Below are 57,671 nucleotides of genomic sequence, written 5' to 3' on the forward strand. Positions count from 1 at the left end.
GATTGTTGTACTGGCTCATATTTCACCATTTGCGGAGCTTCATAAATTATCTGTTCTTGTGGAACCTGTTGATATACAATTTGATTTTGTGGTACTATTTGATAAACAACTTGTGGCTGTTCTGGTTTTTTTAAAACTGTACCAAGAATCGTACCTGTTGCAAGACCAAGAATACCCATTACTACAGCATCTCTTGAGTTGTCTATATGAACATTACGGTGTTTTGTTTTTTTGCGCTCGACGTAATGATACGTTTTGTTTTCAATATAATGATAATGGTGGTGGTGGTGATGATGGTGTTGTTGTTCCGTCTTACTATGTTTGGCTACAAACCTTTCATGTTCGGCTTTAAATCTTCTTTTGCCGTCTTCAAAACTCTTGTGGAAATCATCAACAAACTTTTGGAAATCATCAGAAAAAAAGCCACGTTTTCTATCAGAACAATGGGAGCGAGAAAAACCGCAAGGCGGGATATCAGCTTTCTTCCTTATTTCCCTTATCGCATCATCTGTTTCTTTACGCATCTTCCTCATCATATCATCTATTTCTCTCGAGATAGAGTCACTACGATTCCATGCCATATTCGCAAGCGTTGCATTTAGCGGCATCAAAACGGTCACAGTTGACATTGCTGATAATACCGCTAACCTGATCACTTTTTTCATAATGATGCTCCTTGTGTAAATTCGTATTTTTCACATCCTACACGTTTCAAACTGAATAGAGCCTGAACAATTTTGGACTTTATTGTGACAAAAAAATAAAAATTCATTTAGTTAAATCTACCACGGAGACAGTACAATAAAATCATAACAGAATTTTGATTTCAATTAATGTACTCTGCTTGAGGTTAATTAATAAATTTGTATTGAGAGTACCCGATTTTTTACTATGGGATATAAAATCTTTATTTATTGGTACTTTTTTATTGTTTGGTACAATATGAATTGAACAATAGGTGTATGAATACAAAGTTATCATTTTTTATCATAGTCTTATGGTTCTATGAGAAAGTCTTATTTTACTTTATTTGTGTTATAGAACAGTGACCTATTTGAATATTTTTTTGTAAGGATCGATAATATTGAGTTAAATATCAGAGTATAACTGTATAAAATAATATATTTTGGAATTTTTTGTAAAATGTTCTTTCTTATGTTGTTTTAGACAAATTGGAGCACCCTTGATGTTGGAGGTTGTCTATTTTTCGGATAATGCTGTTTGCTTTTGAACCTTAGTCTTTTTTAGAAGAGCTGAAGATTATTTTATGCGGTTTGAAATTTCTTACTCCTTCATTGATTGCGTTTTTTTCGTTTTATTGTTGCTTGATTAGGGGTGTTTTTACGAGATTTTCCTTTTTGATTTTCCAAAATACCAGTGTCCATGGTTGGTCCCATGTGTGCAAGGTCTGGTTTGGAGAAAAGACTTTGTTGTAACACGGGCTCATGGGTGGATTGTTCGCTATGATGTGTTAAGGGATTTTCTGCGAGTTCTAGTTCTATCTTTTGTAATTGTTTGATTTCATCGCGAAGTCGCGCTGCTTCTTCAAAATTAAGATCAGCAGCTGCTTCATGCATTAATTTTTCAAGGTGTTTAATATGAGATGCTAAATTGTTGCCAACTATATTTTTTTTCTCGATAACATCAGGGATATTTGTACGAACATGGTTGTTTTCATCGCCTAAATTGAGAATATCTCCGATATTTTTTTTGATACTTTTCGGTGTGATATGGTGTTCTTCATTATAGGCTATTTGTTTTTGTCGACGTCTTTGTGTCTCCTGTAAGGCTCGTTCTATGGAACCAGTGATCGTATCTGCATAGAGGATAACACGGCCATCTACGTTACGTGCAGCACGTCCGATTGTTTGTATGAGGGAAGTTTCAGAGCGCAAAAAGCCCTCTTTATCGGCATCTAGAATGGCAACAAAACCACATTCTGGAATATCTAAGCCTTCTCGGAGCAAGTTGATACCGATGAGGACATCAAAGGTGCCAAGCCGAAGATCGCGTAGAATTTCAATGCGTTCTAATGTATCAATGTCAGAATGCATGTAGCGTACACGAATGTCTTGTTCGTGGAGATATTCAGTTAAGTCCTCAGCCATACGCTTTGTGAGAACTGTCACCAATGTACGGTAGCCTTTTTGAATTGTTTTACGAATTTCATTCACAACATCATCGACTTGATTTTTGGCTGGACGAACCTCTGTTGGTGGGTCAACAAGCCCTGTTGGGCGAATAACTTGTTCCGCAAAAGTGCCGTGAGATTGTTCTATTTCCCAGCGTCCAGGTGTTGCGGAGACAGCAATCGTTTGTGGGCGCATAGCATCCCATTCTTCAAAGCGCAAAGGACGGTTATCCATACAAGAAGGGAGGCGAAAACCATATTCTGCTAGTGTTGCTTTTCTACGAAAGTCACCTCGGTACATGCCCCCAATTTGGGGAATGGTTACGTGGCTTTCATCGATAAAAACAAGAGCATTATTTGGAATGTATTCGAACAAGGTTGGTGGTGGTTCTCCGGGTTTTCGTCCTGTTAAATAACGTGAATAATTTTCTATTCCGGCGCATGAACCGGTGGTTTCTAACATTTCTAAATCAAAAATTGTACGTTGTTCTAAACGTTGTGCTTCTAAAAGACGTCCAGCTGCGTTCAACTCATCGAGGCGTTGAACGAGTTCCATTTTGATGGCTTTCATTGCTTGATTGAGTGTTGGTCGCGGTATTACATAGTGTGAATTGGCATAAATTTTAATCGATTGAAGATCGCCTGTTTTTTGTCCGGTGAGAGGATCGAATTCCGTAATTGTTTCCACTTCATGGCCAAAGAGCGAAATACGCCAAGCACGATCTTCGAGGTGGGCAGGGAAAATTTCGATTGTATCCCCTCGTACACGAAAGGAACCACGAATGAAATTGATATCTTGTCGATAATACTGTTGAGAGACTAAATCAGCCAAGAGTGTTCGTTGATTGAGTTTGTCCCCTTTTGCTATTTGGAAGGTCATGGCCGTATAGGTTTCTACGGAACCAATTCCGTAGATGCAGGAGACAGAGGCGACGATAATAACGTCATCACGCTCTAAGACGGCGCGTGTTGCAGCATGACGCATCCGGTCGATTTGTTCATTAATTGAGGATTCTTTTTCAATATAGGTATCAGAGCGTGCAACGTAGGCTTCTGGCTGATAATAGTCATAATAGGAAACAAAATATTCGACGGCATTATAGGGAAAAAAACTTTTAAATTCACCGTAAAGCTGCGCTGCTAGAGTTTTATTTGGTGCTAAGATTAAAGCTGGACGCTGTGTTTTTTCAATGATATTGGCCATTGTATAGGTTTTTCCTGAGCCGGTAACACCCAAAAGCACTTGTGTACGTTCATTTTTTTCAATTCCCTCAATCAGAGTTTTAATGGCTTGAGGTTGATCTCCCGCGGGTTTAAAAGATGTTTCGAGTTGAAATGGAATACCACCTTCAGACTTTTCAGGACGAACAGGGCGGTGAGGTGTCCATAACGCGCCATTCTTAAAAAGAGGATTACCTGAAGCAATGAGAGCAGAAAGAGCTTCTACTGTTGCAGTAACACCATTTTTCATTGTTGTATCCTTTGATAGAAAAGTGTTGGTGATTTTAAAGAAAATACTAATTTTACAAATTTATTACGACAACAGCAAAACGTTATTGAACAGATTTATTTTGGTTTATTAGAGCTTTCATTAGGATATTGATCAAGTTTTTCATGAGACGAGTTCTTTGAAGTATTTCTTTGGAGGGGGCATATTTGTGGTTGTTCGTGGACACTATTGCATTTTTGCCATGATGATATTCAAGAGGGCATAAGTTATTATGGCTGTTATGGAGAATAATCGGTATGTTTGGGCACTAAAGACATTGTATATGTGTGATAAAGATCGTTTCCATCTTTAAATGAAAGATAACGAGATGACACCCAACCTATTTGAGTGTTATATCGGATATGGCACCAATTTCCTTCACAGTTTTTAACAAAAACCAATTCTCCAGCAGAGATTAAGCCGCAAAGTGCATACTGAGTGCTGGGACCTGTTCTAAAATTAAGATTTCTCGTAACAAAAGCATCTGCTGCCTCTGATATTGTTGTGGCTAAAAAGAAAGAGCCAAACATAAAAAAAATGACGATTTTTTTCATTTTTCTGTAAAGAATTTCTTTAGAGATTTTCTATCCTTCTCTCTTCATATCCCATATGATTTCTTTTACTAGATTATGATAAAACAGAAAAAAATACAATTCTTTCTTCTTTAGGACACTTTTAAGGAGAAGAGTGAAGTTTAACGTTTTAAACACCAAAATGAGATGTTTTAATCACTATTTGTGCATGTTTTGTTTCCTTTATTTATTTTTGTATGGAAAACAGCGATACTGTACTATATAATAAAAAAGATCGTAGTTTTCGGATTCCAAAAGTAATTTTGGAAGCCGTTTTTTGTATTTTTATTAAACCTTCCGTGTAATAGAAAGGGACGGATTATGGAAAAAGTTCCGATGACTACAGCTGGTTTTGAGAGTCTTAAAGAAGAGTTGCGTTGGCGTCAACAACAGGAGCGTCCGCGAATTATTGAAGCAATTTCTGAAGCGCGTGCGCATGGTGATTTATCCGAAAATGCTGAGTATCACGCAGCTAAAGAAGCACAAAGTCATAATGAGGGGCGTATAAATGAGCTTGAAGATTATATCGCGCGAGCAGAAGTTATAGATGTCTCGCGTCTTTCAGGTGACAAAATAAAATTTGGCGCAACCATTAAACTCTTGGATGAGGACACTGAAGAAAAAAAAGTGTATCAGATCGTAGGAGATCAAGAAGCTGATGTAAAGGTTGGTAAAATCTCTATTTCTTCGCCTATCGCACGTGCACTTATTGGCAAGCAAGAAGGTGATGTGATTGAGGTGAATGCACCAGGTGGTGCGCATAATTATGAGATCATTAAGGTTCAGTACATCTAAATAACATATGGATTATTATGCGTGTATCTTTGGACGAAACTGAGGTTATTGCGCCTCACTTTAAAAGGCGTTTGTCGGGAGTAACATCTACGATTATTCAGCTTATTCCAATGCAACGCGAACAGGGTATGCGTATATCCACTTTGGGGTTTGGTTTACCACAAACTTTACCGGCTCTTGCCTTTAGGGACCTTTTCGGACTTTGGAAAAGTCCGAAAGGGAAGCCATTTCGTATTTGGCATGCACGACGCAATATTGAGATGCTTTGTGGGATCTTTTTACGCGATGTTTTGCGAATGAAGCTTAAACTCATCTTTACTTCGGCTTCACAACGTCATCATAAGCCTTTTACCAAATGGTTGATTCGCTGTATGGATAGGGTTATAGCTACCAGTACACGTACGGGCGCTTATCTAGAAGTGCCTCATAAGGTTATTATGCATGGGGTGGATGTGAGGCGTTTTACTCCACCACAGACTTTTGATGATTGCTTTTCTTCGACAGGATTTCCAGGAAAATATGCGGTAGGATGTTTTGGGCGTCTGCGCTACTCAAAGGGAACAGATTTATTTGTTGATGCCATGATAGCATTATTGCCTGATTACCCCGAATGGACAGCACTTATCGCTGGTCGTACGACAGAGCAATATTATCATTTTGAAAAAGAGTTACGCCAAAAGATTGCTAAAGCTGGTCTGGATGATCGCATTATTTTTCTTGGTGAGATTCTGGACATCCCTTTGTGGTATCGTCGTTTAACACTTTATGTTGCACCTTCTCGTACAGAAGGTTTCGGTTTAACGCCATTAGAAGCAATGGCATCACAGGTTGCGGTTGTAACGAGTGATGCAGGAGCTTATAAAGAATTGGTTGTAGAAGCGACAGGAACAGTTGTAAAAGCAGGAGATGGTTTGGCTTTAACCGCAGCAATTGAACCTTATTTTTCTGATGTGGAAAAAACATTGGCAGCCGGAAAGAAAGCTTTAACCCATGTTCGTACTCACTTTCCTTTGGAAAAAGAGGCAAGCAAGATTGAAAGTGTTTACAAAGAACTGTTTGCGGAAAAAACACTTTGATATGATATCAAAAATCTTCTTAAGGGATGATAAAAAGTATTTTCCTTAAAGGTTTTTCATAGTCATCAAGAAAACAGCTCAATGATATAAATGTTATTTTACAAAATTTATATTGTCTTTAGTAGAACACTATAAAAAGTTCCCAAAATTTTGGATAAAAGATTAAAAATGTATACGCTTGAGAGCGATATGTAGTTTATGATAAAGCATACTAGGAGAGAGGAAAGCTACTTTTATTCATTGATATTTTAGAATAAGAAAATAATGCTTTAACTCAAGTCTGGGGATTTATGCACTATCTTATACGGTGTCGTACTGATATTGTTCGTTTTGTAAGACTTAAATAGATAGCAAAAAAACGTTTTCTTGTCTTAAAAAGATAATGATGCTATCTCCATGGATAAAATAGTCGTACATATTTTCAATAAATTCATGATAAGATGGATTTAAGATCAATATATATATATGATTTTTATAGATAATTTACCTTTTCAATTTGAATAAGAGCTTTGAGTAGCGTAAGATTTTCTTATGTCAAATCTGTTGATATTAAATCAATGAGAGCTATCCTCTAGCACATCACAATCGGAAGAAGGCATGTGGTGGATAAAAACTATTGAAGACAAGGTGTAAAGAGTTTTCTTATAAATTGTCTGAAATGCAGGCTGTTACGACATTAACAGAAAAAAATAATATGGTGGTACTAATTTATATCTTATTTTGTAGTACCGACTTGCACCTTATTATTATTTAAGTAAAAATGATGGTGACCATTTTATATCTTTCATGAAGGCTGTCGTGGAATGGGTGTGATGAGTACTGTGAGATGTTTTTTATAAGCTTGTGAGTTCGTAATATAATAGCATTTTTTTCTATAAGGAGGTAACTCTATTAAAGAGAAAAAACACTTTTATCAGCAAATATTCATATTTTTTGCATGAGAGATTATTCGTAAAAAAGAATGTTCTATGCGTCCACTTTATTTGATAAAGAAGATCAATAAAGTGAAGTTTTATATGTTATGGCTTTGAAAATATTGGTATTTGATTGTTTTTGTTGAATTATTTTTATATCATTGATATGATGATTTGTATGAAATTTTAGAAAATCTTCAGTGGATTGAGTAAGGGGTGAATATTATGATGCATACTGTTCACACCTTTTTATCTTGTAAATTTTTATCATGGTAGAATAAAATACTCTCTGCATTAGAATTGTTCACGCCAGAAAGCGGGAATAAAAAGGACGAATATTGTTATGATTTCAAGGCGTCCAGCTAACATTAGAAAACTTAAAATCCATAAAGCATGGTCGTTGATTGTAGAGAAATTACCAGTGGGGCCAATAATATCTCCAAAGCCTGGACCAACATTTGAAAGTGCGGTTAAGACCCCCGTAAAGGCAGAGGTAAAGTCAAGACCGGTTGTAAGCAAAAGTGCAGTGCCGATAACAAGGCAAAACATATAAAGACAGACAAAAAACAAAACGGCTTGAGCAACATCATTTGATATATTTGAGTGATCGTAGCGCGCTTTTACAACGACATTAGGAGAAAGAAGTTTTTCTATATTTGTTTGTGTAATACGCCAAAGAATAATGAGGCGATTGATTTTCATGCCACCAGAAGTAGAACCAGCACATCCGCCTGTAAAAGAAACAATGAAGAAAATTCCAAGCGCAAACGGTCCCCAAAGTTGATAATCTTCAGCGCTATAACCTGTGGTGCTAATAATGGATGAAAGGTGAAAAATGACATCAAGGAAAATCAAGTGGAACGCGCGATGATCATAAAACCGTAGCCATGCCGCTAAAGCAAAGCTGAAAAGGAGAACGATATGGAGAAAAACAATCACTTGTGGGTCAAGGAAGCGTTTGGAGTGTCCAGGAAGGACTAATTTAACATAAAGTACGAAGGGTAAAGCAGAAAGCAACATGAAGATTGTTGAAATAATTAAGATGGCTGGTTTATCAGAAAAATAGCCAAAAGAAGCATCATGCGTTGAAAAACCAGCTGTTGCTACTGTACTCATTGCATGGTTAATGGCATCAAATAAATTCATGCCTGCAGCAAAATAAGAAAGCATACAAGCCAATGTTAACCCAACATAAGCGATGATAATTCCGTTAGCAATTTGGTTGATGCGAGGCAATATTTTTTCAGATTTATCAGATGATTCCATATGAAAAAGTCGCACGCCACCCACACGCAGTGAAGGCAAAATTAAGAGGGCTAAACCGATAAAACCAATGCCCCCAATCCAGCATATAAGAGAACGCCATAATAAAATACTTCGCGATAAATTATCAAGATCAGAAAGGACTGTGGAGCCTGTTGTTGTAATTCCAGAAACAGATTCAAAAATGGCTCCTGCTAGAGAAATGGGAAGAGGAGAAAGATAAAGAGGTAAGGCACCTACGATGCTTCCTGTAAGCCAAAGACAAACAGTGAGCATAAAGCCAAGCCGTGCTGAAAAGCGACAAGTAGCTCCCTTAGTTGCTAAAAGAATCAGCGTTGCTAACATGGTGGTTATGGCACAAGAATAGAGAAAGCTTATCCAATTACGATTGTTGTCGTGCAAATCCACAAAAATTGGCAAAAGCATTGCTCCTCCCATGATTAAGGCAAAACGTGCACAGACATTGATAATAAATTGAAAAATGATCGTTCCCTATCTTTGTATCTCTTTTTATTATGGTTTTGTGCTCATAAGAAGTTACATTTTTCTCTTTATAGGATAAGGATTAATTCGTAACATTAGCGTGCCTTGATGAATTAGTAATCAGACCTTTTCATAAAACTTGAAAAGAAGTATACATAACATAATTAGGGCTCTTGAAAAATATTTTTTTAAAAGGCTGCATTCCGTTATCATTTATAGAATAATTAATTTATAATAAAGTGAAGGGGATTTAATGGTGCAATCGCATATTCGTCTGCTGATTATTGGCTCAGGTCCGGCTGGTTATACAGCGGCGATCTATGCAGCAAGAGCAATGCTTAAGCCGGTTTTGGTGACGGGCTTGCAGCAGGGTGGACAATTAACAATTACAACTGATGTTGAGAATTATCCAGGTTTTGCAGATCCCATTCAAGGACCATGGTTGATGGAACAAATGGCAAAACAAGCTGAGAATATGGGGACAAAAATTGTCTATGATACAATTATAAAGGCTGATTTGTTGAAGTATCCTTTTGTCTTATATGGGGATTCAGGAACACAATATTCTTGTGATGCACTGATTATTGCAACAGGAGCTCAAGCACGCTGGCTTGGTTTAGAAAGTGAACAGACCTTTATGGGCGGAGGTGTTTCCGCTTGTGCTACATGTGATGGCTTTTTTTATCGTGATAAGGACGTTATTGTCGTGGGAGGAGGAAATACGGCTGTTGAAGAAGCACTTTATTTATCGCATTTGGCTAAGAGTGTAAGCGTGGTTCACAGGCGGGGGCAGTTTCGGGCAGAAAAAATTTTGCAAGATAGGTTGCTGGCTTGTAATAATGTGCGTGTTTTTTGGGATCATGTGGTCGAAGAAATTCTGGGGCTGCCAGCACAGGGGGCAATGGGCGCTGTTGTAACAGGGGCACGTCTGAAAAATGTTAAGACAGGTCATGAGATGAAAGTGAATGCAGAGGGCATATTTATTGCCATTGGGCATGATCCTGCTGTTTCTCTGTTTGAAGGACAGCTGAAACAAAAACGAGGCGGCTATTTATGGACAGCACCGGACTCAACAGCAACAAGCATTGCTGGTGTTTTTGCTGCTGGGGATGTGACAGATGAAACATTCCGCCAAGCTGTAACAGCTGCGGGAAGAGGATGTATGGCAGCGTTGGAAGCAGAACGGTTTTTGGATATATCCAAGCGTTAGTAACTCATTGAGAAAATAGAGAATATAGAGGTAGAATTAATTGTGGCGCCACCGTTGGATTGGGATAAGTTAAGGGTTTTTCACGCTGCAGCAGAAGCGGGATCTTTTACGCATGCTGCTCAAAAACTTCATTTATCTCAATCAGCCGTTTCACGACAGGTTTCGGCTTTAGAACAAGAGGTTGGGGTATCCTTATTTCAACGTCATGCGCGTGGTTTGATTCTTACAGAACAGGGAGAAACTCTTTATCGTACAGCTCATGATGTTTTGATGAAGCTTGAAAGTGTGCGTTTGCAATTAAGTGAAAGCTATGCAAAACCAACGGGGCACTTGCGTGTGACCTCGACCTTTGGAATGGGGGCAGGGTGGATTGCAGAGCGTATGCCAGAATTTCTTAGTCTTTATCCTGATATGCAGGTTCAGCTTTTGCTTTCCGATGAAGAGCTTGATTTGACAATGTGTCATGCGGATTGTGCTGTTCGCTTACATCAACCCAAACAACCTGATCTTATACAAAGAAAACTCTTTACAATTCATATGCATGTTTATGCTTCGGAAAAGTATATTGCAAATTATGGAAAGCCGGAAAAATTATCTGATCTCGATGAGCATCGTATTATTTCGTTCGGTGAACCTGTTCCACCTTATTTGTCTGGTTTAAATTGGTTGGAAAAGGCTGGTAGAAGTGATGGATCATTGCGCGTTTCAGTTCTACAAATCAACAATATCATCTCAATAAAGAATGCGCTTATGCGTGATCTTGGGATTGCTGTGCTTCCTGATTATATCGTCAATAATGATGAGCATTTGGTGCGTCTTTTTCCTGATATGGTTGATATTCCTTCTTTTGATACTTTTTTTTGTTATCCTTATAATTTAAAGAATTTGGCAAGGTTAAATGCTTTTCGAGATTATATTTTTTTAAAAGCTCGTCAGTGGTCTTTTTAATATTAATGTCTTAATTTATAAGGAACAATTAGCTGTTTTGCAACTTGAGACTCCCGTAATATTCTTTCGTTTCAAATTTGCTCATATTGAATCAATTAAAATTATTCGTTGCACATTAAAAGTGGAGGGAGTCTGCGCGGGTAAATATTTTTGAAAAAAGGGATAAATGTTTTTTTACAAATGCTAGCAAACGTGAGAGCTATTATATAATGGACAATCGTGTGATGGTGTAGCTTACATTTTTATATTTAATTAAAGAGAGTGCTACATAATGGAGACAAATTTAAAGCTATGTGTTTATTGCATAGCAGATACGCTTAAGTCTTTATTGTGCTTTTTCTTATAAAATGACATAGAATGCTATCTCTTGATTATGTTGCCTCCCAGTGCGTTTTCTTGAGTGTTCCCTTACGAAGATCTATCAGATTGATTTTATCTCTGAAGATTTTCCAAATTTGCCGGACAATATGTCCGGCTTTTTTTTTATTATTTTTGAAAGAGTCCTTAGAAATTGCAATATATGGGAAGATGATAAGGAAAAAATTTCGAAACTTGTGGATATCCAACAATTTTTTAAGAATACTAAAATTCAATGAGGAGTTTAAGAGAGATTTATCCTGTTATACCATAAAAGTCTGTCTTTTAGGGGTGTGATATAAAATATTTAAAACCTTATACATGAAGTGCTTTTTATTAGAGTGTGAGGTGAATATTTAAGGCAGGTCTTGTTCATAAAGCCTATGAAGTAAATCAAGTAGTTATTAGATAGAACTTAAAGGAAACTGGATTGCTTACACAACGATGGGAGGTGGCTTCTTCTTCATTTTAGGACGAAGAAGAAGCCGAGAAATAGAAGAGATTCTATTGTAAGGGCCTTTGATTATAAGGGCAATTGTGTTTAAAAGCGCTCGGTCTTTTTTAGAGTTATAAATTGAATGGAGAAAGCAGAATAGGTTTTTCATCTCTTATGATAATAGACCGATTCATTTATTTGATAGCTAGATTTTTTTGATCTTTATCTACAGCCTCTATTTTTGCTGAATCGATAGATTTAGACCATGACACAGTTTCCGATATTTTCTCGGATATACTGACATTCGGTAAAAACAATCACAAGAGATGATATTTAAAAATTTTAAATTAGACTGTTGCAAAAGCGCTGTATACGTATACAAGCTTCTTCAAGTAATTCTTCTGATGTTGCATAAGAAATACGAAAAGCTGATCCAAGTCCAAAAGCAGATCCTTGGACGACAGCAACAGCTTCTGTTTCTAGAAGCGCTATGGCGAAGTCCTCATCATTGGTAATACATTGGCCGTTAGGTGTTTTCTTTCCAATAATTCCGGAGCAAGAAGGATAAACATAAAAAGCACCCTCAGGCGTTGGACAGTGAATGCCAGGAGCTTGATTTAGCATGGAGACAACGAGATCACGGCGTGTTTGAAAAATACTTTTATTTTTAGCAATAAAGTCTTGTGGCCCGTTGAGTGCTTCAACCGCAGCCCATTGTGAAATGACACTTGTTCCAGATGTTTGCTGTCCTTGAATGGTATCCATGGCTTTAATTAATTCTTTTGGTCCGCCTGCATAGCCGATTCTCCATCCCGTCATCGCATAGGCTTTAGAAACACCATTCATTGTGAGTGTACGCTCATAAAGCGCTGGTTCTACTTGAGCTGGAGTAACAAAGGTAAAACCCTCATATGTGAGATGTTCATATATATCATCGGAAAGGATATAAACATGAGGATATTTTACTAAAACATCTGTGAGTTTTTTCAATTCATTATGTGTATAAGCAGCACCTGATGGATTTGAAGGAGAGTTAAAGATGAACCATTTGGTTTTGGGGGTAATGGCAGCTTCTAGCTCTTGGGGTTGGAGTTTATAAGAAAATTCGGCTTTCGTTTCTAAAAAGACAGGCTTACCATCGTTGAGTGCGACCATTTCTGGATAACTAACCCAATAAGGGGATGGAATGATGACCTCATCTCCTTTATTCAAAGTTGCCATGAATGCATTAAAGAGAATTTGTTTTCCACCGGTACCAACAATAATTTGTTCTGGTTGGTAAAGAAGGTTATTTTCTCTTTTAAACTTTGCAGAAATTGCTTGGCGCAATTCTGGAATTCCAGATATGGGAGGGTATTTTGTTTCTCCTCTTCGAATAGCTTCAATAGCCGCGTTTTTGATGTTGTCTGGGGTATCAAAGTCTGGCTCTCCAGCACTTAAAGCAATAACATTGCGCCCTAATGCTTTTAAATGGCGGGCCTTTTGAGAAGCAGCTATTGTTGCAGAAGGTTTGATAAGAGACAGTTTGTCGGCAATAAAAGCCATAATTTTAAATCCTTATATTATATCAACAAATGGTTATTGCTTTAAGGATATTCTATAAGAGATTATATTGTATGCAATAAAAAACTTCTAAAATACTCTTACACGGGCTTTATATTCTTCTTTTTTGAGATTTCACAAGATAATCTCTTTGTAGATTTTATGAAAGTTTTGAGGAAGTATAAGGGAGGTTTGATAAATTGTGCAAAGGAGATAAGCAGTCTTTTATGTTAACAAGGTAAAATGATGCTTTATACAAAATAAAAAAAATCTTCGTCATTACAGACGAAGATTTTTAAGTAAAATATTGCAGAATTTAAACTTTAAAGGGCTGCAAGGTTACCAGCGGCAAATTTTCCTGAACGACGATCTTGAAGAACATCATAAGAAATTTTTTGCCCTTCATTAAGACTGTTTAGACCAGAACGCTCGACAGCAGAAATGTGTACAAATACATCTGCACTACCATCACTAGGTTGAATGAATCCGAAACCTTTTGTTGTATTAAACCACTTAACTGTTCCTGTAGACATAGGAAACTCCTTAGAATATATAATTATATTGAGTATTGAAGCTTTCATTTCTTCAATACGGTTGTAGATCGAAATTAGGTGGGAGAAGTTTCGTCGAAAGTGCAGATTGCACAGGAAAGAAAGTCACGTAACCGAAAATTCGATGAAACCTCTATAAAAGTTTTTGGAACAAAAAGCAAGTCTTAATCAATTTTTATATAAAGAAAAAATAAGAAAACAGTGTACATTTTGTTAAGTAGAAAAATTCAACTGAAATAACTTTGTAGTGAACGTACTTCAAGGCGCCTTTTTTTGAGTGCTTTTATCGCTTCTACAACGGCTTCGGCTCCAGCTATTGTTGTATAATAGGGAACATTTTGCATGAGGGCTGCATAACGTAATGATTTTGAATCTGAGATGGCACTGGCCGTGCTAGTTGTATTAAAAATCAATTGAATTTTGCGATTACGAATAGCGTCTTCAATATGGGGGTGTCCCTCTAGAACTTTGTTAATTTTTTTTGCTTCAACGTGGTGTTCGGTGAGAAATTTTTGTGTTCCACTTGTGGCGACAACAGAAAAGCCAAGCTCAGTTAAACGTTTTACAGGATTTAAGATGCGTTTTTTATCTTCATCTCTTACAGAAACGAACAAAGTTCCCTCTTTAGGGAGTTTTACACCAGCTCCAAGTTGGGCTTTAGCAAAAGCAAGCGAAAATTCATAGTCAAGTCCCATAACTTCACCGGTTGAGCGCATTTCTGGACCAAGAAGTGTATCAACACCTGAAAAACGAGCAAAAGGAAATACTGCTTCCTTGACGGCAATATGTTGTTTTTTTTGCAAAGAAGGTAATCCACCATAAGCTTGAAGAGCATCATGAAGCGTTTCTCCTGCCATAATACGTGCAGCCATTTTAGCAATAGGGCGACCAATCGTTTTTGCAACAAATGGGACAGTACGTGAAGCACGGGGATTGACTTCTAAGACATAAATGGTGTCATCTTTTATAGCATATTGTACATTCATTAAGCCGCGAACATGAAGTGCTTGTGCTAATGCTTTGGTTTGGCGCTCTAATTCAGTAACTATTTTATTTGAGAGCGTATGGACTGGTAGAGAACATGCTGAATCACCAGAGTGGATACCAGCTTCTTCAATATGTTCCATAATACCAACGATCAGTGTTTCGTTACCATCACATAGACAATCAACATCTACTTCAATTGCTTCTGTTAAATAGGTATCAAAGAGAAGCGGATTTTTACCAAGCAATATATTGATTTGTCCTGTTGTGTCGTTAGGATAACGGACTTTGATATCTTCTGAAATTAATTCAGGGACACTCTCAAGTAAATAATTTTGTAAGCTACGTTCATCACGAATAATTTGCATAGCACGTCCTCCTAAAACATAAGAGGGACGTACAACCAAAGGGAAGCCTAGTTCGTGGGCAATGAGGCGTGCTTGTTCAATGGAGTGGGCAATACCATTTTGAGGTTGTGTTAAATTAAGTTTAAATAACAGTTTTTGAAAGCGGTCTCTATCTTCTGCTAAGTCGATAGCGTCAGGTGAAGTACCTAGGATGGGGATATTGTGTTTTTCTAGAGCGCTTGCCAATTTCAAGGGTGTTTGTCCGCCAAATTGGACGATGACTCCAACCAAATCTCCTTTTTCCTGTTCTGCTTCTAAAATAGCGATAACGTCTTCTGTTGTTAAAGATTCAAAGTAAAGGCGATCAGAGGTATCATAGTCGGTTGAAACTGTTTCAGGATTACAGTTAATCATAATCGCTTCAAATCCTGCATCACGCAGTGCAAAAGCAGCGTGGCAGCAACAGTAATCAAATTCAATACCTTGCCCAATGCGGTTTGGTCCACCGCCTAAAATAGCAATTTTTTTGCGTTCAGAAACGTGTGCTTCCGAGTGCTCTACACCTGCAAAGGGAACTTCATATGTTGAATACATATAGGCTGTAGGAGAAGAAAATTCAGCGGCACAAGTATCAATCCGTTTGAAGACGTGTTTAACATTCAGTGATTTACGTAAAGCTGCGATATAATCGGGTTCTTTCCCTGTAAGGGAGGCTAATCGCGCATCTGAAAAGCCCATAGCTTTTAACATACGTAAATTATCTGCGTCTTGGGGTAATCCATGAATGCGGATACGCTGCTCCATTTCAATGATGGAGGCTATTTGTTCTAAAAACCACGGATCAATTTTGCTAATTTGGTGAATCTCATTTAAGGGTAAGCCTGTGCGCATGGCTTGAGCAATATAGCGTAGACGATCAGGGCTTGGTATGGCAATGGCTGAGCGTATAGAACTTTTTTCATCACCTTCAGCATGCTCTGGAATCACAATTTCATCAAGACCCGTAAGCCCTGTTTCAAGTCCACGGAGTGCTTTTTGTAACGATTCTTGAAAAGTGCGTCCAATTGCCATGACTTCTCCTACAGATTTCATCGCAGTTGTGAGGACAGGTGATGAACCGGGAAATTTTTCGAACGCAAAACGAGGAATTTTTGTCACAATATAGTCAATAGAGGGTTCAAATGATGCTGGTGTTGCACCACCCGTGATATCATTTTTTAATTCATCAAGTGTATAACCAACAGCCAGTTTAGCCGCTACTTTGGCAATGGGAAACCCCGTTGCTTTTGAGGCAAGCGCTGAAGATCGAGAAACACGCGGATTCATTTCAATAACAATGAGGCGCCCATTTTCAGGATTGACAGCAAACTGTACATTGGATCCCCCCGTTTCAACACCAATTTCTCGCAAAACAGCAATCGAAGCATTACGCATACATTGATATTCTTTATCGGTTAAGGTGAGAGCAGGTGCTACAGTGATCGAATCACCGGTATGAATCCCCATTGGATCAATGTTTTCAATAGAACAAACGATGATACAGTTGTCGTTCTTATCACGAACAACTTCCATCTCATATTCTTTCCACCCTAAAACACTTTCTTCAATTAATACTTCTGTTGTTGGTGAAGCTTCAAGCCCACGTTCAATAATTTCATAGAATTCAGAGCGGTTATAAGCGATTCCACCACCAGTTCCACCAAGGGTGAATGAAGGACGAATAATAGCTGGAAGCCCAACAACATCAAGAGCTTGAACTGCTTTTGCTGTTGCATGAGCGATATAATGTTGTTTGCGATCAGCTTCGGTATGTCGCCAGTTGCGCTCAAGTTCTTCGAGTGCTTTGTCAAGCGCAGCACCAGAAAGTTTTGCTTTAAGTTCAGCACACGTTTTTGCGTGTTGTTGGCGATTTTCTTCTTTCAGTTCTGTTGCATTGGCTAACATAGAGCGTGGCGTTTCCAAACCGATTTTTGCCATCGCTTGGCGGAATAAAGCACGATCTTCAGCTTTATCAATAGCATCAGCATTGGCTCCTATCATTTCAACATGGTAGCGGTCTAAAATACCCATACGCTTTAATGATAAAGCAGTATTGAGGGCTGTTTGTCCTCCCATAGTGGGCAAAAGGGCATCGGGACGCTCGTGAGCAATAATTTTGGCAACTATTTCAGGAGTAATGGGCTCTATATAAGTTGCATCAGCTAGATCTGGATCTGTCATAATCGTGGCAGGATTAGAATTTACCAAAATAATTCGGTAACCTTCTTCTTTTAATGCTTTACAGGCTTGAGTGCCTGAATAATCAAATTCACATGCCTGACCAATGATAATAGGTCCTGCTCCGATGATAAGAATAGATTTTATATCTGTGCGTTTGGGCATGGCTTTTTCCTATGACAAATATCTGTGTGCGATTGTTGCGGGCAAAATATTTTAGTTCTGAGGCTACCGTCATTTTATAAGTTAAGTGACAAAGAAGTAAGCATTAAAATACCTTTTCCATGCTTTTTTTCATAAAATTGAAGATAAATTTCTTTTTTGAGTTGAGTCATCTCGTCAGTTTATCAAAAGTATGACCTTTGATAAAAAATAATAACAGTGCTCCAACAAATTAGAATATTCAAGCATACTGTGGAGCATAAAAAGCCGGAACATCTTTCCAATCCATTGCCGGCATACTTTCTTTGTGTTTTATGACGTTTTTTGCTTAAGAGAGCACGCGCTTTTTCTGTTGCTTGTAAAACATAAGCTATTATTTATGGTTCGATGGGATTTCGTAAAATAAAATGGGAAGCTTATCGTGTTGTTCCGTAAAATACTGCCGTTTAGAGTTGTGATATAAGGTATGAAAATTTACCACATTAAGGTGTTTTTGTTAGAGTGTATGATAGAATTCAGAGCAGGATTTGTCTGTAGAGAGCTTATGAAATAAACCATATCAAATGGGTTCAGTTGGAATCTGTTATATAAAAAGCAAGATTGTTGATAGATCAGCTCTGGTCGAAGTTTCCGTCTTAGGGTAGGAAGAAAGTCAATCTATGTATCTTTCCATTTCATAAAAAGGTGAGAGTGTATTTTAATACAATGGCTAAGGAGATAATTTCAGAATGATTTTGTTTGTTTTTAAAAGATAGTGAATACTCTCCCTTTACTTTATGGATGATGTTCAAGACTTATTTAAAATATAAAGAAGGCTAAAATGCTGAACATTTCCCAAACGAGAGTATTCTGTCTGAAAGATGTATCAATAGGAAAGCTTTTGGTGGCTAGGTCTCAAAAAGGGATTTGTCATATAGCGTTAGGAGACACTATAGAGCAATTATTACAGGAGTTTACGATACGCTTTGGTGATGCACAACAAGTTGTAGGTGACAATACATTTAAGAGAGAAGTTGCCCATATTATAGCCATGATAGAAACACCTAAGCTGGTAAAAAAATATAATTTTCCCTTAGATATAAATGGTACAGTTTTTCAACGACAAGTATGGGCAGTATTATGTGATATACCATGTGGTGAAACAATTTCATATGAGATCTTAGCATGCCGTATTGGTATGCCGAAAGCTTTTCGTGCCGTTGCTCATGCCTGTGCACGTAACGAATTGGCTATTATCATTCCGTGTCATCGTGTTGTGCGTAAAAATGGTTTTATTTCAGGGTATCGTTGGGGGGAAAAACGGAAACAGATTTTACTACAACGGGAACAAAATGGAAAAATTTAACTTTGTGTGATGGGCATTATAATCGTTACAGTTGTTCCTTTCATTTCTTTTGAAGTAATTTCAAGTTTTCCTTTGTGGAGTTCTAGCAAGGAGCGTGAAATGGCTAATCCAAGACCTGAGCCCGTATGAGATTTAGTGAGCTGATTTTCGACTTGTTCAAAAGGTTGCCCAAGTTTTTTAATTGCTGATTGGGGAATACCAACGCCTGTATCTGTAATTTTAAAAATAAGGTTATTTTTTTTCTTGAAAGCGCAGACATCAATATTTCCGCCAGAAGGCGTAAATTTAACGGCATTAGAGATGAGATTAAGGAAAATCTGTTTCATTGCACGACCATCAACTTCAGCATGAAGTTCTGGGGTAATGTTTGTTGTAACAACAATATTTTTTTCTTGAGCTTGAGGTGTTAGTGTTCGTACTGCTTCACTAATGATGGGCTCAAGATCGGTATTTTTACAATCAAGCGTAAATCTTCCTGCTTCGATTTTTGACATATCAAGGATGTCATTGATAAGGGTTAGAAGATGGGTTCCTGAATTGTAAATATCATGCATATATTCCTTATAGCGTTGTGAACCAAGAGGACCAAAAGTCGATTGCAACATGATATCTGAAAAACCAAGAATAGCATTCAGAGGCGTGCGCAATTCATGAGACATATTGGCTAAAAATTCTGATTTAGCCTTATTAGCACTTTCGGCGCGTTCTTTTTCTGCTTTCAAACTTTTATTAAGTTTTTCAACTTCTGTTGCGCGTTGTTGAGCACTCCCTCGCGCGCGCTTGAGTTCTTGAATGAAAGAAAAAAGACGCCTTTCACTGTCTTCAAATTTTTCCTGTTGTTGTTTAAGCTCAGAAATGTCAGTACCAATACAAACCAATCCTCCATCTTGGGTTCGTCGTTCGTTAATTTTGAGCCAACAACCATCTGCCGTTTGGCGAATACTGGTTAAGTTACCAGTACCATCATCTTTAAGGGGATATTCACTGAGTGCAGGGCGTGCCATGGCTTCGACCGTTGCACGTTGGATACCTGATTGGAGAATTTGTTTAGGAATAGCGGCATATTCGCAAAATTTGCTGTTGGACATGACTAAACGTCCTTCAGCATCCCACAAGACGAAAGATTCTGAAATGTTTTCAATCGCATCACGGATACGAAGGTCGGCTTGCGCTGTTTGTTCAGCCAATTGTTGCTGTTCACTAATATCGAAGGAAATACCAACCAAATGGGGTTCTTCTTCTTCAGTAACTTCGGCACGAATGCGCATCCATACATAATGACCATCAGCATGACGCATAGGAACGTTAATATCGATATGCTTCTTTTTACCGCTCATTAATTCCTGAGCAAGATCAAAAAAATTCGCATCATTTGGATTGATAATGGCGCTAATTTGGGAAATTGAGAGCAGTGCATCTTGAGGGACATAGCCGAGCATTTCGTACATTGCTCGTGACCAGTAGACACGTCCACTTGCCATATTCCAATCCCATAGTCCACAGCGTCCACGCATCATTGCCATATCAATACGGTTTTGAATTTTTTCTGAAACAAGATCTGTTTTGCGTGCTCGTACAATTTGGTTGTAATAAGCATAAAGAAGAGCGAGGATAACGCCACTAGTTCCAATAAACATGGTTATATTTAACGAGAGAGCTTTCCGCCATTCCATGTAAATATGTTGCATTTTTTCACTGATGAATACCCCATATTGTCCATTTTCTGTTTGCTGAAAGGAAGCGAGAGCAGGAATATCTTTTCCTATTGTAATTTTCATGATTCCAGCATGTTTTCCTAGAGCTTGTAAAGCAATGCTTTCAGAGGTTAAATCCTGTAAGGGTTTTCCTAAGACAATCTCGGAACTTGATGAAGCTAGGACATTGCCTTTTTGATCGACAATAGCAATAACAGCGCTGGTTTTTATAAGACCTTTGTTACGAAAATTAGTCAGGATATTTTGTAAATGATTATGAGAAAGAACAGCAGTTTTTCCTTGTCGAGTGGCTGCAAGTAAGTCACGGTCAATCGTATTGGTAATATGAGAAGCTAAGAGAGTGATGGTAGAATGCGTGTTTTTATCAATTGTGTTGCGCCAATCATAGATTGATAGGAAACGGATCGCTGCTAGCGTAACAAGAAATGCAAGAATTACAAATGGGAGTGAACGTCGCAGCCAAGGTTCAATAAAAAGAAGTTTTTGATAGGCAGGACCAGAAAACAGATTGGTACGCTCTGTCCGCTCCTTGCGACTTTGAGCGCTTGATTTTGAATCAGCATACACCTCCCTTGGCGCATTATATGCGTCCAATTTAGCCATCTCGCGTTCCTTTAATTCTGGAATAATGTGATTTAAAAACTGCTTCGATATTCATAGTAACCCCATCGAGTGCAATGAATCAAAACAGGAGTCTTCTGTCCAGTCTTTTTTTTAAAAAAATAATTTTACTTTTATAATTTTGGAATATGAAAAGAAAAAAGTACTTTAAACGTGACCTATAAACAGGCTTAGATTACCTGTTTATAGGTTTAATGATGATCGAATAGTTTATAGAATTTATTTTAAAAAATATTATAGCATATTGATTTAAAATAATTTTTTGTTTTAAGTGAGCAGACGATTAATGATATCAGCAACATCGCTTGATAATTTTGGCGCAACAGCAATCATTTTTAATTCAGTTTCAAGTTTTTGTTGTCGAATAGGTTCTAATTGTCGCCAAGAGCGCATCATTGTTAATAATCGTGAAGCAAGCTGTGGATTTTTTTTGTCAATTTCCAAAATGACTTGGCAAAGAAAATGATAAGACGCTCCATCCATCCTATTAAAGCCCGTGAGATTGTTAGAGGCAAAAACACCGATTAGGGAACGTACACGATTAGGATTATCTTGTGAAAAAAGCGGATGTTGCATGAGCTTTTGAACATTCTCGAGTGTTGATGTGCCAGCAACCATTGCTTGAATAGAAAACCATTTATCCATGACCAAAGGGTCATGCCGATAGCGGTTTTCAAAATCATTTAAGGCATTTTGTGCCTGCTCACTTTCATTAAAACGCTTCACGAGAACAGCGATACTAGCCATACGGTCAGTCATATTATCAGCTGTTGCATATTGTATAGCAGCTCGATTTGGATTGGCTTCAGCAATGGAAAGGTAATCCAGTATGATATTCTTTAATGCTCGTTTTCCAGCTTGTGCAGTGTTTGGTGAATAGGGCTCTTGGGTTTGCATTTGTCCATAGAATTTTGTTAAGAGCTCTTGATGAGTTTGTGCAAGTGAAGCTAAAAACTGATTGCGGACATAATGAATACGATCTGGGTCAATATTTTTACCGATTGTATGAGCAAGCTCAACTTCACTAGGTAAATTTAAACAGAAGGCACGAAATTCAGGCTCTAAGGTTTCATCTGTTATGATCGTTTCAATCAGCTTTAGCAAAGCAGAAGGGAGTGTTGCTTTTTCTTGTGTTTTATCTTGAATGCTTTGAATCAAAGCTTGCGTCATTAAATGATTAAGAGATTGCCAGCGATTGATGTGATTGTCATCATGTTGTGCAAGAAAAATAAGTTCTCTTTCATTGAATGGAGTGTGTAGAATGATTGGTGCTGAAAAGTCCCGCAGCAGTGATAAAACGGGTTTTTCACGCAGTCCCTTTAATGTAAACGTTTGGCTTTCCTTGGATAAAAGCATAACATCTGATTGAATATCTGTATCTGCTTCATAGGTGAGGTTTTCTCCGTTAGGTCCTAACAAGCCAAATACGATAGGGATAAGCATGGGCTTTTTTGTATTTTGTTGTGGGGTTGCGGGAATATGTTGCTTTGCATGAATTGTTAAAACACCATCGCTATAATGACTATCGATTTCTACATTGGGTGTTCCTGCCTGTTCATACCATAGCATGAATTGGGAGAAGTCTTGACCAGACACTTCAGCAAAACAGGTAATAAAATCTTCAATTGTACAAGCTTGTCCATCATGACGTTGAAAATAAAGATCAGTGCCTTTACGAAACAGAATAGGACCTAAAATAGTTCGTATCATGCGAACAACTTCAGCACCTTTTTCATAAACAGTTGTGGTGTAAAAATTATTAATTTGGCTATATTGACGAGGACGTACAGGATGCGCAAGAGGTCCTGCGTCTTCTGCAAATTGCGTTGCTTTTAATGCTTTTACATTTTCAATTCTCTGTAGGCTGCGTACATTTTGATCTGATGAAAATTCCTGATCACGATAAACAGTGAATCCTTCTTTTAAACAGAGTTGAAACCAATCGCGACAGGTAACACGATTACCGCTCCAATTATGGAAATATTCATGTGCAATGACACGTTCAACATTTCTATAATCCTGATCGGTTGCTGTTTCAGGATCGACAAGAACATATTTATCATTAAAAACGTTAAGGCCTTTGTTTTCCATTGCTCCCATGTTAAAGTCGGACACAGCAACAATATTGAAAACATCAAGATCATATTCGCGTCCGAAACATTGTTCATCCCAACGCATGGAACGTTTAAGAGCATCCATTGCATAGGTTGCGCGTTCGGTTTTTCCTTTTTCTACATAGATACCAAGCTCGATACGTCGTCCAGATACAGTTGTAAAATGGTCTTCTAACTTATCAAGATCTCCACCTACTAAAGCAAAGAGATAAGATGGTTTGGGATAAGGATCTTCCCAAATGGCAAAATGGCGATTATTCTCTAAAGTTCCTGTTTCCACCAGATTACCATTGGAAAGCAAGATTGGGATTGTTTGGGAATCTGCTTCAATTTTCACTCTATAGGTAGAAAGAACATCTGGGCGGTCGTAAAAATAAGTAATACGACGAAAACCTTCCGATTCGCATTGTGAGCAATAAACACCATTTGAAAGGTAAAGCCCCATAAGTTGGCGGTTGCTTTCAGGATTCAGTTCTGTAACCAATTTCAATGTAAAAGGAGCCGTTGGTGGCGTTGTAATTTCTAAACGTGAAGGCGTCACTTTATAAGTGTTTGGGGCTAATATCTCATCATTAATAGAAACGGAAATTAAAGTAAGATCATCACCAGAAAGAACAAGAGGTGTTAATTCTTTTGTATCGTGACGGGATTCAATAGACAATATGGCTGTAACATAGGTTTTTGTCGGTGCCAATTGGAAAGAAAGTTGTGTTTTAGGGATAACGTAAGGGGTTGGTTGGTAGTCTTCCAAACGATAAATAGATGTTATTGGCTGTTTCATAGTTTTTTCCCATTTGTATTTTAAGAGTTAAAGAAGGGTGTGTTAATTTTAGAAGCAAGATAGGATTAAAGAATTACAAAAGGCTGTCGAGGCGATTTTTTACTTCTAAGAAGTCTATCCATGTAAGCTTCTTTTGACTAGGGGTTCTAAGAAGGTAGGCTGGGTGGAAAGTTGGCATAACAGGTATTTTTATATTATCCTCGCTTTCATAGATATGCCATTTCCCTCTTGTTCGGATAATCCCATTTTGAGATCCAGTAAGAAACTGTGCAGCAACACCTCCCAGTGCTATAAGAACACGAGGACGCGCTAAATAAATGTGCCGTTCAATAAAAGGGCGGCACAAGGCAACTTCTCTTTGTGTTGGTGTACGATTTCCTGGTGGACGCCAAGGAATAGTGTTGGCAATGTAAACATTATTTCTTGTTAAGCCAATTGATGCGAGGATTTTATTAAGCAACATCCCGGCTTTTCCCACAAAAGGAATTCCTTGTATATCCTCGTCTCGTCCTGGTGCTTCGCCTATAAGCATCAGGGGGCTTCCTGCTGTTCCATCTGAAAAACAGGTATTTTTTGCTGTCAATTTTAATGAACAGCCATTAAATGCAAGGAGAGCAGATTTTAATTCATCAAGTGTCTTGGCACTTTTTGCACTCTCTATAGCTGTGGATTCATTTTGTATAGTCCTAGAGTTATGCAGCTGATGATGATCTAATTTTACGGTTGGAGATGTTTTGGGAGATGCTTGTTGATTATGAGAAATGTTCACGACAGATATTAATTTTCTCTCTGAACAAGCAGACTGCTTAAAACGATCAATAGGGAAATCCGTCAGAACGGCATCCGCACCACTTTCTTTATAAAAGTTTAAGAGTTCTTCATATGAAATTGAGCACGGCGTTTGATTTAACATTTTACTTTTTCTAATGATCTAGCGATTATAGATCAAACAAAATTATCCTTCAAGTTTTATTAAATGTATTCGCTAGCCATTAATGTATAAGAACGCTGATAGGATTCTCTCTTTTCACAAAAAAGGCAAATCGTAAAATGCGAGTGTTCGCGATTATATACATCTTTAAATGTACAATTTGTTTAAATTGCTCTATTTCAACTTTTAAACAGACTAAACGCATTCATAATAAAAGATTTTTTTACTGAATACAAGTGGTGTTATAATATTTGTTATCATTGTATTATATATTTAATACTTAATTAAAGTTACTTTTGTAGTATTTTATTTATAAAATAAAGTATAAATTTTTTATTATTATATCTTTTAAATAATTTTTATTAAAAAATAAATATATTAATGAATATATAAATATTAATTTGATATGAAAAAAATACTAAGACGTTATAAACTATTTTTACAATGGGTTAAAAGCAATGTGTGGATATATTCTTTTGCTTTTTTTACCGCTGAAATGAGAGGTTCATTTAATGCTAAATGCGCTGCAATAGCGCTTGAGAGAATGCAACCTGTTCCTCGCATTGTTCCTTTTAAACGTGGAGTAGAGATATTTATGACTTCAGTTTTGTCAATGAAGCTATCAATTGCAAGAGGCCCCTCCGCATGTCCCCCTTTTACTAAAATAGAGCGAGCTCCCAATGACAAAAGTTTTTTTGCTTGTTGTATTGCTTGCTTATCATGAGATGCCAATGGACTTTGGCTAAGAAGAGCGAGTTCTTCTCTATTCGGTGTTAAAAGATCAACATGAGGAAGCAGTTTATCGATCATAGTGTCGATGATTGTTTCCGTTATTAGTTTTCCTCCTGATGAAGCGACAAGTACAGGGTCCAAAATAACTGGAACATGGGGATAGTCTTTGAGTACGTTACAGATTGCTGCTATAATTGCTTTTGTCCCCGTCATACCGATTTTTATTGCGCTTATTGGATTTGCTTCTAGGGCAGCACGCATTTGCGCAGCGACGAGGTCTCCACGCATTGGAATGATTTCGACAACGCGATTATCATCTTGTACGTTAACACAAGTAATTGCTAAATTTGCTTTTATTTGAAAATGCGCAGAGGTTTCTATATCACGAACAATACCAGCACCTCCTGTTGGATCAGTGCCCGCAACAATAAGAATGGAAGGTATCAACGCCATGTTTGTGTCACTTTTATCCACTGCTGTACACGCTCTTCAGGTTTTTTATGGAGGATAATATCAGTCACAACAGCAGCACTATTTGCTCCTGCTTTTAAAACACCAACTGCGCGTTCTGGTGTTAAACCACCAATACCCACCAAAGGTAAAGCACCAATCCGCTTTCTCCATTGTTTGATTTTCTCTAATCCTTGCGGCATCCATTTCATTTTTTTTAAGATTGTCGGATAAATAGGACCAAGTGCAATATACTCAGGATTAGCAGAGAGTGCGGTATCCAATTCATGTTCATCATGTGTACTAAGACCAACTTTTATATCACTTTTACGAATTGCGTGAAGATCAGCATTGCTCAGGTCTTCTTGTCCCAGATGAATAAAATTGCACTTTTCATCAATTGCTATTTCCCAATGATCATTAATAATTAATTGTGCTCCCAATTTATTGCATATGTTTTTTGCACGCTTGATATGTTGACGGATTATTTGTTGATTTTCATGTTTCATACGCAATTGTACGAGCTTGATACCAAGAGGAAGCAAACGTTCAATCCAATCAGCGTTATCAACGATGAGGTAAAATGGATCCAGTTTCATGAAAATACTGCTTTTCCAATGATTGGCGTTGAAGGGACTGCTACACTGCGTGCTTCGATCATGCCAGCTTTATATCCCATACGTCCTGCTTGAACAGCTTTAGAAAATGCTTCAGCCATTAAGACAGGATCACCTGCTTTAGCAACTGCGGTATTAAGCAGTACTGCATCATAACCGAGTTCCATCGCAATGGCGGCATGTGATGGGCGTCCAATGCCGGCATCAATAACAAGAGTAGCATCAGGAAGGTAAGCACGGATAGAACGCAATCCATCAGTATTATGAGGTCCTTTGGCAGAACCAATAGGAGCACACCAAGGCATAATAACACGGCAACCAATGTCAAAAAGTTTTTCAGCAACAATGAGATCATCCGTTGTATAGGCAAAAATTTTGAAACCTTCATTGTTTAAAATTTGAGCAGCTTCGATTAAGGAAAAAATATTTGGCTGTAAGGTATCTGAATTACCGATAATTTCGAGTTTAATCCAAGCCGTTTTAAAAAGATCTCTTGCTAATTGGGCTGTGGTTACGGCCTCTTTAACAGTATAACAACCAGCAGTATTAGGAAGCACTGTTACCCCAAGTTCTTGAAGAAATTTCCAAAATTGTCCACCTTGTTTTCCACCTGCAGTTTCACGGCGCAAGGAAACAGTTACAATTTCCGTATTCGATTTATGAATAGCATCACGAAGGATTGCTGGTGAAGGATATTGCGCTGTACCTAATAGAAGACGGGAAGAGAATTGTCGTCCATAAAGATTCAGCATAATTTTAGCCTCCTTGCATTGGGCTTAAAATTTCAATTTTATCTCCTTCATGCAAGACAAATTGGCTTCGTGCATCTATGGGAACAACTTCAGCGTTAACAGCAGTTGCAAGCCAATTTCCTTCATACCCCAATTCTTCAAGCAAGAGACCGAGAGTCATAACTTCTGTTTGGACTGTTTCACCATTAACAAATATTTGCATGTTTTATTCCAATGCCAATTCCATTGCTCGTTTTGCCATTTCTGGAGACAACAGAAAACCATGTCTATAAAATCCATTAATAGAAATAAAGTTACCATCTTTATGCACAGAAGGGAAGTTATTAGGATAACATGGACGAACACCAACGCCAGATTCAATAATTTCTGCTTCAGCAAAAGCAGGATGTAAAGTATAAGCCGCGTTGAGCAGTTCCATCATTGATCTTACAGAGATTGCACCATCAAAGTCACTTTCAATCATCGTTGCACCAATCATAAAAATATTATCTTGTCGAGGTACAATGTAGAGAGGAAACCGTGGATGAAGAAGACGAATTGGACGCGAAATTTTAATATCGGTGCAGCGCACGAGAAGCATTTCACCACGTACGCCCCGTATATTTTTATCTTTTCCTAAACGTGCTATTCCTGTCGCATCAATAACAATATCAAATTTTTTTTCAGCTATTTCTACATCAACAAAACAGGCTCCATTGTTGAGAAGCTTTTCTTTTAAAGCCATAAGTGCTTTGCGAGGATCAATATGGGCTTCATTTTCATAAAAGAGTGCACAGTTAAAACGTTCCGCAAGATCTGGTTCAAGATGATCTATTTCTGTATTATCTACGGTTTTGTGATTATGCGTACGCACAGAAAATCGTTCAAGCTCTCCTCTATCTCGTGTAGGTGCAACCACTAAAGTGCCTTTTTGTATGACAAGGTTGGGGAGCGTTTTACGCCACCATTGTATAGCTTGTACACCAAGATCTTCAACAATTTGTTCTGCACTTTCCCTTTCACAGTAAGGTGCAAGCATTCCTCCTGCATACCAACTAGCACTTCCTATAGGTGAATGAGGGGGGGCCGATACAGTAACAGAAGCACCTTTTTGCTGTAACATAAAGGCAACTGTTAAGCCGCCTACACCTGCACCTTTGATAAGAATGTTCTTCAACTGTTTACTTTCTTTTTTTGAGGAGGAACAGTTTCCATATAAAGGTCACCATTTTTCTGATATTTTTCGGCCATGGCGATCATACCTTCCCCTTTTGTTTTTCTTATTGCAGCTGCCTCACGAATATCATGGGAAATACGCATAGAACAGAATTTTGGTCCACACATGGAACAAAAATGCACTAATTTATGGGCTTCTTTAGGCATTGTCTCATCATGAAAGGCACAGGCTGTTTCTGGATCAAGAGAAAGGTTAAATTGATCGTGCCATCTAAAATCAAATCGTGCACGCGAAAGAGCATTGTCGCGCAATTGTGCTCTAGGCAAACCTTTAGCAAGGTCAGCGGCATGAGCAGCAATTTTATAAGTGATCACACCAGTTTTTACATCATTCCTATCGGGGAGTCCTAGGTGTTCTTTAGGTGTTACATAACACAACATAGCAGTTCCAAACCATCCAATCATAGCGGCACCAATTGCTGATGTAATATGGTCATAACCAGGAGCAATGTCCGTTGTAAGAGGTCCCAAAGTATAAAAAGGCGCCTCATGACAAAGATCTAATTGTTGCTCCATATTTTCTTTAATTTTGTGCATTGGGACATGCCCAGGACCTTCAATCATAACCTGTACATCTTTTTTCCAAGCAATTTTTGTCAATTCTCCCAAAGTTTTAAGCTCTGCAAATTGGGCTTCATCATTGGCATCGGCAATAGAGCCAGGGCGCAATCCATCCCCCAATGAAAGAGAGATATCATATGTTTTTGCAACATCACAAATTTCATCAAAATGTTCATAGAGAAAGCTTTCTTTGTGATGATGGAGACACCATTTTGCCATAATAGAACCGCCTCGTGAAACAATACCTGTTACACGATCAATGGTCATAGGAATAAATGGTAATCTTAATCCTGCATGAATGGTAAAATAATCAACACCTTGCTCTGCTTGCTCAATAAGGGTATCACGGAAAATATCCCATGTTAAGTTTTCGGCAATACCCTGTACTTTTTCGAGTGCTTGATAAAGAGGGACTGTTCCGATGGGCACAGGAGAATTTCGGATAATCCATTCACGAATATTGTGAATATTTCGTCCTGTAGAGAGATCCATAACTGTATCTGCTCCCCAGCGAATGGCCCAAACCATTTTATCAACTTCTTCTTCCATAGATGACGTTACTGCTGAATTACCAATATTGGCATTAATTTTAACACGGAAATTACGCCCAATAATCATGGGTTCGCACTCTGGATGATTAATGTTTTGTGGAATAATGGCGCGTCCACAAGCAATTTCATTGCGAACAAATTCGGCAGTATAAATTTCTGGTATTGATCCAGAAAATGTTTCATTTGATGGTACATTCTGCCGTTCTTTTACTGCTAATCCTTCATTTTCTCGTATAGCCACATATTCCATTTCTTCGGTAATAATGCCTGCGCGTGCGTAAGCCATTTGTGTAATTGCTTTGCCATTTTTTGCTCGTAAAATAGGACGTTTTTGTTTAAAGGCTGGTGTAAGATTTTTATCAGAAGTCAATCCATTATCTTCAGGTTTAACTAATCGTGCAGGATAAGTTTCAGTATCATCCCGCTTAGAGAGCCAAGGTAAGCTAATTGCTGGCAAGCCTTTTGTAATATCAATGATCATATCTTTATCTGTATAGGGGCCAGAAGTATCGTAGACGTTTAAAGGTTTTTCACCACTGCCATCAGTCAGTGAAATTTCACGCAATGGTACGCGCACATCAGAAAAGAGAAGGCTCTGTTGATAAATTTTGCGTGAAGCGGGAAAGGGGCTACAACTGATTGATGGAGTATTTTTCTGCACAAACTTTTTCCTTATAGACACAGAGTTCAAAAATAGGTTGCGATGTTAATGGAGTTACGATGTTAATGGAGATGTATTCAAATTATCAATCACGAGCATCCGGGTGAATAGGAATAATATTGCTTTGTAGCAAAGAAAATCCAATACAGCTCAAGAAAAGTTATTTTGAAAATTGATACAATATCTATTCTAATATTTGCATGCCTCCTCCCACTTGAAGTATTTTTGTTAATACGAATATGGTTGGCTTAAATATCTATATTGTCAATCATAAAAATATATTTTAAACGATTTTGGTGTGTTTTTAAGAGTGTAAGAAGTGATAAACTATGATATTGAAGCTTTTATAAACCAGAATAAAGTTAAAAACGGATTATCAGGGAAAAAGTAGATAGTTTATGGCTCTGATTGAGATTTTTTTCATATTAAAATAATAACTCAGAATACCATAAGATTCTCTCATCATACATCTTTTCATATAAAATCACTTCCTTGCACGTCATAAGTGGGGGCGTATGGGGCAAAACACTTGAAGAAAGGAAGCCCAATGTCATTTAATGAATATTCTAAGATGTGAGGACTGTCAAAACGTGGGGGACAGTAAAATGTATAATGGGTTCCAGCTTGTATCTTCAAAAGCTTAACGCTGATGATCTATAATGGCTTACTATTTTATTATTGACGTGCGCTGTCGTAAAATAAAAGGAGTATATTTTGAGCAATATTTCTTTAAAAAGTGCGTAATATGCAATATCATTATATTTTGTTTGGAGCATTCTATTCTTCATGAGGGGGATGTTCCCATTAAGAATGCGATAAACAAAAGCGTAAAACAATACCTAATCTTTATTATTAAAAATAATATTGTTTTGAATGTTTTGAAAATCGTAAGCTGAATTAAAAAATGATGATGAAAATGAACAAAGGCTTTTTATCTTGAAATTTCATCAACAATTTTAAATAGTTGGAAGAGAGAGGAAAGCAAAAGGATGTATCTCAGCACAAAAGTATACGTAAATTCATTAATTAGTTTGCAATAGAAATGCGTGCAAAGCGCTGTGTTTTAGCTTAAGACGAGGTGAAAATTCATTTTCTGAGACATAAAGCTCTTTGTTTTCAAGGTAAAGTTATTCAAGTGTCATGTGATATCGTGCAACAATATTACAGATAAGAAATCACTAATTATATACAAAAAGCTTTCTAATTATAATGAAGTGCTCTTATTATTATAATACAACAAGAGAAAAATTGAGAAAATTTGCGTCAAAAAAAATTTTAAACACTAAAATAGGTAATAATTAAAATAAACACAAACAAAGAATTATTATAATGATGATTAATAAAGCCGAAAACCAATTTTTGAATAAGTAGGGAATTATGAGGAAGAGTAACCAAATTCCCACCAATATTACTATTATTAACAGTATTATAAATGGTAGCCATATAAAAGCTGCAGCTATACAGCCAGTGATGATTGGTGCACCCCAAAGATAGACAAATGTGTTGACAAGAGATTCATAAATAAATTCATTAGTGAATTATTTATCTGCAGTATCATAGCATTCTATAATCGCTTTGCATTACCCCACTCACATCATAAAACTCGTTATGCACCTTATGAAGGATATAAAAACAGCTTATCTTTTAAATCTTGTTAAAAAGATCATATTTAAGTAGTGCAATTATACTAAATAATGAGGTAAATGCTGGAAGGAATAGAAAAGGACACCTAAACTATTCTTTTTTCAATTCTACTGTAACGATTTTAAGCATCCCCCCAATGAAAAGATTGTAAACAAAAATCCTAATATACTGCATACGATAAGATCTCCAAAACTCATATTCCCATCTTTCTTTTTGAGTGTTGGTTTTGTTGATTCATCAATACGTATTATATTTTGTAGAATAGATCACATTTTATTCATGTATTGTAAGGTTATATATTAGCGTTATGTATGTAAAAAGTCTGGAATTTCTGAGTTTTTTATTACCTAAAGAAAATGTTTCTGACATTAGAAAATATAGCAATAACTTCAAAAACAGTAAAAATAACCCCATCGAGAGCTGGTAAAGGGTGTAGCTAATAAATGATGTATATTTTAAAGGGAAGATAGAAGTTCAAGGTGCAGAGAACACTGAAAATAAAGTCGGTAATGAGTGGAGAGGATATTTTATTTGGAAAAGACAAGCCATGGATAGTCCAATTGTCTGGCTACTTATGCAAGATTTTGTAAGGTGTTTTCTTTGATAGTTAAGGGTATAGCAAGTGTTAAATCGATGGAGCGTATTTTTTGTTTGGATTGATGAAGCAGATGAGTTAGAAAAACAGTTTAGAGAATGCTTTTTGATATTGCCATGAATTAAGAAGAACACCAATAATTGCAAGATGTTGTTTAGAATGATTTATTGTTCTTGCAAAAAAGATATACATATAATAATATATAGAGGCAGATGTGCTAAGTGTGGGAGGGGAAAAGTTGGTTATGGGGCGTTTAAAAAACAAGGATATTGTTCATAAAAATTGGGGGAGGGCGCTAGGTTATGCTTTTTAATTTTTTCCGGATCGGATACAACCTTCAAATTTTGTGAAGGTGTGTAGTGTTTCTTTAGTATTTCAAAGTATTTCTTTTCAGTTCAATGAAAGCGTGAGGAAATAGCCATATTGAATATATTCTCTATGATGTATTTAGATTGAACAAAAGCTTGTTCAAAAAAACATTGGTGATAATCCTGTAACACAATTTCAGGAATAAATTGAATAAAATAGAACAAAGTATCTGCATGTGAATAAAAACATAATGAAGCATGCAAAAAATTTGAAGCTAATTTTAAAATTTTAATACAAATGATAGCTAAAAGATAGAATTTCTTTGTTTAAAATATATGGTATAAAATATCGACGAGATAGATTTAAACTATTGAAAAAATAAAAAAAGATAATGTTTAAGTCAGAAACTTTCTATGTGGGTGATAAGTTATTACATTCAGTAATGGTTATATGAAATCCATAATAAGAAAAATTTTGAACAGTATTTATAAATTTTGCAACAAGATGCAAGATTTGAGAAATAATTATATAACAACAGCAAAGCAACAAAACAAGATACTGAGTAACCTCAAATGAGGTGGTTACATTACACATTAGAAGGGAAAGCATTAATACTAATGTTATGAAAAGCGTCTGGTGAATTTAGGTTATAAAATTGGAAGGAGTGAAGAGAGATAAAATGCGTAAATACGGATGGTACAGTGGTTATGATGTACCAATCAACAGCGGCCGCACATTTTAGTGCACAGAACGAGAAATTGTTAGAAAAACTATGAAAATAATGGGGGATTTAAAATGTCTAATATTTATGATTGGTCTCTAAAGGCTGATGAAAATGCTTATTCAGATAGTATCATTAATTGGGCAGAAGGTCAGCCGCCTAGTTCTGTTAATGATAGTGCACGGGCGATGATGCAGCGCGTACGTGAATATCTTGCAGATAATGGAGGATCTATTAATTCAAGCTTTACAGTAAATGTGGATGATAAAACAACATTAATTACTTTAAAGACAGTTTCGCCTATAAAGAAATACAACAATGATATCGTCATACGTTTTAAAGCTTGTGGTGTAAATATTGGCGCGACAACCATAACTGTTAATAATATAGGAGAAAAGCTTATCTATAAAGCCACTGATGTGGGGGTTATACCATTAGAAGGTGGAGAATTTCAAACAGATGGCATTTATGAAATGGTATACAATAATGGTGTTTTAATAAAAGAGCATGAGGGTTGGTATTTATTAAATCCTACACCACCAAAGATAGAAAGTTTTCCCGCTGGATTCATTGCAACATTTGCTATGCAAAATGTGCCAAATGGTTGGCTTTTATGTGATGGTAAGGCCTATAAGCGTGAAGATTATCCGCTGTTATTCAATGCAATAGGTGATAAATGGGGAAAAGACAGCAATAAAACTTTTAAAGTTCCTGATTTTAGAGGCATGTTTTTACGCGGCTTTGATAATGGTCGGGGTTTAGATGGTGGTAGAAAGTTTGCGGATGAACAACAAGATAGCATAAAATCGCATACGCATATTGGAAGCATTGAAAACGCAGGCGAGCATGCACACAATTTTGAGTATCAAGGGGTAGGCTGGCCCGTTGGTGATATTGGGAGACTCCCGAATCATTATACTTATAATACGACCCTGAAAGGGAGAACAGCTTCTGCTGGTGCACATACACACAAGGTAACTCTTTCCCATACGGGTGAGGCAGAAACGCGCCCTGTTAATACAACCGTTGTCTATGCTATAAAATCATGAGTATGGTCGGGTCCATAAATAATCTATAGACCTTGATAATTTTGTTAACGCGGAGCAATTCCGCGTTATTTTCTATGCATATGAAGAGGAAATCTATATTGTTAATAGGATACTTGAGAGAGTCAAAAAACAATTTAAAAATGATTAAAAGAAAGAGTTAAGGATATAATTTATTTTATAATTGTATGATAACATAGGGAAAATATGTAAAAATCATTTAAACTGTACCGTGAAGTGATCTAGAGATACATTTTTTCATAAGGTGTTTTGATAGGGGGTAAGGTGATAAAATTATTCAACCTGAGGCATAAATAAAGTACAATATTTTAACGTTTTTTTGTGCAAAAACAGCATACCCCCGTATGAGTTAATTCATCTTATAAAGATATCTCTCACCTTGTTGTCGATTTCATTTCTTTGCATTGCCATGGTGGAGGCTTTATCTGTAAATGATAGTACTCCTTGAGTGGAATCATCATTATGCTTGTGAAGCAGAAGACAAACGCTATTTCTATACTCTCTCCTCATCCCTATATTTCGCATTGTTTTTGCATTAGGGGGCTTACAAGAAGCGTTATTGAGTTTATTTTAAAGTTTTTATTCAATAGGTTAATTCTTTGTGATATGCCAATAAACAATTTTTTAATAGAAAGAGAAAAGTAAAAAATATTAGTATAAATTAATATTTATTTATAAAAAAAGTTAAAGTATATGTGTTATAAAGAAGATATTACTATTAAAGCTACAAACAAATCTTTTGTGGAGGGGAGAAAAGTACTTGATTTCTATATGGTCCTTAGAAGATATAAATAATACACCCGTTATTATAACAAAGGCATTTGTACGCATTTCTTGAATCATTTTTATAAAGATAAAAGTGATAGAAAGAGTAGGAAAACGCATATTTATGTTGTATAAATTCGTATTATCTAACAGTTTGATAGCAAAACAAAACTTCACATGTTTTTAGTTACGTAAAATCTTGAAAGATTTTAAACTGGTAGTTTTTTCAAAAAATATCTTTAGGGTGCTTGGTCTTCTTTTTTAATGATAGATGACAAAAAGGAGTTCATATAAAAATAAAAAAGATTCTTGAATATTTGCGTGTTTTATTTTGCTATGGACTTTAGTTTTTAGATTGAAGCCGACAGCTTAGAGATCTAATTTCATAGGAGGATGCCGTTTGAGGGAGTATAAAAGGGATATCTTCTTTAGGTAATTCAGAAACGTTTAAAGAACAATGATAAACATTGCGGAGATTTTGTGTTGTCAAAACATTAGTTGCATTTCCTTCGCAATAAATCTCACCTTCCTTGAGCAAGATCATGTTATCTGCATAATGTGCCGCGAGATTGAGGTCATGAAGAACAGCAAGAACGCCGCCACCAGAATAGGAAAATTGTTTAGCAATATCCATAACGATGATTTGATGTTGAATATCGAGGCTAGCAATAGGTTCATCTAATATCATCCAGCGAGGAATCCCATTATGAACAGGTTTCCAGACTTGGCAAAGTACACGGGCAAGTTGTACTCTAGCTTGTTCTCCGCCTGATAATTGGTGATAATACAGGTTGCCATAATCAGAAAGGTCAACGCACTCTAAAGCTTTCTGGATAAGATTTTGCAATTCGGCTGTGGCAAAGGTAAATTGGTTTACAGAAAGACCAAGTCCTACAACTTCATGGACTAAGAATGGAAATACGAGCGTTGTTGATTGTGGTAGTACAGCGCGCATTTTTGCCATTACATGAGTTTTTGTTTGGCATACATTATAACCATTTAAGGTTATTTTTCCACTGTAAGGAATTTCACCACTCAGAGCTTTGATAAAAGTACTTTTTCCTGATCCATTAGGACCAATAATAATGGTAAAAGCGCCACTTTTAGCTTGAAGATTAATGTGTTTAAGAATCTTCTTCTTTCCGCGCTGAACACAAATATTTGTCGCTTCAATCATGAAAAGTCTGTTCCTCGTTTGCATATAAGGATCCATAGAAAGAAAGGTGCACCAAAAAGTGCTGTTACAATCCCAATCGGCAATTCTGCGGGGGCAACAATTAAGCGTGCAAACATATCAGCAAAAATAAGTAATGCTGCTCCCAGGAGAGCAGAGCAAGGAATGAGATAGCGATGATCAGGACCTATGAGCTGACGTAAAATATGAGGAACAATAATACCAATAAAACCAATACCACCACTGACAGCAACAGCACTACCACACATAAGAGCAACAAGGGGAATAGCAATATTTTTGACGCGTTGAATATGGAAACCAATATGGCCAGCAACAGCTTCTCCAAGAGCAAGGGCATTAAGTGCTCGTGATAAAAAGGGAGAGAAAAGAAGACCAATAACGATAAAAGGAAGAACGAGCCATACTTTTAACCATGTAGCGCCCGCAAGAGAGCCAAGACTCCAAAAAGTGATATCGCGCAGTTGTTGGTCATTTGCGACAAAAATCAATGTTCCGACAACTGCACTGCTTAATGCACCAAGAGCAATACCAGCAAGCAGCATGGTTGCAATAGAGGTAAAGCTATTATGCGTTGCTATTATGTAGAGAATAATCGTTGATAAAAGTCCACCAAAAAAAGCACCTATGATAACTTTATAAGGCTCTAGAAAAGGTGCAAATGAAACAGGAAAAGCAATGCCGACAACAATTGCTAAGACTGCTCCAAGTCCAGCACCTGCTGATACACCTACAATTCCGGGATCTGCAAGAGGATTACGAAAAAGCCCTTGCATAAGAACACCGGAGACAGCTAAAGCTGCTCCAATCAATAATCCCAAGATAACACGGGGAAGCCTTATGTCTATGAGCACGAGGTAATCACGCGTTTTACTACTTACCGAAAAATCTTGTGTAAGCATCACATGGAGGAGATCAACGAAAGAAACTTTTGCAGCACCATTCAAGAGCCCACCAAAAATACTGAAGATAAGGAAGATTATTAAGCTTAATAATAAAATCTTCCCCTGCTTTGAACGGCTTATTTTTTTACCTTCTTTTGCTTCAGGTAAATGCATCATGGATGTACCGTCTACCATTTTTATCAGCTCTTACCGTTTTGATTTGCACCATAAAGTATCTCAATAAGCTCTCTTGATGCGTCTGCAGTGCGTGGACCAAATCCCAAAAAATACATGGCATCCATCTGTTTTATGGCATGATTTTTTGCTGCAGTTGTTGCTTGAACTGCCGGTATGGCTAAAATCTTATCAATGCTGGTTGATCTTGCACCATGTTTTACAAGCAAAATAACATCGGGATCTGATTTCAATAATGCTTCGCCGTTGAGAAGTTTATATCCTTTATAATCGGTGATAGCATTGATAGCGCCTGAAAGTTTTATCATACTATCAGCTGCAGTACCTGTTCCAGATGCCATGACGCGTCCATTTTGCACAGAGAAAACAAAAAGAACACGCTTTGGTCTTGTTACTTTCGCCAAAAGCGCATCGTTGTCTAAAAAATTACGCTTCAATTTCTCAATTAACGCAGCCGCTTGCACTTCCCGATGAATGGCTTGACCAACGAGGCGAATCTTTTCTATCACATTTTCACGGGAGTAGTCTTCTGGTATAATCACCAGAGGTATCGATGTTTTTTTGAGAATATCAATTGTTGAAGCGGGACCGCTTCCTTCAACAAGCAATATACCCTCTGGAGCAAGAGATAAAACACCCTCAGGTGAAAGAGCACGCATATATCCAAGCACAGGAAGCTTGAGCGCTTCTTGTGGGTAGACACTTGTACTATCACGGGCGACAAGTTGATCTTGGGCTCCTAATGCATAGACAATTTCTGTAAGTGCTCCGCCGATAGAAACAATTCGAGCATTTTCAGGAAAACGCGTTGCAGGTTCAGCAATTACTTGTTTAGAAAAACAAGTAAGAGAGAGCAGTAAACACATAAGAAAAAGGTTTGATAACCTATGTAAAAGAGATATGAACATGTCCAACCTTACCTTATCTTAGTTACTGCTGTTTTCTTGGCATGATGGCAAACTATTCAATAAAGAGCGCCAATCGTCACGTTCTTTTTGTCCCTCCTTGCGTACGCCAAAGAATTGAATAACCATCTCATCAGCTTTATCGAAAACTTCAAGTGAGCTGACATACCCATCAATCGTAGGCTTGCGAACACGCCATACCTTATAAAATCCAGAAACGAGTAAATGGAGGTGAAATTTCTGATCGAGAACATTAAGCCAAGGTCCCATTTGCTTAATGTTCTTTACTTGCCCAGTGAAAATTTGAATACATCCTTTATTACCAACAAAACACATAATTGGTAACTCTTGTTGTGCAACTTGTCTGAGCATCATTTCAACAGCTTCTATTTTTAACTCATCGGCAAACTCATTTCCGACATGTTTTACAGCATCATGTCGATTAATTTTCAGTTCAGAAATAATCTCATGAAGTTGATGCACATCAGTCATCTGGCGCCAACGATCTCGGAACTTTTCAACATCCAGCTTTGTCGTATCACATTGTACTGGAGTAAGAACGGGAGAAATATCAAGTACAGGTGATTGATCGTCATGAAGCAACTTTTCAACAAGTGCAGCCCATTCATCCATATTTGTTGCGTCTTTAGAATAGAGTTTGAAAATGGCAATGCCATATTGATCAAAGAATTGCAAACTTTTCATAGGTGTTCCGAGAATAATCACATCATGCTCGAAACCAAACTTCCATTTTTTTGAAAAAACACGCAAGTCAATTTCACCGAGTGTTATCGGGATATGCTGGCTTTGAACAATTTTCTCAAAACATCCTGTTATTTCATGGACAGCATTATCATTCCGTGTCAATGCCATAACTGTGCCAAGTTTAGGAGCATTTTCCAAGAGAGTAGCGACATCAGCGCGTAGTTTTTTTGCTTTTCCAATTGTACAATAAGCCGCAATGAGTTCTGCTTCGGATATACCAATAGAGTCCGCGAAATCGCGGTTACGCATCTCTTTTTTTTCTTCACGCAAGCGAATAATCATTTCGGCTGTGTATGACATGGGCTTATCCTTATGTTACCTGTTTGAGGGTTAATTGTTTAATTTTTCAACTCAAAGACAGTAAGTCGAACCACTATCAACTAATGGTTCAACCTACTACCAAATAAGCCCTTTTTTTATTAACAGTAGAACAATAAAAACCGATAAATTACAAAAAGCTAAAGCTTAAACCTCAAAATCTGTTGTTTAGAGAACAAGAAGAACAGAAACACAATAACTTATTCTTTATCGATCTAACCTTTTTAATTGATCTAATGGTTAACAAAAGTAACTAAAATTTTTGCACGAACGAAACTTTAAAGTTGCGACCAGGCTGAGTATAATAATCCTTCGGCGTTGAGCTTTCACCGGAAGGAAGATCTGATACATTCCAATATTTTTGATTGAACAGATTATAAACACCAGCCCTTATAACAGGACCCTTTTCACCAAATGGCTTCAACCAACCTGACACATCAATAATATTATAACCTGGAATTTTTTGATAGTCCGATTCCTTAGCAACTTTATCGCGTTTGGCAGATGAGGTAAGAACAACGTCTGCTCCCCAGATTTCTTTTGCATATCCGATCCCAACAATCGCTTTTAAAGCTGGAATTGAGTTAAGATATTCATCTTTATCAAGATCTTTTCCTTGCGAATAGGCAAGAGCAAAATTGCTATGGAATCCACCATTAAGAGCCAAATGTATTTTGGCTTCAGCACCATAAATACGCACATTCGCACGATTTATGTAATGGCGACGCGCAAATTTGAATTCCTCTGATGGCCCTTTATCTATAGTATCTATGAAGTCCTTGTATTGATTAAAAAAGGCACTGACTGAACCGCCGAAATTTCCATTTCCATACCTTATACCAACATCATATCCATTGCTTGTTTCTGCTTTAAGATCAGGGTTTCCCTTCACATAATAAGCAGAGGGTTTTATATAAGAGACATAAAGTTCTGGAATACGTGGTGCACGAAAAGCTTGCGCCCATTGAGCATAAAGTGTTACTTGATTACGAACATCCAGCTCCATACGTAATTTGGGAGAAAAACGTGAACCATTTCTTTCTGGAGGAAATTTGTCAGAAATCAGAGCTTTCTCATAAGAGGACGTTTTTTGAGGGATATATTTAAACCAATCATAACGAACTCCAGGTGTTATACGGAAATGGTTATCAGCAAAGCCAATTTCATCTTCGAAAACAAAACCCAAATTATAGCCATTCGCATCTGGTGAATCTGACCGATTAGCGGGTACAAAGAGACAGCCCCGTGCATTTTCCGCCAAATGACAATTATCTTTCCCTAACAAATAATGATGAAATTTAGATGATAAAACATTAGTGGCAATCTTTAACGTATGATCTACAGTGCCAATATGAACTTTCTTGAGAGCATCAGCATTGAAACCATAATTGGTATTACGTAAAAAATTATCTCTCAAAAAATCCCCTTTGGGGGCCCTAACACGAAATCCGGTCAGAATATGACGATTTGACTGTCTTTGCCAATAAATCTGCCCACGAAATGCATCAAAAAGTGCTTCTTCATTGCCGTTATAGTCATAAGAAAGAGAAAGGCGTTCACGAAGTTTGTCGTCCTTATCATAAACGGAACCTGGAGCATATCTTTTAGACGCATCCAATGAATGTGTATCAATGGTGTGACCAAAACGCTCGGCGGTAAAACCAAGTCGGTGATTATCATCAAGGTATTGGTGAATTTTAAAGAGCAAATTATTTTGATCAAAATGAGCAGGGTTTTTACGTGTGCGCTCTCCATAGCCCTCTAAGGTTCCCATATTTTTGCGCTCATGACCTTCTGCATAAGAACCTTGGAAAAGCAAAAACGTTTGTTGAGCACGCATTGCAACAGCTTGATCTACGTGCCAACTATTATCAACAGAATGATAACCACCTTTTATAAGACCACCCCAATTTTTTTCTTCTGTGATAAGATCTTCAGGATCAAGGGTACGCAAAGCAACAATTCCTCCTAGCGCACCAGATCCATAAAGGCTAGAATCCGATCCTTGAATAATATCAAGTGTGGAAAGTGCACCAAAATCAAACGTTGTGTTACCACTATTTCCGCGGAATATATCGTCCAACCATGGAAGAACGATACCATCCATTGTTGTAAGAATACGGCTTGCCTCTAAACCACGAATGACAAAACTGTTATTCCCTGGGTTATAGGATACGGATGGATCAAGGCGATTAATATCATAGGCATCAGTTATTTGTTTTTCACGAATATCTTTCGCGGTTTTTCGACTCGTCAAAATAGTGACCGAATCCAAGGCCGTCCCTATTTTTTTCTCTTCAATAACAATTGGTTTGAGTTCAGTGACAGAAGCTCCATCATTACTTCGTGCGAAAACAAATGAAGGTATACAGACCGATAATGCACTTAAAATCACACAGCTTTTATAGATATTTTTTCGTCTTATTTGCATAACACATCACAACCCTTTTAACGTCCCCTCTCTGTTTTGAAATTTTATTTACATACAAAAAGGCTGGACCCGCTGATTAAAACTTGCCAGCCAAGTAGAAATGATTTTGAAAACAACACAAAATCACTGGAAAACCATATTAAACATGACAAAATCAGTCAAGAAAAAAGTTGCAATTTCAAAATAGCCTGTTTTAATGAGATTGAACACCAATATTAAGCTTAAAATAGTGGCAGAAAAAACGATGAATTTTGCAAATACGAAGCAATTATTAACTCTTTGGATTGGTGCATTTGTTGGAGCTTTCTTTTTGCATGTATTATTGGGAGCGCAGTTTTATTTTCAAAGTATTGGTGTAAGTAATGGCTTGCTCTCGTCGGAGATTATGCTGACTTTTGCGCAAGAAACTGTATATCCGGATGTTGATACAGACTTGCCAGATATTCATACAGAGTCGGATATTAATACAGAGCCAGAAGTATTACAGTCTGATCTCCTAGAGCAGGAGTTAGAAGGATTGCAATCCGTGGATGAAGTTCAATCGCAAGAACCTCAGCATATAGTAAAACAGGATGACTTAAAGTCTTTAGAAGACCCCCTTCCTCAAAAAGTGGAGCATAAAGCGTTTATCAAAAAAACAATACCGATGCCAAAGGCTGTAGTAAAGCGCTCCAATACAAAGGCGGTACGTTCTTCTTCCACCAATAAGGGCGGTGGTACAGCAGGGACTGAAGATATGTTGTTAATGGAGTGGTTAGCAAAGGTACAGTCACAATTAGAAAGGCAAAAAAATTATATTGTGGGACAGCGTACCAGTCATACAAAAGGAACGGTGAAGTTAGAATTTATGGTACATGAGCAGGGGAGTATTTTTTCTAGTCGTGTAGCAGTCTCTGCTGGTGATCCGGAACTTGATCGATTAGCGATGGCGGCACTTCAACGCATTGGTTCTTTTCCACCACCACCACCATCAAAAGTGAATAAAACAATCAGAGTATCCCTAATATTTAGCTGATTTCTTATGCGGGGCGATTTTCTTATAATATATTGATTTATAATGATTGTTTATAATTTTAATGAAAGTTAAAATATAGTTTGTTCTAATTTTTTTGACGTTGAATTAATCAAAACCATTCGCTTACTTATGATATAAGTTGAGGGGGGAGCATGAATAAAAACTTCTAAAAAGCAGCGAATATACTTCTTATGAATGCTCTAAATGAAAGGGTTGTTGCAACATTGGGAGTTATGGGATGATAGAGCTATAGCTTTTATTAAGTAATTAAGTAAAGGTTAATCGTATCTAATCGATTTTTATACCGTTCGTGAGAGGATTTTCGTAAGTACTTTCCAGATACACCGTTGTGAAATAGACTTAGAAACATTAAAATAAAACAAGAATATCAATAAGAAAAACATACTATTTTGGGATGCTCTGTTTTTGTGTGAAGGATGTGAACTTATATGTAAAAATGAGAAAAACAAAAAGCAAAGCTTCATCTTCATCATTAAAAGATATTGACATATTTAAAAGTCGTAAAACCGAATGAAAGGGAAGGGGCAGAAGAAAATTGTTTGTCTTTAAGGCTTTCTAACTCAATGAGTCTGTCTTTCTGTTATCAGAGATAATCCAAACGATATATATAACAACCTACTCTCTATTTGGTATAGAAATGTTATAAGCAGAAAAAAATAGTTTTAAAATATGCTGTTTCACAAGATTTGAATATTGACTAATAAGCAACAGTAAAAGGATGAGCTATTTGTTTCACTCTTCTCTTATATTTGTAATCTCTATGATATTGTCGTTTATGTTGAGAAGAAATGAACTATTTGTACGACATGTTGATTTATAATGATAAGTCATCATTTTGTATTTAGAATAAAAGACCCGAATAGCGCAGGGTTTTCTTATTTTGAATTTATTGATACTGAATCAATTAAAATTACTTGCTTATACATCATAAGAAGGCTGGTATGTGGGTACTATTTAAAAAGGAATAAAAACACTTCTTATGAATGCTTTCAAATGCTATTTGGGAAGTTAAGGCATATTATTTCCGTCGACCAGAAAGCAGGTCGGTTTTTATATCTATTTTCCCAGTGAGTCTTGCTTTGTAGACACCATAATTTTCCATGACACGCATCACGTAATTACGTGTTTCTGTATAAGGAATACGTTCAATCCAATCAATGACGTTATCGAGAGATTGTCCTCGAGGATCGCCATAACGTTTTATCCATTCATTGACTCGACGGGGACCCGCATTATAGCCAATAAGAGTTAGTATATAGGATCCATTAAAACGTTCTAATTGTTCATTGAGAAAATGGGCACCTAATGTTGCATTATAATGAGCATCACTGCTAAATTTTTTAGGAGACCATGCGATTGAGTATTTTTTTGCCAGTGCTTTTGCTGTTGTAGGAAGCAATTGGAGTATACCTTGTGCACCTGCTTTTGATATGGCTGTTGGATTAAATTCGCTTTCTTGGCGTGCAATGGCATAGATAAGCGATTTTTCTTCTACAGAAATATTAGCAGAAGCTGGTATAGCTCCCAGAGGATGAGAGAGTGCACCAACATTTTTTCCCTGAAAAGCAGCCATTTTTCCAATTTTGAGGCTGGTATAATAGTCTCCATTTTTTTCTGCCATAACAGCCAGAAGAGCTAATTCACCGGGGCTTTCTATTCTTTTTCCGAGCTCTCTATAAAAAATTTTAGCAAAATCAGCATAGCCGGCTGCTTCAAGACGTTGAATTGCTTTGATCGCTTTTCGTGCACTAAAATGTTGTCGCTCAGCGGTTGTTGGTTTGGGAAAGAAAACTTTAAGCTTTTGTTGGTTGAGTCGTGCAGCGGCTAATTGACCATAGTAAGTTGCACCAAAATGAGCTGCACGATGAAAGTATTGCTGGGCATTTTGATGTTCTTTTAGCGCTTCTGCTGTTCGTCCCATCCAGTAATATCCACGTGATGCATAAAAAGGTAAAGAAGAGAGTTGAGGAATACGTGAAAAATGCTGCATTGCTAATTTAGGGTTATGAAGAAACCGTAGTGCATACCATCCTGCATGAAACTCAGCATCGACGGCTAATGCAGATGTTATACCAGTGTGCGTTGCAACGAGTTGATAAGCAATTTTTGGTTTGTTTAAATCGAGCATTTCACGAGAAAGGGCGCGTTGTTCTTTCCACAATGAATGAGGGTTCATAAGGCGAAATGCATCGTTTGATGTTTTCATCATGAGTGTTGCGGCTGCATCATATTGCTCTGTTCGTCGAAGATGGCGTATTCGAGCAAACTGAAAAAGAGGATCTTTTTGCCATGATCTCTCTACAGCTTTTAATTTTTGTGTAGCTCTAGGATCATTTTTTTCAACGGCCACAAAAGCATTAAAAAGAGATTGAGCATGGGCTAATTTTGCAACGCGTGCTGCTGAATCAAAACGATGTGCATACAGCATAAACTGCATGCGTTTCAAATGATCAATAGGTTTTAATGCAGCGCTTGCATTTTTAAGAACAAATACTTCTTCTTTTGCACTGAGCTGTGTTTTATGCCACCATGGTGCAATAATGTGTTGAGCACGAGTGGTTTGTCTGGTTTCGATAAGTGCTTTAGCGAAGAGAGCCATCCCTTGTGCTGTTTGGGGCGGGTGATGAGAAAATTTTTGGATGATTGCGCGTGTAACGTTGGTTTCGTTAAGAAAAGCACGTTCAGCATTGCGTTGCATCGTTTCTATACCTGGCCATCCTTTTAGCATGTTGATTGCATTAAATATTTCAGAACTTGGTATATTCGCTTGGTTTGATACCCCCAGCGCCCATGTCAAAATATGACGATCAAGGCTATGTTTTTCCATTGAATTACGAAGATTTATTGTTTTTGCAATATTGTTGTTTGCTAGTGCATCTAGCCCAGCTTTCAGTTGCTGAAGTGTAGCAGTATTGTGTGATGTCGTGTGTATCTGTTGAAGAGGCTCTTGAGCTTCTTTTGTGGTAAAGGGAGTAGGGCGAACCAAAGGGATTGGCGCTTTCCCTTGCAAAAGGGGTGTTTGCGCGTATGCACTTGAAAATAAAATTCTTATTGCCAGTATAAGTGCAGTAAAGGTTGATACGAAAAGAGAGGTGGAGAATACACGCATAGAGAAAAGACCTTGAGACCTTGCTTTTTGTAAAAACTTAAGGATTTATAGAACACAAGCGTGAAAAACGCGTTAATATAGACGGCTTATTTTAAAGAACTGTTCAACATTTAAGGAGGGGCATTTTCATCTTATGAGGGCTTTTTTTGAAATTCATCTTGCTTCAATGATAGAGCAAGATTATGCTCTATTTAAAATTTATAAAAGGCGATTATAAAAAAATAAAAGCAAACATTATAGGGAGTTTATCATGCTCAAGGGAGCTATAACTGCGCTTATCACACCGTTTGATAACAAGGGCGCAATTGATGAGAAGGCGTTTTGTGATTTTGTTGAATGGCAGATCACACAAGGGATTAACGGTGTAAGCCCTGTTGGGACAACAGGTGAATCAGCAACGTTAAGTCATGAAGAACATAAGCGGATTATAGAATTGTGTGTTGAGCAGGTTGCAAAGCGTGTTCCTGTTGTTGCTGGAGCGGGATCAAATAGCACAAGCGAGGCTGTAGAGCTTGCACAATACGCGCAAAAAGCTGGTGCAGATGCAGTTTTGGTTGTCACTCCCTATTATAATAAACCAAATCAATCTGGTTTATACAAGCATTTTTCTTCCATTGCCAAAGCTGTTTCTATTCCGATTATAATTTATAATATTCCTGGTCGTTCTATTATCGATATGGCTGTAGAAACGATGAAAGACCTTTATCAAGATTTTAACAATATCATTGGTGTTAAGGATGCAACGAGCAGAATTGAGCGCGTTAGTGAACAAAGTGAAAAGTGTGGAAAAGATTTTGTGCAGCTTTCCGGTGATGATTGTACGGCGTTAGGTTTTAATGCACATGGAGGTATGGGGTGTATTTCAGTTTCCTCCAATGTTGCTCCGAAGCTTTGTGCAGAACTTCAAGCAGCTTGTTTTCGTGGTGATTATAAAACAGCACGAGAATTAAATGATCGCTTGATGCCTCTTAATCGTGCTGTGTTTATTGAACCTAGTCCAGCAGGTATTAAATATGCTGCTGCAAAATTAGGATTTTGTGGTGATACTGTGCGTTCTCCTATTGTTCCATTAACAGAAAGAACAAAGAAGATTATTGATGCAGCCCTCAGTCATGCTGGTCTTTTAAAAGCATAAAATGATATTGACAAAGCCATGAATAAAAAAAAGAACGCGCCCGTACGGAAAATAATTGCTGACAATCGTAAAGCACGTTTTAATTTTGAAATCCTTAATAATCTCGAGGCTGGTCTTGTCCTTCAGGGAGCGGAAGTGAAGTCCTTACGTTCTAACCATGCCAATATTGCTGAAAGCTATGCGAGTTTTGAGAATGGGGAATTATGGTTAGTAAACAGCTATATTCCTGAATATACGCAGGCTAATCGTTTTAATCATGAACCACGACGTTTGCGCAAATTATTACTTTCAAAACGTGAGATGGCACGTTTTTTTAATGCAACGTCTCGTGAAGGAATGACGCTTGTTCCTCTCAAACTTTATTTTAATGAACGAGGGCGCGTTAAGTTGGAGATCGCTCTAGCGCGGGGGAAAAAGCTTCATGATAAGCGCGAAACGGAAAAAAAACGTGATTGGGGACGTGAAAAAGCAAGACTTTTAAAAAGATATGGATGATGGATGCAATTTCGATATTCTTTATTTATAGCACTTTTTAAAACAGTTTTAGTATTGATCTAAGTATGTTTTTGCTGCTTGAAAGATTTGGTGAAACATGGCGTCTGTCAAGCGCCCAGTATTTGTATTATAACGAGAACAGTGATAGCTCGAAAAGATGCGTAATCTGCCGATGTTATTGATTTCACCATGTCCAAAAGGGTGAGATAAAACTTTTGCATTAAGGGCACGTATCGTTGAATGGTGCGCAATGGTGCCTAAGGTAATAACGGCTTTAAGTTTGGGAAGATTTGTTAAAAGAGGTGAGAAGAAATAGCGGCACGTGTTAATTTCTGCACCGGTGGGTTTATTTTCTGGTGGAACGCAACGAACAGAGTTAACGATTGCTGCATCAATAAGTTCAAGAGTATCGTCTGCTCTTTCTTCAAAGGTTCCTTGGGCAAAACCAAACTTTTTTAAAGTTGAATAAAGTAAGTGCCCAGCATAATCACCAGTAAATGGACGTCCAGTTCGATTTGCTCCGCGCAATCCAGGAGCAAGCCCAACAATAAGAAGGCGTGTTGTGTCTGGCCCTTTATGAGGAAAGAATGGGCGCACCGGTGCGTTATACCAACTTGGTTCTTTTACACGCCAGCCAGCGATAAATTGATGAAGCCTAGGACATAAATTGCAATTTTGGGGTGGTTCTGGGCAAAGTGATGTTAATTGGCTATTCATGGTGTTAGGCATCAATCGTTTTTCTATTTTTTTGAGTCTTTTATAGCGTATATGACGGGTTATGTTTTGATAAACAATCTATAATGAATATAAATAAACTTTTTTAGAAGAAAGTTTAATATAAACTTATTGCTAATTATTGTGTAAGAGGTCATCTTTCAGTAATTTATTCGATGAATAAGAGTGCAATACACATGATGTTCAAAGAAAAAAAGTTTTCTCTTTAGATAAAGATATTATCATAAAAAGTATGCGTAAGGCTGCCGTTATTGCAAAGGATTTTAAATAGCTGGTATTCCTTTTAAAAGGATGAATACTCCAGACAAATATTTTGTCAAGAAAGACCGTCCTTTGTTTGAAGTCAATCTATTGGAATGCTTTTACGAGAAACTTTGATAATGAGCATGAATAGGTTATACATTTTTATAAATTTTCCAAGAATTTTCTTAAATAAGTTCTTTAATCAAAAAATATAAAAGTTTGTGTTGTTTTTCTTGTGTTTTATTTTGATTATTGTATATACTCCTTTATCCGCTATTAAATTTTTTTATTTGAGAAAGAGGCATAAATGGCCCGCGTAACGGTAGAAGATTGTATTGATAAAGTTGACAACCGCTTTGAGTTGGTACTTTTAGCAGGTCATCGGGCGCGTCAGATTTCACAAGGAGCGCAGATTACGGTTGATCGCGATAATGATAAAAATCCAGTTGTTGCTTTGCGTGAAATAGCAGAAGAAACATTGTCGCCTGCTGATTTAAAGGAAGACCTTATTCATTCGCTGCAAAAGCATGTGGAAGTAGATGAGCCAGAAATGGCAAGTGAATTTATTACCCATTCAGGTGAAGCTGAAAGTGTTTTTAATACGTCATCGCAAGAAGAAGGTACCTCATTTGATCATATGTCAGAAGAAGAGCTTTTAGCGGGTATTGAAGGTTTGGTTGTTCCAGAAAAAAGTGACGATTATTAATTGCAGCAATTTATGTTACAGGAGTAAAGATACTTTGTCATGTGAGGAGCAATTATTTTTCGTGTCTTTTATTAATAGGACGTGTTCAATAAAGATTAGGGGTGTGAAAAGATAAAGGATATGCTCGTATGATGCGTCAGTGTGAGCTTGTTGGACGTGTTCAACGTTACAAGTCTGACGTAGATGAGGCTCTTTTAAACAGGGCCTATGATTATGCAATGAAAAAGCATGCGCATCAAAAGCGTGCGTCAGGTGATCTTTATTTTTCTCATCCTTTAGAAGTTGCTGCTATTTTGACAGATATGCGGTTGGACGAGGCAACGATTGCTGTTGCTCTTTTGCATGATACAATTGAAGATACAAGCGCTACACGAGCAGAAATTGATCAGCTTTTTGGTTCTGAAATTGGGAAGTTGGTTGAAGGGCTTACAAAGCTTAATAAGCTTGATCTTGTATCAAAGAAAGCCGTACAGGCAGAAAATCTTCGTAAACTTCTTATTGCTATTTCTGATGATGTTCGTGTTCTTTTAGTCAAACTTGCTGACCGTCTTCATAATATGCGTACCCTTGGTGTTATGCGTGATGATAAACGTCGGCGAATTGCTGAAGAGACGATGGATATTTATGCGCCACTTGCAGGCCGTATGGGTATGCAGGATATGCGTGAGGAATTAGAGGATCTCTCTTTCTTTTATTTAAATCCAGAAGGTTATCGTACGATTACCAATCGACTTTCTGAATTATTGAAACACAACCGTGATTTGCTTTCCACAATTGAAAATGAATTGACAAAACTTTTTTTGGAGCATGGCATTAAAGCAGATGTTAAAAGCCGTCAGAAAAAATCTTATTCAGTCTTTCGCAAAATGGAAAGTAAAGCATTATCTTTTGAACAATTATCGGATATTTTTGGATTTCGTGTGATTGTTGAGTCCGTGAATGATTGTTATCGTGCTCTTGGTGTCATTCATACGACATGGCCAATGGTTCCTGGTCGTTTCAAAGATTATATCTCTATACCAAAGCAAAATGATTATCGTTCTATTCATACAACAATTGTTGGCCCTTCAAGACAACGTGTTGAGTTGCAAATTAGAACGGCTGCTATGGATGAAGTTGCTGAATATGGGGTTGCTGCTCATTCCATATATAAAGAGCGCGGTTCCAATTATTCGACTGTGAAGTTATCAAGTGAAACGAATGCCTATGCATGGTTGCGTCAAACGATACAATCTTTGTCTGATGGAGATAATCCAGAAGAGTTTTTAGAACATACAAAACTTGAGCTTTTTCAAGACCAAGTTTTTTGTTTTACGCCGAAAGGTCGATTAATTGCTTTTCCTAAAGGAGCTACGCCTATTGATTTTGCTTATGCCGTCCATACAGACATCGGTGATTCTTGTGTGGGTGTAAAAATCAATGGTCGTATTATGCCTTTAATGACCAAATTAAAAAATGGTGATGAGGTTGATATTATTCGCTCACACGCTCAAATTCCGCCAGCAGCATGGGAATTTCTTGTTGTCACAGGTAAAGCACGTTCAGCTATTCGACGAGCAAGTCGTGCAGCGGTACGTAAACAATATTCGGGTTTAGGATATCGTATTCTCGAGCGTTCATTTGAATATATGGGAAAGCAATTTTCAAAAGACCTTTTGAAGAAAGTTTTGCCACGTTTAGCACGTAAAGATGTAGAGGATGTATTGGCTGCTGTTGGGCGTGGAGAGCTGTTTTCCGCTGATGTGATTAAAGCGGTTTATCCTGATTATCAAGATCACCGTGTGGTACAAAAGTCATCTTTTAGGCCTGGGGAAGAAGGTTGGTTTAATATTGAAAATGCTCAAGGTATGATTTTTAAAGTTCCAGAAAATGAAAAGAATGCAAAGGTCGAGAATCATCAATCTAAAGCATTGCCTATTAGAGGAACCCGTGGAGATATACCCGTACGTTTTTCACCGGAAGGAGCAGTACCTGGAGATCGGATTGTTGGTATTATGCAGCCAGGAGCTGGGATCGTTATTTATCCAATACAGTCTTCAGCTTTGATGGCGTATGATGATCAGCCAGAACGATGGATTGATGTTCGCTGGGATATTGATGCCCAAATGAATGAACGTTTTCCTGCACGGATGAATATTTTGGTTGTAAATAGTCCTGGTTCTTTGGCTGAAATTACACAAATAATTTCTGCTAACGATGCCAATATCCAAAATTTATCTTTTATCCGTACAGCACCAGATTTTACAGAAATTATGATTGATTTGGAAGTGTGGGATTTAAAACATTTGAATCGTATTTTTTCTCAATTAAAAAAGGCAGGTTCAGTAAGTACAGTACGGCGGGTTCATGGATAAAAAGAAAGATTTAGCAATGAATACACAAGATGTCATTGATATTTTTAAACAAGCAGATGCTATTCTAGAAGGGCATTTTATTTTAACATCGGGGCGCCATAGTGCGACTTATATGCAAAAAGCGAAAGTATTCATGCATGCTGACTTGACAGAAAAGTTATGTCGTGGATTGGCTGAAAAAATCAAAAAATCTATCGAGGAAAAAATTGATTATGTTGTTGGGCCCGCAATTGGCGGTCTTATTCCTTCCTATGAAACTTCACGTCACCTTGGTGTTCCTTCTCTTTGGGTAGAGCGTGTAAATGGCATCTTTGAATTGCGTCGTTTTGAAATCAAGAAGGGTGCACGGGTTGTTATTGTTGAAGATATTGTGACAACGGGTCTTTCCATTCGTGAGACTGTTGAAGCGCTTGTTGCAGCAGGAGCAGAGGTATTGGCCAGTGCATGTATTCTTGATCGTTCTGGTGGTAAGGTCAATGTTGGAGTTCCATTGATTGCGCTTGCTGAATACGAGATAACCTCTTATGCTAGTGATGCTCTTCCTGCAGAGCTTTCTGTTCTTCCAGCGATTAAACCAGGCAGTCGAAATATTTAATTGTCTTTCTATTTTGTTTTGTGCAAAAGCTTAAAAAGATTAATTTGGATGATATAGGTTATTTCATTATCAAAAGATGTATATTGAGAGTCATATGCTTTTTCGTCGTCGAGAACCAATAGATTTTGTAACGCGTATTCGACTTTGGTTATGGCCACGTCGTTCATTTTCTCGCTCATTTTGCTACATATATAAACGTATTTTGCGTATATCAGCAACACCGCATGAAGTAGCATTAGGGGTTGCTGTTGGCATTTTTTTAGCTTGTTCCCCTTTCTTTGGGCTGCATATTATTTTGGCAATATTTTTTTCTTGGCTTTTGCGTGCAAACTTTGCTGCCGCAATCATTGGGACGATTTTTTCTAATCCACTCACATTTTTATTGATTATCATGGCTGATTATAAAGTAGGGTACTTTTGTTTATCACTTTTTAGCGATGTCAAAGAGATTTCTCTTTCGCAAATTCGTGCTCTATTTAATGGTTTGACATTGTCAAATCTCTCTCTCCTCTTTAAAGGCGCATGGGACACAATTATGAGTCCTATGATTTTAGGTGGAACTCTTTTAGGTATTGTTTTTGGTGGTTTATCTTATATAGGTGTTTACAGAGCAACGGTTCGTTTTAAACAAAAGCGATATCAAAAGATTATAAAAAAAAGGCGTTTAAAGAAGCGTTCATCGCCTGTATTAAAACAGAAATAAATTTGAGAAAGATCGGGTTAATATCTTATGATTATTGGTCTTGGAAATGATCTGGTTGATATACGACGTATTGAGAAAATGTTGGTTCGTTATGGTGAGCGTTTTATCCAACGTATTTTTACGGATATTGAAAAAAATAGATCTGAAAATCTCAAAAAAAGCTCCTCTTCCTATGCAAAAAGATTTGCTGCTAAAGAAGCATGTGCTAAAGCCTTAGGAACGGGAATCGCTTGTGGTATCAATTGGAAAGACATGGGGGTAGTTAATTTGCCATCTGGTAAACCAATAATGCAATTAACAAATCGTGCGCAAATGCAACTTCAAAAGTTATTACCTCCTCATCATGATGCAGTTATTCATCTTAGCATAACAGATGATTTTCCTTGGGCACAGGCATTTATTATTATCGAAGCACTTCCACGTGGATAGATGGCGTGAGAGATTGTGCTTTTGTTATTTGAATATTATGATGAAAAAAAATTATATCTGTGATGAGAAGGCAGTTGGTGATGATCCAAAAAGATAAAGTGCATAAAAAAGAAAAAAAAGGTGGGATTCGTGAATTTATTTCTGTTTTAGTACAGGCTCTGCTTTTAGCAGCGTTTATTCGGACACTTTTTTTCCAGCCGTTTAGTATTCCTTCCGGTTCAATGCGTCCTACTTTGTTGGTGGGAGATTATCTGTTTGTTTCTAAGTATGCATATGGGTATTCTCATTTTTCCATCCCCTTTTCTCCCCCTCTTTTTTCTGGACGGATTTGGGCATCTCAACCTCAACGTGGAGATGTGGTCGTTTTTCGCTTACCAAGTAATCCGAAGATTGATTATATAAAACGCGTTGTTGGGCTACCAGGTGATCGTATACAAGTCCGTCAAAGTGTTCTTTATATTAATGATGAGGCTGTTTCACGTCACTTTATGGGGGAGATTAATAATTCTGATATAACAGAGGTTAACTATCCTGTTGAGGTTTATCGCGAGACAATGCCTAACGGTGTCAGTTATGATACACTTGATTTAGCTTTCATCCCGAAAGTTGATGATACAAAAGTTTTTGAAGTTCCTCAAGGACATTACTTTATGATGGGAGATAACCGCGACAATTCAGATGATAGTCGTTTAGATGTAGGCTATGTTCCAGAAGAAAATCTTATTGGTCGCGCGAGCGTGATTTTCTTTTCTATCAGTAACGGTTCAAGTGCTTGGCAGATTTGGCGCTGGCCATTTGATGTGCGTTGGAAACGTTTGTTTTCTTTCATAAATACGGTTCATGATTTGCCGCTTATCAAGCAAGGAAACAACGATGAAACGTCTCATGATTGATCAGCTTTTCAAGCTGACGGGGCATCGTTTTAAAGATGAAGAGAGGTTAACGAAGGCATTAACACATTCGAGTGTACAAGATTCGGAACAGGGAAATTATGAACGACTAGAGTTTTTAGGGGATCGGGTTTTAGGGCTTTTGATTGCGGAAATGCTGTATCAACTTTTTCCTCAGGCAAGTGAAGGTGAATTATCAGTCCGTTTGAATCATCTTGTCAATGCGCAGACATGTGCTGATATTGCGCGTGAAATGAGGCTTCCTGATATGATCCGTGTTGGTTTTGAGATGAAAAATTTCGAGGGGCGTCGACTTATCAATATGCATGCAGATGTCGTGGAAGCTTTGATTGCCGTGATATATCTCGATGGAGGATTGGAAAGTGTTCGCCCTTTTATTCAAAAATATTGGCAAAGTCGGGCAAAGAAAATGGATGCTGGTCGACGTGATGCCAAGACAGAATTACAAGAATGGGCGCATATCCAAGGCAATGCACAACCACATTATCAGGTTATCAAACGTTCAGGTCCCGATCACGATCCTGTTTTTATGGTAGAGGTCAGTATTTCTGGGTTTGCTTCAGAGATTGGGCAGGGAAGCTCCAAAAGATATGCCGAAAGAATGGCAGCTGAAAAAATTTTGCGACGAGAGGGTGTATGGAAAACAGTGGGAAAAAATGATCATGAGTGACGTTATGAAAACGCGTTCTGGATTTGTTGTGCTTATTGGGATGCCTAATGCCGGTAAATCGACACTGGTTAATCAATTGGTTGGAACAAAGGTTTCAATTGTAACGCATAAGGTACAAACAACACGAACTTTAATCCGCGGTATTGTTATTCATGATGATGTGCAAATTGTGTTGGTCGATACACCGGGTGTTTTTCGTCCCCATAAGCGCTTAGAACGAGCCATGGTCTCTGCTGCTTGGGGAGGGGCTAAGAGCGCTGATGTTCTACTCGTTTTAATCGACGCTCAAAATGGTCTTTCGGATGAAGTTGATATGATGTTAGATATTGTAAACAATCTGAAACAAGAAAAAGTTCTTGTTCTTAATAAGGTTGATACAGTTGTTAAATCATCTCTTCTAGCGTTAACCACTAAAATAAATGAACGTGTAAAGTTTGCGCAAACATTTATGATTTCTGCTCTAAACGGTTCTGGTTGCAAGGATTTACTGCATGCGTTGAGTAATATGATGCAGGAGGGGCCATGGTATTATCCGGAAGATCAAATTTCTGATATGCCCATGCGTCATCTTGCTGCTGAAATTACCCGTGAAAAACTTTTTCTTCGTCTTCATGATGAACTTCCTTATTCCTCAACGGTTGAAACAGAAAGCTGGGAAGAGCGTTCAGATGGTTCCGTTAAAATTAATCAAGTTATTTATGTCGAGCGTGAGAGTCAGAAAAAAATTGTCTTAGGAGCAAAAGGCGATACAATTAAAGCGATTGGACAAGCAGCACGTAAAGAACTCATGGAAATTATGGATCAAAAGGTTCATCTTTTTCTCTTTGTGAAAGTGCGCGATAATTGGGATACCGATCCAGAACGTTATCGCGAAATGGGATTGGATTTTTTAAAATAAGATTTTTAAAAAATAATTAAAGTAAAATGAAGTGGAAAGAACAAGCCGTTATTCTTGGTACACGCCAATATGGTGAAACAAGTGTTATTCTTGAGATTATGACACGTGAACATGGTCGTTATATGGGAGTGGTAAAAGGGGGGCGGTCGCGTCGTATGGCAGCTCTTCTTCAACCTGGAAATTTTGTGGAGGCTGAATGGTGGGCTCGTTTAGACGAACATTTGGGACTTTTTCGGCTTGAAGCTCTTGATTTACATGCGGCACGATTAATCTGTCTACCAGAAGCACTTTATGCTTTGCAATTGATAGCTTTTCATTTGCGGCTTCTTCCCGAACGTGATCCGCACCCCATTTTATATGATATTTTACACCTTTTTATGCAGAATTTTGATGAACCATTTGTAAATGCAGAATTGCTTGTACGTTTTGAAATGCGGCTTCTTGAAGAACTTGGTTTTGGTCTTGATTTATCTTGTTGTGCTGCAACAGGTCGTCAGGAAAGGCTTCATTACGTATCACCAAAATCTGGACGGGCTGTCTGTGAAGAAGCAGGGGAACCTTGGAAAAAAAAGCTTCTCATTCTACCACAGTTTCTTGTACAAAGAACGACTCGTCCTGCTGATTTTAGTGACATAATAAATGGTTTTATACTGACGGGTTTTTTTCTTATGCGTCATGTCTGGGAGCCACGAGATATAAAGCAGCCGTCAGTGCGCATGAATATGATACAATTGTTTGAGCGCCAATTTGGTGTGCAGGCATTAATTGGTTGATCTGATGATAATTGAATGGGAAAATGAGAATTTTAAAGACAATTGCTGAAGTCCGCCAATATACTTCAGAGGAACGACGTTTAGGTTTTTCGATTGGTTTTGTTCCAACAATGGGGGCATTGCATGATGGACATCTTGCATTAGTACAGTATGCAAGAGCAATGTGTGATCGCGTAGTGGTTTCTATTTTTGTCAATCCAAAGCAATTTGGACCTCAAGAAGATTTTTCTCAATATCCAAGAGATTTGAAGGGCGATTGTGCTTTGTTAAAAGAAGCAGGTGTTGAATGTGTTTTTGCTCCTTCTGTAGATGAAATGTGGCCACTGGGGAATGATACAATTGTACAAGTGAAAAAATTATCACGTATTTTGATGGGAAAATTACGTCCGGGGCATTTTTGTGGTGTAACAAGCGTTGTTGCTAAACTTTTTAACATTGTCCAACCAGATAAGGCTTTTTTTGGGGAAAAGGATTTTCAACAAATTTTAATTATTCGGCGTATGGTTGAAGATTTGGCTTTTCCTATTGAAATCGTTGGAGTTCCTATTCTACGGGAGTCAGATGG

General features: G+C 37.5%; 42 protein-coding genes (2 of these 42 running past the window's edge). 19 read left to right on the forward strand and 23 right to left on the reverse strand.

Annotated elements, in window-relative coordinates; all coding sequences use genetic code 11:
* The 3 genes from ACFIK3_RS01730 to ACFIK3_RS01740 all read right to left on the reverse strand — a co-directional run.
* Positions 1-665, reverse strand: partial view of a BA14K family protein gene (locus ACFIK3_RS01730; RefSeq protein WP_375676171.1) — the 5' portion only. Its footprint begins 118 nt before the window's first position; 665 of the gene's 783 nt are visible here — the first part of the coding sequence; its start codon is at positions 663-665; its stop codon lies off the left edge, out of view.
* A 627-nt stretch (positions 666-1,292) separates the two neighbouring features.
* Positions 1,293-3,602, reverse strand: a complete 2,310-nt coding sequence (gene uvrB, locus ACFIK3_RS01735; RefSeq protein WP_375676172.1) for an excinuclease ABC subunit UvrB — start codon at positions 3,600-3,602, stop codon at positions 1,293-1,295.
* A 257-nt stretch (positions 3,603-3,859) separates the two neighbouring features.
* A complete protein-coding gene (locus ACFIK3_RS01740; RefSeq protein ID WP_375630822.1) occupies positions 3,860-4,174 on the reverse strand; it encodes an SH3 domain-containing protein in 315 nt (104 codons plus the stop codon).
* A gap of 339 nt (positions 4,175-4,513) precedes the next feature.
* Here ACFIK3_RS01740 and greA point away from each other — a divergent pair, with 339 nt between their 5' ends.
* Together greA and ACFIK3_RS01750 are read left to right on the forward strand one after the other, a co-directional pair.
* Positions 4,514-4,987 carry a transcription elongation factor GreA gene (gene greA, locus ACFIK3_RS01745; protein ID WP_007347010.1) on the forward strand — a complete coding sequence of 158 codons (474 nt, stop codon included), beginning with the start codon at positions 4,514-4,516 and terminating at the stop codon, positions 4,985-4,987.
* 17 nt (positions 4,988-5,004) lie between these two features.
* Positions 5,005-6,063 (forward strand): glycosyltransferase family 4 protein, encoded by a 1,059-nt coding sequence (locus tag ACFIK3_RS01750; RefSeq protein WP_375676173.1) that lies wholly within the window; start codon positions 5,005-5,007, stop codon positions 6,061-6,063.
* 1,208 nt (positions 6,064-7,271) lie between these two features.
* Here the strand turns inward: ACFIK3_RS01750 and ACFIK3_RS01755 are convergent.
* On the reverse strand, positions 7,272-8,666 hold the full coding sequence (locus ACFIK3_RS01755; RefSeq protein ID WP_273791219.1) for a TrkH family potassium uptake protein: 1,395 nt from the start codon (positions 8,664-8,666) through the stop codon (positions 7,272-7,274).
* Between the two features lie 310 nt (positions 8,667-8,976).
* On the opposite strand from ACFIK3_RS01755, the gene trxB reads away from it, so the two are divergent.
* Positions 8,977-9,933, forward strand: a complete 957-nt coding sequence (gene trxB / locus ACFIK3_RS01760; RefSeq protein WP_375630817.1) for a thioredoxin-disulfide reductase — start codon at positions 8,977-8,979, stop codon at positions 9,931-9,933.
* A gap of 42 nt (positions 9,934-9,975) precedes the next feature.
* On the forward strand, positions 9,976-10,881 hold the full coding sequence (locus ACFIK3_RS01765; RefSeq protein ID WP_273791217.1) for a LysR family transcriptional regulator: 906 nt from the start codon (positions 9,976-9,978) through the stop codon (positions 10,879-10,881).
* 1,135 nt (positions 10,882-12,016) lie between these two features.
* Here the strand turns inward: ACFIK3_RS01765 and ACFIK3_RS01770 are convergent.
* From ACFIK3_RS01770 to carB, 3 genes are all read right to left on the reverse strand, one after another.
* Positions 12,017-13,219 (reverse strand): pyridoxal phosphate-dependent aminotransferase, encoded by a 1,203-nt coding sequence (locus ACFIK3_RS01770; RefSeq protein WP_273791216.1) that lies wholly within the window; start codon positions 13,217-13,219, stop codon positions 12,017-12,019.
* A 320-nt stretch (positions 13,220-13,539) separates the two neighbouring features.
* A complete protein-coding gene (locus tag ACFIK3_RS01775) occupies positions 13,540-13,749 on the reverse strand; it encodes a cold-shock protein (RefSeq protein WP_012754908.1) in 210 nt (69 codons plus the stop codon).
* 245 nt (positions 13,750-13,994) lie between these two features.
* A complete protein-coding gene (carB, locus tag ACFIK3_RS01780) occupies positions 13,995-17,480 on the reverse strand; it encodes a carbamoyl-phosphate synthase large subunit (RefSeq protein WP_273791215.1) in 3,486 nt (1,161 codons plus the stop codon).
* Between the two features lie 817 nt (positions 17,481-18,297).
* Between carB and ACFIK3_RS01785 the strand changes: the two genes are divergently transcribed.
* Positions 18,298-18,822: a methylated-DNA--[protein]-cysteine S-methyltransferase gene (locus ACFIK3_RS01785; protein ID WP_273791214.1), complete on the forward strand. Its 525-nt coding sequence runs from the start codon at positions 18,298-18,300 to the stop codon at positions 18,820-18,822.
* Here ACFIK3_RS01785 and ACFIK3_RS01790 read toward each other — a convergent pair.
* From ACFIK3_RS01790 to thiC, 9 genes are all read right to left on the reverse strand, one after another.
* Positions 18,819-21,140 (reverse strand): ATP-binding protein, encoded by a 2,322-nt coding sequence (locus tag ACFIK3_RS01790; protein ID WP_375676174.1) that lies wholly within the window; start codon positions 21,138-21,140, stop codon positions 18,819-18,821. The genes ACFIK3_RS01785 and ACFIK3_RS01790 overlap by 4 nt on opposite strands.
* 285 nt (positions 21,141-21,425) lie before the next feature.
* A complete protein-coding gene (gene pepN, locus ACFIK3_RS01795; RefSeq protein WP_375676175.1) occupies positions 21,426-24,053 on the reverse strand; it encodes an aminopeptidase N in 2,628 nt (875 codons plus the stop codon).
* A 73-nt stretch (positions 24,054-24,126) separates the two neighbouring features.
* Complete coding sequence (locus ACFIK3_RS01800) at positions 24,127-24,966, reverse strand: uracil-DNA glycosylase family protein (RefSeq protein WP_375676176.1); 840 nt, start codon at positions 24,964-24,966, stop codon at positions 24,127-24,129.
* A 444-nt stretch (positions 24,967-25,410) separates the two neighbouring features.
* Positions 25,411-26,169: a hydroxymethylpyrimidine/phosphomethylpyrimidine kinase gene (locus ACFIK3_RS01805; RefSeq protein WP_273791118.1), complete on the reverse strand. Its 759-nt coding sequence runs from the start codon at positions 26,167-26,169 to the stop codon at positions 25,411-25,413.
* Complete coding sequence (locus tag ACFIK3_RS01810; RefSeq protein ID WP_273791117.1) at positions 26,160-26,765, reverse strand: thiamine phosphate synthase; 606 nt, start codon at positions 26,763-26,765, stop codon at positions 26,160-26,162. The genes ACFIK3_RS01805 and ACFIK3_RS01810 overlap by 10 nt, the downstream gene beginning before the upstream one ends.
* Positions 26,762-27,535: a thiazole synthase gene (locus ACFIK3_RS01815; protein WP_273791116.1), complete on the reverse strand. Its 774-nt coding sequence runs from the start codon at positions 27,533-27,535 to the stop codon at positions 26,762-26,764. The genes ACFIK3_RS01810 and ACFIK3_RS01815 overlap by 4 nt, the downstream gene beginning before the upstream one ends.
* A 4-nt stretch (positions 27,536-27,539) precedes the next feature.
* A complete protein-coding gene (thiS, locus tag ACFIK3_RS01820) occupies positions 27,540-27,737 on the reverse strand; it encodes a sulfur carrier protein ThiS (protein WP_273791115.1) in 198 nt (65 codons plus the stop codon).
* A gap of 3 nt (positions 27,738-27,740) precedes the next feature.
* A complete protein-coding gene (gene thiO / locus ACFIK3_RS01825; protein WP_375676177.1) occupies positions 27,741-28,691 on the reverse strand; it encodes a glycine oxidase ThiO in 951 nt (316 codons plus the stop codon).
* Positions 28,688-30,523 carry a phosphomethylpyrimidine synthase ThiC gene (thiC, locus tag ACFIK3_RS01830; protein WP_273791113.1) on the reverse strand — a complete coding sequence of 612 codons (1,836 nt, stop codon included), beginning with the start codon at positions 30,521-30,523 and terminating at the stop codon, positions 28,688-28,690. Before thiC ends, thiO begins: the two co-directional genes overlap by 4 nt.
* Before the next feature lie 3,343 nt (positions 30,524-33,866).
* Between thiC and ACFIK3_RS01835 the strand changes: the two genes are divergently transcribed.
* Positions 33,867-34,841 carry a tail fiber protein gene (locus ACFIK3_RS01835; RefSeq protein ID WP_375630802.1) on the forward strand — a complete coding sequence of 325 codons (975 nt, stop codon included), beginning with the start codon at positions 33,867-33,869 and terminating at the stop codon, positions 34,839-34,841.
* 1,126 nt (positions 34,842-35,967) lie between these two features.
* Here the strand turns inward: ACFIK3_RS01835 and ACFIK3_RS01840 are convergent.
* The 5 genes from ACFIK3_RS01840 to ACFIK3_RS01860 all read right to left on the reverse strand — a co-directional run bounded on the left by ACFIK3_RS01840 (position 35,968) and on the right by ACFIK3_RS01860 (position 42,314).
* Positions 35,968-36,801, reverse strand: a complete 834-nt coding sequence (locus tag ACFIK3_RS01840; RefSeq protein ID WP_375637393.1) for a heme ABC transporter ATP-binding protein — start codon at positions 36,799-36,801, stop codon at positions 35,968-35,970.
* Complete coding sequence (locus tag ACFIK3_RS01845) at positions 36,798-37,895, reverse strand: FecCD family ABC transporter permease (RefSeq protein ID WP_375630798.1); 1,098 nt, start codon at positions 37,893-37,895, stop codon at positions 36,798-36,800. The genes ACFIK3_RS01840 and ACFIK3_RS01845 overlap by 4 nt, the downstream gene beginning before the upstream one ends.
* Positions 37,896-37,900: 5 nt before the next feature.
* Entirely contained in the window at positions 37,901-38,803 is a 903-nt protein-coding gene (locus ACFIK3_RS01850) for a hemin ABC transporter substrate-binding protein (RefSeq protein WP_273791109.1), read from the reverse strand.
* A gap of 18 nt (positions 38,804-38,821) precedes the next feature.
* A complete protein-coding gene (locus ACFIK3_RS01855) occupies positions 38,822-39,865 on the reverse strand; it encodes a hemin-degrading factor (protein ID WP_375659685.1) in 1,044 nt (347 codons plus the stop codon).
* Between the two features lie 271 nt (positions 39,866-40,136).
* Positions 40,137-42,314 carry a TonB-dependent hemoglobin/transferrin/lactoferrin family receptor gene (locus ACFIK3_RS01860; RefSeq protein ID WP_375676178.1) on the reverse strand — a complete coding sequence of 726 codons (2,178 nt, stop codon included), beginning with the start codon at positions 42,312-42,314 and terminating at the stop codon, positions 40,137-40,139.
* 244 nt (positions 42,315-42,558) lie between these two features.
* Here ACFIK3_RS01860 and ACFIK3_RS01865 point away from each other — a divergent pair, with 244 nt between their 5' ends.
* Positions 42,559-43,329 carry an energy transducer TonB gene (locus tag ACFIK3_RS01865; protein ID WP_273791122.1) on the forward strand — a complete coding sequence of 257 codons (771 nt, stop codon included), beginning with the start codon at positions 42,559-42,561 and terminating at the stop codon, positions 43,327-43,329.
* 1,039 nt (positions 43,330-44,368) lie between these two features.
* On the opposite strand, the gene ACFIK3_RS01870 is transcribed toward ACFIK3_RS01865, so the two are convergent.
* Positions 44,369-46,459, reverse strand: a complete 2,091-nt coding sequence (locus ACFIK3_RS01870) for a lytic transglycosylase domain-containing protein (RefSeq protein ID WP_375676179.1) — start codon at positions 46,457-46,459, stop codon at positions 44,369-44,371.
* Between the two features lie 250 nt (positions 46,460-46,709).
* Here ACFIK3_RS01870 and dapA point away from each other — a divergent pair, with 250 nt between their 5' ends.
* The gene (dapA, locus tag ACFIK3_RS01875) at positions 46,710-47,594 is read left to right on the forward strand and encodes a 4-hydroxy-tetrahydrodipicolinate synthase (RefSeq protein ID WP_273791105.1); all 885 of its coding nucleotides are present in this window, start codon (positions 46,710-46,712) and stop codon (positions 47,592-47,594) included.
* Between the two features lie 18 nt (positions 47,595-47,612).
* Entirely contained in the window at positions 47,613-48,089 is a 477-nt protein-coding gene (gene smpB, locus ACFIK3_RS01880) for an SsrA-binding protein SmpB (protein WP_012231306.1), read from the forward strand.
* Between the two features lie 48 nt (positions 48,090-48,137).
* Here the strand turns inward: smpB and ACFIK3_RS01885 are convergent, their stop codons facing one another.
* Positions 48,138-48,806 (reverse strand): uracil-DNA glycosylase, encoded by a 669-nt coding sequence (locus ACFIK3_RS01885; RefSeq protein WP_375657760.1) that lies wholly within the window; start codon positions 48,804-48,806, stop codon positions 48,138-48,140.
* Between the two features lie 568 nt (positions 48,807-49,374).
* On the opposite strand from ACFIK3_RS01885, the gene rpoZ reads away from it, so the two are divergent.
* The 10 genes from rpoZ to panC form a co-directional block, all read left to right on the forward strand.
* Positions 49,375-49,773 carry a DNA-directed RNA polymerase subunit omega gene (rpoZ, locus tag ACFIK3_RS01890; RefSeq protein WP_273791104.1) on the forward strand — a complete coding sequence of 133 codons (399 nt, stop codon included), beginning with the start codon at positions 49,375-49,377 and terminating at the stop codon, positions 49,771-49,773.
* 128 nt (positions 49,774-49,901) lie between these two features.
* Positions 49,902-52,127, forward strand: coding sequence for a RelA/SpoT family protein (locus ACFIK3_RS01895; RefSeq protein WP_375637391.1), 2,226 nt, complete (start codon positions 49,902-49,904; stop codon positions 52,125-52,127).
* A gap of 16 nt (positions 52,128-52,143) precedes the next feature.
* On the forward strand, positions 52,144-52,722 hold the full coding sequence (pyrE, locus tag ACFIK3_RS01900; RefSeq protein WP_273791120.1) for an orotate phosphoribosyltransferase: 579 nt from the start codon (positions 52,144-52,146) through the stop codon (positions 52,720-52,722).
* 94 nt (positions 52,723-52,816) lie between these two features.
* Positions 52,817-53,425, forward strand: a complete 609-nt coding sequence (locus ACFIK3_RS01905; RefSeq protein ID WP_375630786.1) for a DUF2062 domain-containing protein — start codon at positions 52,817-52,819, stop codon at positions 53,423-53,425.
* A gap of 27 nt (positions 53,426-53,452) precedes the next feature.
* On the forward strand, positions 53,453-53,854 hold the full coding sequence (gene acpS, locus ACFIK3_RS01910) for a holo-ACP synthase (protein ID WP_273791101.1): 402 nt from the start codon (positions 53,453-53,455) through the stop codon (positions 53,852-53,854).
* A gap of 80 nt (positions 53,855-53,934) precedes the next feature.
* Positions 53,935-54,747 carry a signal peptidase I gene (gene lepB, locus ACFIK3_RS01915; protein WP_273791100.1) on the forward strand — a complete coding sequence of 271 codons (813 nt, stop codon included), beginning with the start codon at positions 53,935-53,937 and terminating at the stop codon, positions 54,745-54,747.
* Positions 54,728-55,435: a ribonuclease III gene (rnc, locus tag ACFIK3_RS01920; protein ID WP_273791099.1), complete on the forward strand. Its 708-nt coding sequence runs from the start codon at positions 54,728-54,730 to the stop codon at positions 55,433-55,435. Before lepB ends, rnc begins: the two co-directional genes overlap by 20 nt.
* Complete coding sequence (era, locus tag ACFIK3_RS01925) at positions 55,428-56,333, forward strand: GTPase Era (protein ID WP_273791098.1); 906 nt, start codon at positions 55,428-55,430, stop codon at positions 56,331-56,333. Before rnc ends, era begins: the two co-directional genes overlap by 8 nt.
* A 26-nt stretch (positions 56,334-56,359) precedes the next feature.
* Positions 56,360-57,106 (forward strand): DNA repair protein RecO, encoded by a 747-nt coding sequence (gene recO, locus ACFIK3_RS01930; protein ID WP_273791097.1) that lies wholly within the window; start codon positions 56,360-56,362, stop codon positions 57,104-57,106.
* 23 nt (positions 57,107-57,129) lie between these two features.
* Positions 57,130-57,671, forward strand: partial view of a pantoate--beta-alanine ligase gene (gene panC / locus ACFIK3_RS01935; RefSeq protein WP_273791096.1) — the 5' portion only. It continues 319 nt past the right edge of the window; 542 of the gene's 861 nt are visible here — the first part of the coding sequence; it begins with the start codon at positions 57,130-57,132; its stop codon lies beyond the right edge, outside the window.

It is taken from the genome of Bartonella sp. CB10SXKL, assembly GCF_042195515.1.
Classification (GTDB): Bacteria; Pseudomonadota; Alphaproteobacteria; order Rhizobiales; family Rhizobiaceae; genus Bartonella.

Excerpts from the sequence above, each read along its gene's own strand:
- uvrB (WP_375676172.1), bottom strand. The coding sequence starts at position 3,602 with ATGAAAAATGGTGTTACTGCAACAGTAGAAGCTCTTTCTGCTCTCATT.
- ACFIK3_RS01740 (WP_375630822.1), bottom strand. The coding sequence starts at position 4,174 with ATGAAAAAAATCGTCATTTTTTTTATGTTTGGCTCTTTCTTTTTAGCC.
- greA (WP_007347010.1), top strand. The coding sequence starts at position 4,514 with ATGGAAAAAGTTCCGATGACTACAGCTGGTTTTGAGAGTCTTAAAGAA.
- ACFIK3_RS01750 (WP_375676173.1), top strand. The coding sequence starts at position 5,005 with ATGCGTGTATCTTTGGACGAAACTGAGGTTATTGCGCCTCACTTTAAA.
- ACFIK3_RS01755 (WP_273791219.1), bottom strand. The coding sequence starts at position 8,666 with ATGCTTTTGCCAATTTTTGTGGATTTGCACGACAACAATCGTAATTGG.
- trxB (WP_375630817.1), top strand. The coding sequence starts at position 8,977 with ATGGTGCAATCGCATATTCGTCTGCTGATTATTGGCTCAGGTCCGGCT.
- ACFIK3_RS01770 (WP_273791216.1), bottom strand. The coding sequence starts at position 13,219 with ATGGCTTTTATTGCCGACAAACTGTCTCTTATCAAACCTTCTGCAACA.
- ACFIK3_RS01775 (WP_012754908.1), bottom strand. The coding sequence starts at position 13,749 with ATGTCTACAGGAACAGTTAAGTGGTTTAATACAACAAAAGGTTTCGGA.
- carB (WP_273791215.1), bottom strand. The coding sequence starts at position 17,480 with ATGCCCAAACGCACAGATATAAAATCTATTCTTATCATCGGAGCAGGA.
- ACFIK3_RS01785 (WP_273791214.1), top strand. The coding sequence starts at position 18,298 with ATGCTGAACATTTCCCAAACGAGAGTATTCTGTCTGAAAGATGTATCA.
- ACFIK3_RS01790 (WP_375676174.1), bottom strand. The coding sequence starts at position 21,140 with ATGGCTAAATTGGACGCATATAATGCGCCAAGGGAGGTGTATGCTGAT.
- pepN (WP_375676175.1), bottom strand. The coding sequence starts at position 24,053 with ATGAAACAGCCAATAACATCTATTTATCGTTTGGAAGACTACCAACCA.
- ACFIK3_RS01800 (WP_375676176.1), bottom strand. The coding sequence starts at position 24,966 with ATGTTAAATCAAACGCCGTGCTCAATTTCATATGAAGAACTCTTAAAC.
- ACFIK3_RS01805 (WP_273791118.1), bottom strand. The coding sequence starts at position 26,169 with ATGGCGTTGATACCTTCCATTCTTATTGTTGCGGGCACTGATCCAACA.
- ACFIK3_RS01810 (WP_273791117.1), bottom strand. The coding sequence starts at position 26,765 with ATGAAACTGGATCCATTTTACCTCATCGTTGATAACGCTGATTGGATT.
- ACFIK3_RS01815 (WP_273791116.1), bottom strand. The coding sequence starts at position 27,535 with ATGCTGAATCTTTATGGACGACAATTCTCTTCCCGTCTTCTATTAGGT.
- thiS (WP_273791115.1), bottom strand. The coding sequence starts at position 27,737 with ATGCAAATATTTGTTAATGGTGAAACAGTCCAAACAGAAGTTATGACT.
- ACFIK3_RS01835 (WP_375630802.1), top strand. The coding sequence starts at position 33,867 with ATGTCTAATATTTATGATTGGTCTCTAAAGGCTGATGAAAATGCTTAT.
- ACFIK3_RS01840 (WP_375637393.1), bottom strand. The coding sequence starts at position 36,801 with ATGATTGAAGCGACAAATATTTGTGTTCAGCGCGGAAAGAAGAAGATT.
- ACFIK3_RS01845 (WP_375630798.1), bottom strand. The coding sequence starts at position 37,895 with ATGGTAGACGGTACATCCATGATGCATTTACCTGAAGCAAAAGAAGGT.
- ACFIK3_RS01850 (WP_273791109.1), bottom strand. The coding sequence starts at position 38,803 with ATGTTCATATCTCTTTTACATAGGTTATCAAACCTTTTTCTTATGTGT.
- ACFIK3_RS01855 (WP_375659685.1), bottom strand. The coding sequence starts at position 39,865 with ATGTCATACACAGCCGAAATGATTATTCGCTTGCGTGAAGAAAAAAAA.
- ACFIK3_RS01860 (WP_375676178.1), bottom strand. The coding sequence starts at position 42,314 with ATGCAAATAAGACGAAAAAATATCTATAAAAGCTGTGTGATTTTAAGT.
- ACFIK3_RS01865 (WP_273791122.1), top strand. The coding sequence starts at position 42,559 with ATGAATTTTGCAAATACGAAGCAATTATTAACTCTTTGGATTGGTGCA.
- ACFIK3_RS01870 (WP_375676179.1), bottom strand. The coding sequence starts at position 46,459 with ATGCGTGTATTCTCCACCTCTCTTTTCGTATCAACCTTTACTGCACTT.
- dapA (WP_273791105.1), top strand. The coding sequence starts at position 46,710 with ATGCTCAAGGGAGCTATAACTGCGCTTATCACACCGTTTGATAACAAG.
- smpB (WP_012231306.1), top strand. The coding sequence starts at position 47,613 with ATGAATAAAAAAAAGAACGCGCCCGTACGGAAAATAATTGCTGACAAT.
- ACFIK3_RS01885 (WP_375657760.1), bottom strand. The coding sequence starts at position 48,806 with ATGAATAGCCAATTAACATCACTTTGCCCAGAACCACCCCAAAATTGC.
- rpoZ (WP_273791104.1), top strand. The coding sequence starts at position 49,375 with ATGGCCCGCGTAACGGTAGAAGATTGTATTGATAAAGTTGACAACCGC.
- ACFIK3_RS01895 (WP_375637391.1), top strand. The coding sequence starts at position 49,902 with ATGATGCGTCAGTGTGAGCTTGTTGGACGTGTTCAACGTTACAAGTCT.
- pyrE (WP_273791120.1), top strand. The coding sequence starts at position 52,144 with ATGAATACACAAGATGTCATTGATATTTTTAAACAAGCAGATGCTATT.
- ACFIK3_RS01905 (WP_375630786.1), top strand. The coding sequence starts at position 52,817 with ATGCTTTTTCGTCGTCGAGAACCAATAGATTTTGTAACGCGTATTCGA.
- acpS (WP_273791101.1), top strand. The coding sequence starts at position 53,453 with ATGATTATTGGTCTTGGAAATGATCTGGTTGATATACGACGTATTGAG.
- lepB (WP_273791100.1), top strand. The coding sequence starts at position 53,935 with ATGATCCAAAAAGATAAAGTGCATAAAAAAGAAAAAAAAGGTGGGATT.
- rnc (WP_273791099.1), top strand. The coding sequence starts at position 54,728 with ATGAAACGTCTCATGATTGATCAGCTTTTCAAGCTGACGGGGCATCGT.
- era (WP_273791098.1), top strand. The coding sequence starts at position 55,428 with ATGAGTGACGTTATGAAAACGCGTTCTGGATTTGTTGTGCTTATTGGG.
- recO (WP_273791097.1), top strand. The coding sequence starts at position 56,360 with ATGAAGTGGAAAGAACAAGCCGTTATTCTTGGTACACGCCAATATGGT.